The organism is Rhodococcus sp. Chr-9, from assembly GCF_000801125.1.
Taxonomy (GTDB): Bacteria; Actinomycetota; Actinomycetes; order Mycobacteriales; family Mycobacteriaceae; genus Rhodococcus; species Rhodococcus pyridinivorans.
This window is the reverse complement of record NZ_JTIZ01000103.1, coordinates 1-57671: the sequence shown is the minus strand read 5'-3', so window position 1 is coordinate 57671 and position 57671 is coordinate 1. Positions and strand designations below refer to the sequence as shown.

Annotated in this window: 47 protein-coding genes and 7 pseudogenes (1 of these 54 running past the window's edge); 36 read left to right on the top strand and 18 right to left on the bottom strand. The window is 68.0% G+C overall.

What is annotated here, in order from left to right; all coding sequences use genetic code 11:
- On the top strand, window positions 1-260 hold the 3' end of the coding sequence (locus QR64_RS15295) for a nucleosidase (RefSeq protein WP_006550382.1). The gene continues 289 nt to the left of window position 1, outside the view; the window shows 260 of its 549 coding nt (coding positions 290-549); its start codon lies beyond the left edge, outside the window; the stop codon is at window positions 258-260.
- 21 nt (window positions 261-281) lie between these two features.
- Here the strand turns inward: QR64_RS15295 and QR64_RS15290 are convergent, their stop codons facing one another.
- The 3 genes from QR64_RS15290 to QR64_RS15280 are packed head-to-tail and all read right to left on the bottom strand — an operon-like array spanning window position 282 to window position 2166.
- Window positions 282-701, bottom strand: a complete 420-nt coding sequence (locus tag QR64_RS15290) for an META domain-containing protein (protein WP_039586033.1) — start codon at window positions 699-701, stop codon at window positions 282-284.
- A gap of 24 nt (window positions 702-725) precedes the next feature.
- Complete coding sequence (locus QR64_RS15285; RefSeq protein WP_033097717.1) at window positions 726-1517, bottom strand: META domain-containing protein; 792 nt, start codon at window positions 1515-1517, stop codon at window positions 726-728.
- Window positions 1518-1521: 4 nt separating this feature from the next.
- Entirely contained in the window at window positions 1522-2166 is a 645-nt protein-coding gene (locus QR64_RS15280; protein WP_024101427.1) for a TetR/AcrR family transcriptional regulator, read from the bottom strand.
- Window positions 2167-2294: 128 nt separating this feature from the next.
- On the opposite strand from QR64_RS15280, the gene QR64_RS15275 reads away from it, so the two are divergent.
- The 4 genes from QR64_RS15275 (at window position 2295) to QR64_RS15260 (ending at window position 6807) form a co-directional block, all read left to right on the top strand.
- Window positions 2295-2852: an NAD(P)H-dependent oxidoreductase gene (locus tag QR64_RS15275; protein WP_006550386.1), complete on the top strand. Its 558-nt coding sequence runs from the start codon at window positions 2295-2297 to the stop codon at window positions 2850-2852.
- A 222-nt stretch (window positions 2853-3074) separates the two neighbouring features.
- Window positions 3075-3689 (top strand): 2Fe-2S iron-sulfur cluster-binding protein, encoded by a 615-nt coding sequence (locus tag QR64_RS15270; protein ID WP_051121499.1) that lies wholly within the window; start codon window positions 3075-3077, stop codon window positions 3687-3689.
- On the top strand, window positions 3686-4687 hold the full coding sequence (locus tag QR64_RS15265; RefSeq protein WP_024101424.1) for an FAD binding domain-containing protein: 1002 nt from the start codon (window positions 3686-3688) through the stop codon (window positions 4685-4687). Before QR64_RS15270 ends, QR64_RS15265 begins: the two co-directional genes overlap by 4 nt.
- On the top strand, window positions 4684-6807 hold the full coding sequence (locus tag QR64_RS15260) for a xanthine dehydrogenase family protein molybdopterin-binding subunit (RefSeq protein ID WP_052227322.1): 2124 nt from the start codon (window positions 4684-4686) through the stop codon (window positions 6805-6807). The genes QR64_RS15265 and QR64_RS15260 overlap by 4 nt, the downstream gene beginning before the upstream one ends.
- On the opposite strand, the gene QR64_RS15255 is transcribed toward QR64_RS15260, so the two are convergent.
- Genes QR64_RS15255 through QR64_RS15235 form a run of 5 tightly spaced genes read right to left on the bottom strand, consistent with a single transcriptional unit; the run spans window position 6787 to window position 11722 of the window.
- Window positions 6787-7254: an ATP-binding protein gene (locus tag QR64_RS15255; protein ID WP_024101422.1), complete on the bottom strand. Its 468-nt coding sequence runs from the start codon at window positions 7252-7254 to the stop codon at window positions 6787-6789. The genes QR64_RS15260 and QR64_RS15255 overlap by 21 nt on opposite strands.
- On the bottom strand, window positions 7244-7579 hold the full coding sequence (locus QR64_RS15250) for an STAS domain-containing protein (protein ID WP_033097719.1): 336 nt from the start codon (window positions 7577-7579) through the stop codon (window positions 7244-7246). The genes QR64_RS15255 and QR64_RS15250 overlap by 11 nt, the downstream gene beginning before the upstream one ends.
- Window positions 7576-9531 carry a glycosyltransferase gene (locus QR64_RS15245; protein ID WP_033097720.1) on the bottom strand — a complete coding sequence of 652 codons (1956 nt, stop codon included), beginning with the start codon at window positions 9529-9531 and terminating at the stop codon, window positions 7576-7578. The genes QR64_RS15250 and QR64_RS15245 overlap by 4 nt, the downstream gene beginning before the upstream one ends.
- Window positions 9528-10766 carry a PP2C family protein-serine/threonine phosphatase gene (locus QR64_RS15240; protein WP_033097721.1) on the bottom strand — a complete coding sequence of 413 codons (1239 nt, stop codon included), beginning with the start codon at window positions 10764-10766 and terminating at the stop codon, window positions 9528-9530. The genes QR64_RS15245 and QR64_RS15240 overlap by 4 nt, the downstream gene beginning before the upstream one ends.
- Window positions 10763-11722 (bottom strand): glycoside hydrolase family 26 protein, encoded by a 960-nt coding sequence (locus QR64_RS15235; protein ID WP_039586032.1) that lies wholly within the window; start codon window positions 11720-11722, stop codon window positions 10763-10765. The genes QR64_RS15240 and QR64_RS15235 overlap by 4 nt, the downstream gene beginning before the upstream one ends.
- Before the next feature lie 393 nt (window positions 11723-12115).
- Here QR64_RS15235 and QR64_RS15230 point away from each other — a divergent pair, with 393 nt between their 5' ends.
- From QR64_RS15230 to QR64_RS15210, 7 genes and pseudogenes are all read left to right on the top strand, one after another.
- Window positions 12116-12346, top strand: a complete 231-nt coding sequence (locus QR64_RS15230; protein ID WP_006550390.1) for a redoxin NrdH — start codon at window positions 12116-12118, stop codon at window positions 12344-12346.
- Between the two features lie 106 nt (window positions 12347-12452).
- Window positions 12453-12905: a class Ib ribonucleoside-diphosphate reductase assembly flavoprotein NrdI gene (gene nrdI / locus QR64_RS15225; protein WP_006550391.1), complete on the top strand. Its 453-nt coding sequence runs from the start codon at window positions 12453-12455 to the stop codon at window positions 12903-12905.
- Between the two features lie 83 nt (window positions 12906-12988).
- Window positions 12989-13546 (top strand): annotated as a pseudogene (locus QR64_RS28690) (ribonucleotide reductase N-terminal alpha domain-containing protein); the annotation flags it as partial.
- A gap of 6 nt (window positions 13547-13552) precedes the next feature.
- A pseudogene (locus QR64_RS28685) lies at window positions 13553-14740 on the top strand (LAGLIDADG family homing endonuclease); the annotation flags it as partial.
- A 24-nt stretch (window positions 14741-14764) separates the two neighbouring features.
- Window positions 14765-16381, top strand: a pseudogene (nrdE, locus tag QR64_RS28680) (class 1b ribonucleoside-diphosphate reductase subunit alpha); the annotation flags it as partial.
- Between the two features lie 51 nt (window positions 16382-16432).
- Complete coding sequence (gene nrdF, locus QR64_RS15215) at window positions 16433-17434, top strand: class 1b ribonucleoside-diphosphate reductase subunit beta (RefSeq protein WP_006550395.1); 1002 nt, start codon at window positions 16433-16435, stop codon at window positions 17432-17434.
- Between the two features lie 158 nt (window positions 17435-17592).
- Complete coding sequence (locus QR64_RS15210; protein ID WP_052227321.1) at window positions 17593-20829, top strand: arabinosyltransferase domain-containing protein; 3237 nt, start codon at window positions 17593-17595, stop codon at window positions 20827-20829.
- A 26-nt stretch (window positions 20830-20855) separates the two neighbouring features.
- Here QR64_RS15210 and QR64_RS15205 read toward each other — a convergent pair.
- The 3 genes and pseudogenes from QR64_RS15205 to QR64_RS15195 form a co-directional block, all read right to left on the bottom strand.
- Window positions 20856-21274: pseudogene (locus QR64_RS15205) on the bottom strand (NUDIX hydrolase); the annotation flags it as partial.
- A gap of 32 nt (window positions 21275-21306) precedes the next feature.
- On the bottom strand, window positions 21307-22365 hold the full coding sequence (locus tag QR64_RS15200) for an iron-siderophore ABC transporter substrate-binding protein (RefSeq protein WP_039586030.1): 1059 nt from the start codon (window positions 22363-22365) through the stop codon (window positions 21307-21309).
- A 46-nt stretch (window positions 22366-22411) separates the two neighbouring features.
- Entirely contained in the window at window positions 22412-23419 is a 1008-nt protein-coding gene (locus QR64_RS15195; protein ID WP_033097725.1) for an ABC transporter substrate-binding protein, read from the bottom strand.
- A gap of 269 nt (window positions 23420-23688) precedes the next feature.
- On the opposite strand from QR64_RS15195, the pseudogene QR64_RS27920 reads away from it, so the two are divergent.
- From QR64_RS27920 to QR64_RS15180, 4 genes and pseudogenes are all read left to right on the top strand, one after another.
- Window positions 23689-24618, top strand: a pseudogene (locus QR64_RS27920) (cbb3-type cytochrome c oxidase subunit I); the annotation flags it as partial.
- Between the two features lies 1 nt (window position 24619).
- The coding region (locus QR64_RS27915) for a cbb3-type cytochrome c oxidase subunit I (protein WP_235367159.1) at window positions 24620-25155 on the top strand (536 nt) is incomplete at its 5' end.
- Between the two features lie 172 nt (window positions 25156-25327).
- Window positions 25328-26557 carry a phosphoserine phosphatase SerB gene (gene serB, locus QR64_RS15185; protein ID WP_033097727.1) on the top strand — a complete coding sequence of 410 codons (1230 nt, stop codon included), beginning with the start codon at window positions 25328-25330 and terminating at the stop codon, window positions 26555-26557.
- A complete protein-coding gene (locus QR64_RS15180; protein WP_006554579.1) occupies window positions 26550-27392 on the top strand; it encodes a peptidyl-tRNA hydrolase in 843 nt (280 codons plus the stop codon). The genes serB and QR64_RS15180 overlap by 8 nt, the downstream gene beginning before the upstream one ends.
- 27 nt (window positions 27393-27419) lie before the next feature.
- Here QR64_RS15180 and glgX read toward each other — a convergent pair whose 3' ends face one another.
- Window positions 27420-29582 carry a glycogen debranching protein GlgX gene (gene glgX, locus QR64_RS15175; RefSeq protein WP_024101410.1) on the bottom strand — a complete coding sequence of 721 codons (2163 nt, stop codon included), beginning with the start codon at window positions 29580-29582 and terminating at the stop codon, window positions 27420-27422.
- 43 nt (window positions 29583-29625) lie between these two features.
- On the opposite strand from glgX, the gene QR64_RS15170 reads away from it, so the two are divergent.
- The 6 genes and pseudogenes from QR64_RS15170 (at window position 29626) to QR64_RS15150 (ending at window position 34302) form a co-directional block, all read left to right on the top strand.
- Entirely contained in the window at window positions 29626-30456 is an 831-nt protein-coding gene (locus tag QR64_RS15170; protein ID WP_006554577.1) for an ABC transporter ATP-binding protein, read from the top strand.
- Window positions 30457-30500: 44 nt separating this feature from the next.
- Window positions 30501-31081, top strand: a pseudogene (locus QR64_RS15165) (NUDIX hydrolase); the annotation flags it as partial.
- A 1-nt stretch (window position 31082) separates the two neighbouring features.
- Window positions 31083-31323, top strand: a pseudogene (locus QR64_RS27910) (NUDIX hydrolase); the annotation flags it as partial.
- Window positions 31324-31333: 10 nt separating this feature from the next.
- Complete coding sequence (locus QR64_RS15160; protein ID WP_019288413.1) at window positions 31334-32113, top strand: enoyl-CoA hydratase-related protein; 780 nt, start codon at window positions 31334-31336, stop codon at window positions 32111-32113.
- Window positions 32114-32166: 53 nt separating this feature from the next.
- Window positions 32167-33144 (top strand): class I SAM-dependent methyltransferase, encoded by a 978-nt coding sequence (locus QR64_RS15155; protein WP_019288412.1) that lies wholly within the window; start codon window positions 32167-32169, stop codon window positions 33142-33144.
- Window positions 33145-34302, top strand: coding sequence for a THUMP-like domain-containing protein (locus tag QR64_RS15150; protein WP_006554573.1), 1158 nt, complete (start codon window positions 33145-33147; stop codon window positions 34300-34302). It begins immediately after the preceding gene.
- A 24-nt stretch (window positions 34303-34326) separates the two neighbouring features.
- Here QR64_RS15150 and QR64_RS15145 read toward each other — a convergent pair whose 3' ends face one another.
- On the bottom strand, window positions 34327-35643 hold the full coding sequence (locus QR64_RS15145; RefSeq protein ID WP_033097729.1) for a PQQ-binding-like beta-propeller repeat protein: 1317 nt from the start codon (window positions 35641-35643) through the stop codon (window positions 34327-34329).
- A 93-nt stretch (window positions 35644-35736) separates the two neighbouring features.
- On the opposite strand from QR64_RS15145, the gene QR64_RS15140 reads away from it, so the two are divergent.
- Window positions 35737-36495, top strand: coding sequence for an acyltransferase (locus tag QR64_RS15140; protein ID WP_033097730.1), 759 nt, complete (start codon window positions 35737-35739; stop codon window positions 36493-36495).
- A 34-nt stretch (window positions 36496-36529) separates the two neighbouring features.
- On the top strand, window positions 36530-38032 hold the full coding sequence (locus QR64_RS15135; protein WP_039586025.1) for an amidase: 1503 nt from the start codon (window positions 36530-36532) through the stop codon (window positions 38030-38032).
- A 13-nt stretch (window positions 38033-38045) separates the two neighbouring features.
- On the opposite strand, the gene QR64_RS15130 is transcribed toward QR64_RS15135, so the two are convergent.
- From QR64_RS15130 to QR64_RS15115, 4 genes are read right to left on the bottom strand one after another with little or no spacing between them, the layout of a single operon-like run.
- Window positions 38046-38588, bottom strand: a complete 543-nt coding sequence (locus QR64_RS15130) for a GNAT family N-acetyltransferase (protein WP_024101406.1) — start codon at window positions 38586-38588, stop codon at window positions 38046-38048.
- On the bottom strand, window positions 38585-39832 hold the full coding sequence (locus tag QR64_RS15125) for a glycosyltransferase family 4 protein (protein ID WP_006554568.1): 1248 nt from the start codon (window positions 39830-39832) through the stop codon (window positions 38585-38587). Before QR64_RS15125 ends, QR64_RS15130 begins: the two co-directional genes overlap by 4 nt.
- Window positions 39829-41349 carry a glycoside hydrolase family 57 protein gene (locus QR64_RS15120; protein ID WP_039586065.1) on the bottom strand — a complete coding sequence of 507 codons (1521 nt, stop codon included), beginning with the start codon at window positions 41347-41349 and terminating at the stop codon, window positions 39829-39831. The genes QR64_RS15125 and QR64_RS15120 overlap by 4 nt, the downstream gene beginning before the upstream one ends.
- A 26-nt stretch (window positions 41350-41375) precedes the next feature.
- Window positions 41376-42176, bottom strand: a complete 801-nt coding sequence (locus QR64_RS15115; RefSeq protein ID WP_006554566.1) for a class I SAM-dependent methyltransferase — start codon at window positions 42174-42176, stop codon at window positions 41376-41378.
- A 223-nt stretch (window positions 42177-42399) separates the two neighbouring features.
- On the opposite strand from QR64_RS15115, the gene QR64_RS15110 reads away from it, so the two are divergent.
- The 8 genes from QR64_RS15110 to ligA all read left to right on the top strand — a co-directional run bounded on the left by QR64_RS15110 (window position 42400) and on the right by ligA (window position 51591).
- The gene (locus tag QR64_RS15110) at window positions 42400-43185 is read left to right on the top strand and encodes an electron transfer flavoprotein subunit beta/FixA family protein (RefSeq protein WP_006554565.1); all 786 of its coding nucleotides are present in this window, start codon (window positions 42400-42402) and stop codon (window positions 43183-43185) included.
- A 45-nt stretch (window positions 43186-43230) separates the two neighbouring features.
- The gene (locus tag QR64_RS15105; protein ID WP_006554564.1) at window positions 43231-44187 is read left to right on the top strand and encodes an electron transfer flavoprotein subunit alpha/FixB family protein; all 957 of its coding nucleotides are present in this window, start codon (window positions 43231-43233) and stop codon (window positions 44185-44187) included.
- A 148-nt stretch (window positions 44188-44335) separates the two neighbouring features.
- Window positions 44336-45166, top strand: a complete 831-nt coding sequence (locus QR64_RS15100) for a GNAT family N-acetyltransferase (RefSeq protein WP_006554562.1) — start codon at window positions 44336-44338, stop codon at window positions 45164-45166.
- 83 nt (window positions 45167-45249) lie between these two features.
- Window positions 45250-46053, top strand: coding sequence for a lysophospholipid acyltransferase family protein (locus tag QR64_RS15095; RefSeq protein ID WP_006554561.1), 804 nt, complete (start codon window positions 45250-45252; stop codon window positions 46051-46053).
- A gap of 58 nt (window positions 46054-46111) precedes the next feature.
- Window positions 46112-47347: a cysteine desulfurase family protein gene (locus tag QR64_RS15090; protein ID WP_039586022.1), complete on the top strand. Its 1236-nt coding sequence runs from the start codon at window positions 46112-46114 to the stop codon at window positions 47345-47347.
- On the top strand, window positions 47344-48423 hold the full coding sequence (gene mnmA / locus QR64_RS15085; RefSeq protein ID WP_033097734.1) for a tRNA 2-thiouridine(34) synthase MnmA: 1080 nt from the start codon (window positions 47344-47346) through the stop codon (window positions 48421-48423). Before QR64_RS15090 ends, mnmA begins: the two co-directional genes overlap by 4 nt.
- Entirely contained in the window at window positions 48420-49445 is a 1026-nt protein-coding gene (locus QR64_RS15080) for a methionine synthase (protein ID WP_039586018.1), read from the top strand. Before mnmA ends, QR64_RS15080 begins: the two co-directional genes overlap by 4 nt.
- Window positions 49446-49482: 37 nt before the next feature.
- Window positions 49483-51591 carry an NAD-dependent DNA ligase LigA gene (ligA, locus tag QR64_RS15075; protein WP_039586017.1) on the top strand — a complete coding sequence of 703 codons (2109 nt, stop codon included), beginning with the start codon at window positions 49483-49485 and terminating at the stop codon, window positions 51589-51591.
- 37 nt (window positions 51592-51628) lie between these two features.
- On the opposite strand, the gene QR64_RS15070 is transcribed toward ligA, so the two are convergent.
- Window positions 51629-52270, bottom strand: a complete 642-nt coding sequence (locus QR64_RS15070; protein ID WP_033097737.1) for a hypothetical protein — start codon at window positions 52268-52270, stop codon at window positions 51629-51631.
- A 218-nt stretch (window positions 52271-52488) separates the two neighbouring features.
- Between QR64_RS15070 and QR64_RS15065 the strand changes: the two genes are divergently transcribed.
- Genes QR64_RS15065 through QR64_RS15050 form a run of 4 tightly spaced genes read left to right on the top strand, consistent with a single transcriptional unit; the run spans window position 52489 to window position 57472 of the window.
- On the top strand, window positions 52489-53724 hold the full coding sequence (locus QR64_RS15065) for an amidohydrolase family protein (RefSeq protein ID WP_019288400.1): 1236 nt from the start codon (window positions 52489-52491) through the stop codon (window positions 53722-53724).
- 58 nt (window positions 53725-53782) lie between these two features.
- Complete coding sequence (locus QR64_RS15060) at window positions 53783-54658, top strand: hypothetical protein (protein ID WP_039586015.1); 876 nt, start codon at window positions 53783-53785, stop codon at window positions 54656-54658.
- A 3-nt stretch (window positions 54659-54661) separates the two neighbouring features.
- Window positions 54662-56026: a YhgE/Pip domain-containing protein gene (locus QR64_RS15055; protein WP_039586012.1), complete on the top strand. Its 1365-nt coding sequence runs from the start codon at window positions 54662-54664 to the stop codon at window positions 56024-56026.
- Between the two features lie 54 nt (window positions 56027-56080).
- The gene (locus QR64_RS15050; RefSeq protein WP_006554552.1) at window positions 56081-57472 is read left to right on the top strand and encodes a glutamate decarboxylase; all 1392 of its coding nucleotides are present in this window, start codon (window positions 56081-56083) and stop codon (window positions 57470-57472) included.
- Window positions 57473-57671 lie beyond the last annotated feature (199 nt).

Below are 57671 nucleotides of genomic sequence, written 5' to 3'. Positions count from 1 at the left end.
TCGACGACGGTGACGGCAGCGTGCTCGCCACCGGTGATTCGTTCGTCTCGGACGCCCAGATCCGCGACGCGCTGTCCGCGCGTGCCGATCTCGTCGACATGGAGGGCTTCGCGGTTGCCTATGCCGCCCGCCGCATGGGCGCGCGGTGCCGACTTGTCAAGCACGTGAGCGACCGGGCCGACGATTCGGCGCTCGACTGGCCGAAGCAGGTCGACCGCAGCGCGCAGGAACTCGCCCGCTGGCTCGTCGAGCGTTACTGAACGATTCCATGACGAACGATCTCAGCGCCCGTCCGTACGTTCGGTGAGGGTGACGGTCACCGCGCCGGTGGTCAGGGTGAGCACCTCCCCGTCGAGAGTCCACCGGGGTGTGCCCGCGAACAGCGTCCGTACCCAGTCGTCGGCGCCGTCGCGCGGGGGAGGACACGCCATTCTCGTGGACGCGAGCGTCCCGGCGCGGATCCTGCTCCCGGACAGGTCGGCGGTGCCGGTGAACCGGTTGCATCCGGCGGACGCCGCGACCCGCTCCCGAGCGGGGAACGACAACTGGAGCGGACCGCCGCCGGGGATCGGCCGCCCCTCGACCTCGGTCGAGATGTAACGGCGACCGATCGGGTCGGACGGCGACGACCCGAACATTCCGCACCCGGACAGCAGCGCACCCAGTGCGAGGACGACGACCACGCGGACTGCTCCCGGCATGGGTCTCACGGTACCGAGGAGGGATCAGCGGGCCGTGAACTCCAGTCCGTCGGTGCCGTTCGCTGCGGTGAGAATCATCGACGAGCCCCGGACGATGTAGGTGGTCTCACCTGCGAGCACGTTCAGGACGTGCGTCTCGATGTCGGCGAGCTCGGGATCGGCGCAGGCCGCGCGGGTCATGGTGAGCGGTTCGAACAGGATGACATCGTCGCCCACCTCGGCGCTGCCGCCGAACTCGTTGCACCCCGTGTTCCCGGTGAGGGTGCCGTCGTCGGCCAGGGTGAGCGTCGGCGCGGCGTTCTCCAGGGCGACCGACCTGACGACGGCGTCGGCGGTGCGCAGCGAGGTCACCACCCACTCGGTGCCGGTGATCGGCAGATCGGGGTCGACGACCTTCTCGTCCTCGAGCGAGACCGTGATGTCGTCGCCGGTGAGCATGAAGGTGTCCCCGTCGAGCGACCAGCGCGGCTCGGCGTCGAACAGCGTGGTGAGCCAAGCGTCTGCTCCCTCGCGTTCCGGCAGGCAGGCCATCATCGTGCTCGCCAGGTCCGATGCCTTCACTCGGCCGTCGGCCAGGTCCACGCCGCCGACGAAACGGTTGCAGCCGGCGGTCGCGGAGATGCGTCCGTCCTCCGGGAACTCGACGACCATCGGTCCGTCGCCCGGGATCTGCGTGCCGGTCACGCTCGTCGAGACGAAGGTGCGGCCGGTGAGGTCCTCCGCGGAGTTGCCGTCGGCCGAATCCGAATCGGTGCTGCACGCGGCGGCCACCGCTGTCAGGGAGACCAGTGCGAGCACCCGGAATGTGCGAATCATGCCGTTACGGTACGGCGCTCGACCCAGATTTGCGGCTACCTCGACCGGTCACGACACGGTGTGCGAGTTCGGCCCAGTTGTCGGCGAGTCGGCGGAGCGGATGTCCCAGCTCGCGCCACTGGTGGAGCACGAGGGTGGCCTCGAGCGACGCGACCAGCGAGGTCGCCAGCAATCGGGTGTCGCCGGTGACTCCGGCGGCACGCAGCAGTGCGTCGACGTGGGCGAGCGAGACCAGGTGGGCGGGAGCGGTGTAGTGGGAGTCGGTGGCGGATTCGGCCGCGCGGAGCAGTTCGCCCTGCACCTCGACGAGTTCGATGCGTGCACGACCGAAGGCGATGAGCCGGTCCAGGGCCTCGGCGTCGGGGCCGAGCGGTGGCGGGCCGAACAGGAAGCCCTGCTGGAACTCGCGCTCGCTGTGGTCGAGCAGTGCCCGGACGAGCCCGGCGCGGGAGCCGAACCTGCGGAAGACGGTGCCCTTGCCGACCCCGGCCCGCGCCGCGACGGCGTCCATCGTCACGGCATCGACGCCGCGCTCGGCGACGAGCAGGGCGGCGGCGTCGAGCAGACGGGAACGATTGCGCGCTGCGTCGCCCCGTTCGGAGAGTCGTTCGTCCGCCAGGGGGAGAGCCCGGCTGTTCGCCGCAGACAGCGCCCGACCGTCCGCGTGCGGGAGGGGGCGAGTGTTCACAAGGTCACACTCTAGCGGGGCAGGGAATAAAGCGGACCACGGTCCGTTTAAAATTGCGTAGTCAACCACTTCGACCCGAGGATGTTCCCATGACCCGAGTTCTCGCCCTCGTCGGCAGCCTGCGTGACGGCTCCGTCTCCCGCCAGCTCGCCGAGACCGCCGCGGCGGTTGCTGCCGAGAACGTCGAGGTGACCCTCTACGAGGGCCTCGCCGACGTTCCCTTCTACAACGAGGATCTCGACGGCGAGGCTGCCCCCGCTGCTGCCGTGGCTCTGCGCGACGCCGCTGCCGAGGTCGATGCCGTGCTGATCGTCACGCCCGAGTACAACGGCACCGTCTCCGCGGTGCTCAAGAACGCCGTCGACTGGCTGTCGCGCCCCTACGGTGCCGGCGCACTGAGCGGCAAGCCCGTCGCCATCGTCAGCCAGTCGCCCAGCCAGAACGCTGCGAAGTGGGCGCTCGAGGACGCGGTCAAGGTCGTCGGAATCGCCGGCGGCAAGGTCGTCGACGCCGGCTCGCTGTCGGTCGGCGAAACCTTCGGCAAGTTCGGCGGCGAGCACGCCAAGGAGCACGCCGAGACCGCGCAGCAGGTCGCAACGGTCGTCGCCGCACTGGCCGACGCCACCAAGGTGCTCGCCGACGCCTGATCGAGACGTCCGTCGTCCCTGCCGGTACCGCCGGCACCGAGAGCGGCCGGCGGACCGACCGACACCCCCGGTGCCGGAGACCCGTGAGGTCTCCGGCACCGCGTATCCGCAGGGTCCGGCCGAGCCGCGGACGCTCCGCTCGTCGCTCGTCGCATCTCGACGGTTCGATGACGCCTGCAGCGGGAATGCCCCGAACACAGCCCACTGTTCGGAGGTTTGCCCATGACAAGCGGGGACACGAGGACCGATACCGGCCACCGACCCGATCTCGACATAGTTCTCCACGTCGACGGGGTGGAGCGTCGCGTCCCGATCGACGTCCGCACCACCGTGCTCGACGCACTGCGCGACCGCCTCGGGATCACGTCCCCGAAGAAGGGATGCGATCTCGGTCAGTGCGGAGCGTGCACCGTGCTGATCGACGGCCGGCGCACCCTCTCGTGCCTGGCCCTCGCCGCCTCGCACGACGGCGCCGAGATCGTCACCGCCGCCGGACTCGGCGACGGGGAGATGCATCCGCTCCAGGCGCAGTTCATCGAGGACGACGCCTTCCAGTGCGGCTACTGCACCCCCGGCCAGATCTGTTCGGCCGTCGGCATGCTCGACGAGTTCGCCGACGGGGCGCCGAGTCACGTAACGGCCGATCTCGAACAGGCACCCGAACTCGACGACGACGAGATCCGGGAACGCATGAGCGGCAATCTGTGCCGCTGCGCCGCCTATCCCAACATCGTCTCGGCGATCCGCACCGTCGCCACCGGCGACAGCCGAATCGGTGCAGGCGACAGCCGAATCGGTGTCGGCGACAGCCGCCTCGATACGGAGGAGACGCGATGAGCCCCCTCCGCTACGAGCGACCGGCAGATCCCGCCGCCGCCGTCGCCGTCGTGCACGAGACACCGGGTGCGGTCTTCCTCGCGGGCGGCACGAATCTGGTCGACCACCTCAAACTCGGCGTCGCGACCCCCGATCTCCTCGTCGACGTCTCGCATCTTCCGCTCGACGCCGTGGAGGAGACGGCCGACGGGGGAATCCGGGTGGGCGCCAACGTCCGCAACAGCGACCTCGCGGCGCATCCCTTCGTGCGGCGCAACTACCCGGTGCTGTCGCGCGCACTGCTCGCCGGTGCCTCACCCCAGCTCCGGAACACCGCGACCACCGGCGGCAACCTGCTCCAGCGCACGCGGTGCTCGTACTTCCGGGACGTGAGCACCCCCTGCAACAAGCGCGAACCCGGCAGCGGCTGCTCCGCCATCGGCGGATACACCCGCTACCACGCGATCCTCGGCGCCTCGGAGCACTGCGTGGCCACCCATCCGTCCGACATGGCGGTCGCCCTGCTCGCGCTCGACGCCGAAGTCCTGGTCCTCGGCCCGGACGGCGAGCGCGCCATCGCGGTAGAGGACTTCTACCGACTCCCCGGCGACACACCCGAGCGCGACACTGTGCTCGAACGCGACGACCTCATCGTCGGCGTGCAGATCCCCGCGGCGCAGAGTTCGCTGTCCACCTATCGCAAGGTGCGCGACCGGGCGTCCTACGCCTTCGCGTTGGTCTCCGTAGCGGCCGAGATGACCGTTGCGGACGGGACGATCACCGGGTGCCGCATCGCATTCGGTGGGGTCGCACACCGGCCCTGGCGGGCACACCGCGCGGAGGAAGCACTCCTCGGGCAACAACCCTCCGACGAGGTCTTCGCTGCGGCGGCCGAGGCCGAACTCGCCGACGCGAGTCCCCTCGACGGCAACGCCTACAAGATCCCGCTGCTGCGGCGAACCGTGGTGGCGACCCTGCGCGAACTCGACGAACGACGGGAACGAGGTGGATCCGCATGAGCCCCGAGCCGATCCGAGCAGGTGGACGCTCCACCGCGCGCATCGACGGACCGGCGAAGGTCGCCGGGACGGCACCGTACGCCTACGAGCACCCGGTCGACGATCCCGCCTACCTCGTACCGCTCACCTCCACCATCGCCCGTGGACGCGTCGACCGCATCGACACCGCCGCCGCAGAAGCGGTGCCCGGGGTGCTGAAGGTCCTCACTCCCTGGAACGCCCCACGTCTCACCGAAGAGGCCGAGGGTGAGTACTCCGTCCTGCAGACACCCGACGTGCTGTACCGGGGTCAGATCATCGGCGCGGTCGTCGCGGAGAGCTTCGAGATCGCCCGGGAGGCATGCTCGCTCCTGAAAGTCGAGTACAGCGAGGAACCGCACGACGCGCTCTTCCGCGCCGACCATCCCGACGCGTACACACCCGAGACCGTCAACGGCGGCTACGAACCCGACACCGAGCGAGGCGACGTCGACGCGGCGTTCGCCCGCGCCGAGACGGTGATCGATCAGTGGTACTCCACCCCTGAGGAACACAACAATCCACTCGAACCGCACACCGTGGTCGCGATCTGGCGGAACGACGTCGTGCCGTCGAACAGTGAGACCGACGGATACACTCTGACGCTGTACACCTCGACGCAACATCCGCACGGTGTCGTCGAGACCCTCGCGCCGGTCTTCGGTCTCGACGCGGCCCGGATGCGGGTGGTCTGTCCGTACATCGGTGGGGGATTCGGTTCCAAGGGCGGTCCTCACGCGCACGACGTCCTCGGTGGACTCGCGGCGCGGGCCCTGGCCGGGAAAGCGATCAAGTTCGCGGTCTCCCGACCAGACATGTTCGGTTACGTCGGGTACCGCGCTCCGACCGCCTCGCACATCCGGCTCGCGGCCGACAGTGACGGCAAGCTCACCGGTCTCGTGCACGAGGCGTTCGCCCAGTCGTCCCGGGTCACCGAATTCGTCGAACAGGCGGGGGTGCCGCTGCGCAATCTCTACGACGTCGCCAACGCCCGCACGTCGCATCGCGCGATCACTCTCGACGTGCCGGCGCCGTTCTGGATGCGCGCGCCAGGTGAAGCGCCGGGCATGTTCGCCGGCGAGGTCGCGATGGACGAGCTCGCCGCCGAACTCGGGATCGACCCGATCGAACTGCGCATCCGCAACGAACCCGAGTCCGATCCGGAGACGGGGAAGCCGTGGTCGTCGCGCCGGCTCGTCGAATGCCTCCGCGGAGGAGCACAGCGATTCGGGTGGGATCCGTCCGACCGCGAACCCGGCACCCGGCGGCAGGGCAACACCCTGATCGGTACCGGCATGGCGGTCGCGACCTATCCCCACATGGTCAATCCCGGCTCGGAAGCCCAGATCCGGTATCTCGGGGAGGGGCGCTACTCCGTCCGCATCGGAGCCACCGACCTCGGTACGGGTGCGTGGACGGCCCTGACCCTCATCGCCGCCGACGCACTCGGATGCCGACCGGAGGACGTCGACCTCGAGATCGGCGACAGCGCACTGCCCAACGGCACGGTGGCCGGCGGATCGTCGGGCACCTCGTCCTGGGGAACCGCGATCGTCACGGCCGCAGAACAATTCGGTAAACGCTTCGGCGACGATCCGCCGGTGGGTGCCGAACTGTCCGCGTCGGCAGCCGAGAACCGCGAACTCGAGCACTACACCGCGCAGTCCTTCGGTGTGCACTTCGCCGAGGTGCACGTCGACGCCGACACCGGCGAGATCCGGGTGCCCCGGATGTTCGGTCTGTTCTCCGTGGGACGGGTGATCAATCCGCGAACCGCGCGTTCGCAGGTCATCGGCGGGATGTCCTTCGGGATCTCGATGGCGCTCTTCGAGGAGAGCATCCGCGACGCGCGTTTCGGGCACGTCGTCAACCACGATCTGTCCGAATACCACGTGCCGACACACGCCGACATCCGCCGGGTCGAAGCGGATTGGCTCGATGACGAGGACCTGCATGCGACACCCATGGGGTCGCGGGGGATCGGTGAGATCGGGATCGTGGGCAGCGCCGCGGCGGTCGTCAACGCCCTGTGGCACGCGACCGGAGTGCGGATCCGGAACCTACCGGCCCGCCTCGACGACCTACTGCCCGGACTGCCCTGACGCGTCGGACCGGTGACAGACCAGCAGCCAGCGATTGGTGCCGGCCTGTCGCCGGTACCGCAGCTCGTCGAGCGCGGCGAGGGCGATGGCGAGTCCTCGACCGCGCTCGGCGAGGGCATCCGGGAGTTCGACCGAACGCAGATCCACACGTGCCGGGGCCCCGTCGTCGATGAATACTGCTTCGAGACGATCCGGGTGGAGCTCCAGCGTCAGCGTCACCGAGACAGCTTGTCCCCGGCCGGCGTGCTCGATGATGTTCGCGGCGATCTCCGCGACCGCGATCTCGAACTGCACGCGGTCGGACTCGTCGAGTTCCTCGGCGGCGAACATCTCCGCGACCAGATCCATGATCCGGTCGAGGGTGCCCTCGCTCGTCGGGGCGGACAACTCCCACCGGCAGGGCGCCCCGTCGGACGGCTGCGCGTCGGACGGGGCGTCAGTCGCCATCGAAGGCCGCGTCCGCGGAGTCGTGGGTCGCCAGGACCCGATCGAGGCGGGTCAGCGCGAGCACGCTCTGCACCTGCGCCGTGGGCGAGGCGATCCGCAGGTCGCCGCCGGCCTGCCGCGCCGCCTTCAATCCGGACACGAGTGCGCCGAGCCCGGACGAGTCGATGAACTCGGTCGTGCTGAGGTCGACGACGAGCCGATGGGATCCGTTCTCGACGAGATCGCGCAACTGCTCGCGAAGACGTGGCGCCGCAACCATGTTCAGACGACCGGTGGGTTGCACGACGGTACTCGTTCCGACCGTGCGGGTTTCGTAATGGCTCATCGAACTCCTTCGTTCTCGGGTCCACGGTAGCGAGCCGCGCCGATCACCACCGACAGAATCAACAGGTCGAAGACGACCCAGACGAGGTTCGCGGTCACGCCGAGAACCGAGATGTCGCCGAGGAACAACCGCACCGCGCCGACGACCGCCGCCACGACCAGCAGTGCCATGACGAGCAGTTGCTGACGGAACAGATACCAGGGGACGCCCTCGCCGCCCTGGCGTGTCTTCGGGGTGACCGCGAAATCGAGCGGTTTGTCGAAGTACACGTTGAGGAAGGCCGTCCAGCATGCCTTGATCCACACCGGGAACAGCGCGAGGCTGTACTGCTGGCCGCGCCAGGTCGGCGTGCCGCGGCCGACGACGAAGAACAGCAGCTGACTGAGGATCAGGAACGGGACGAGCCGCGCGAAGAAGTCGAGACTGTAGGCTTCCACCGGCAGGATCCCGAAGACGAGATAGATCATCGGCGCCGCGAAATAGGCGAGGGCCGCGAAACCGGAGAGATAGCTCCACATCGTCGCCCAGTACATGAGGCGCTGCGCGAGGGTCATGCCCTTCTGGACGAGCGGATTCTCCCGCAGCATCACCTGGATCGTGCCCTGCGCCCACCGGAGTCGCTGCGTGACCATCGTCTTCGGATCCTCCGGTGCCAGTCCGTAGGCGAGGATCTCGTGGTGGTAGACGGACTTCCAACCCGCGCCGTGCAGACGCATGGAGGTGGCCATGTCCTCGGTCACGGAGATCGTGGCCAACGCGAGCATCGGCTCGGCCTCCTCGGCGCGGTCGACGTCGACGGCCCGGATCATCGCCCGGATCGATTCGAGCGCGCCGAGCGGCGACCATTCGCGGTCGGCGAGGCGGTCGAGCACGGTCTCGTCGATGGTGAGCGCGTCGGTGCCGTGCGCGTCGAGGGCGGCGATCTCCTCGAGATCGGCTCGGATACCACCGAAGTCGGCATCGACGATGCTGCGCGCGGCGGCGTCGACCGCCTGCTGGAAGCGGAAGGTGACGTCGGCGAGCGCCGCGCCGGCCCGCCGTTCGCCGCGTGCTGTACGCACGGCCTGTCGCACCGAATCCAGTGCCGCGGCGACGTCGGGCTGGTCGGCGGGCACCTTCCGGCGTGCGCGGTCGACCACCTTTCCTGCGGTGCGCAGGGTGCGTTCGACTCCGTCTTCGACGGCTTGGACGTAACCGGTCAGGCCGAGCTGCATGAGCGCTTCGCGTCGGAGGATTGCGTTGGACCCGCAGAAGAAGGCGGCGTTCCAGCCGTCCTTGCCCTGCTGGATCGGGCCGTAGAACAGCGGGGCCTGGCTGCCGAGCGGGTCGGACTCGGGAACGTTGGTGAAGTACTGCGGTGTCTGGACCAGGGCGGTGCGGTCGTCGGTGAAATATCCGAGTGTGCGGTCGAGGATCTCGGGTTCGGGCACCTGGTCGGCGTCGAGGATGAGCAGGAACTCGCCGTCCGAATGCAGCAGCGCGTTGATCAGGTTGCCCGCTTTGGCATGGCGTGGCTTGTTCGTCCAGCTCGCCGCCCGCGTCATGTAGTCGACGCCGAGTTCGGCGGCGGCTGCGGCGAGTTCGGGCCGGGATCCGTCGTCGAGGATCCACGTCCGGTGCGGATACCGGATACGCTTCGCTGCCGTGGCGGTCCGCAACACCAGATCGACCGGTTCGTTGTAGGTGGTGATGAAGACGTCGACCGTCATCCCCTCCGGCGCTGCGGGTGGTTCGGGCCGTCTCCTCAGCCGCCACATCGTCAATGCGAAGAGCAACGAGTCGATCAGGCTGTAGGTCTCGGCCAGCACCAGCGGAACCGCGATCCACCAGGCATCCCAGTTCACCGAGAACAGCCAACGCCAGACGATGTAGTTCAGGCCGACGACGACCGTGAGGACGATGAGGACACGCAGGAACGGTGACGGGTAGCCCTCCTTCGTGACGGCCTTCACGACATCTCGTTCCGTCGTATCGCGACGACCGTGACGTCGTCGAGCGGAGGTTCGTTCACCGTCAGGGCACGTGCTGCGGCCACCAGCGCCTCCGGGGTCGGATGGCCGGCGACGAAACGGCACAGTGCCGCCGGGTCGCTGTTCTCGTCGAGCAGGTCGAGCAGTCCGTCCGAGCAGACCACCAGCATGTCGCCGGGAGCGAGGTGCGCGGTCTCCGATGTCCATGTGGTGGCGGGGAACACTCCGAGCGGGGGACCGTCGCCCTCGAGGGGTTCGACCCCGCCGTCCGCGCGACGGATCGCCGCGAGTCCGTGCCCCGCATCGGCGTGGTCGACGTCTCCCGTGGAGAACTCGATCGCAGCGACGAAGGAGGTGGCGAACGTTCCCGTGTGCTCGAAGTCGTCGGCGAGGTGCTCGGCGCCGAGGGTCAGCGCCATCCCGGTGTCGAGGACGCCGACCGGACGACGTCCGAAGCGCTCGAGCACCCGGCCGGCACCGCGCAACGAGGAACGCACGCCCGACGCCAGGATCGCCGCGCCGAGGCCCTTTCCCATCACGTCGGCGACGGAGATCACGACGCCCTCACGGAGCCGGTAGTGGTCGTAGAAGTCGCCACCCACCACGAAGGCGGGCAGGCAGACGGTGGCGATCTCGTAGCCCGGAAGGTCGGATAGCGGCCGGGGGAGGAGCTGCTTCTGGATCTCGGCGGCGCGGTCGAGTTCGTCGGACCGGTCGAGTTCGCGCTGGGTCCATTCGGCCAGCTCCGCGAAGGTGTCGAGCTGATCCGGGTCGAGGTTCCTCTCCTCGGTGTCGTAGATGCAGAAGGTGCCCACGGGATGACCGGCCGGACCGAACAGGGGGTAACCCGCGTAGAACCGGATCCCACCCTCACCACCGATACCGGGGATGTCCATGAAGGCGGGATCGGTTGAGGCGTCGGGAAGGACGAGTGCGGGGTCGTCCGGCCGCTCGTACGCGCGCGCGATGGTGGTGCGGCACACCGTCCTCTCGCGAGGAACTTCGGAGAGTTCGAGTCCGAGGATCGACTTGAACCACTGCCGGTCGTGGTCCATCAGCGACACCGACGCCATGGGGACGCCGAACACGCGGCACGCCATGCGGGTGATCTTGTCGAAGCGCTCCTCGTGAGGGGTGTCGAGCAGCTCGAGTCGCTCGACGTCGCGCATGCGCTCGTCCTCGAGATGGTCGGGGAGCAGCGACGCCTCGGATGTCATCGTGCGGTGTGTCTCCTGTGCAGAGCGTCGTCCAGGGCCGCCGCGCACTCGGCCGTGCTGGTCAGGCGCCAGTCGGTTTCCTTGTTGTGATGGAACCACACGAACGTCGTCACCGCGGGGTGACTGTCCAAGTAACCCACCAGATCCCGGATCCAGTCCGGCTTCGACCCACCGGCCTCCGCGCTCGCGACCTCGGTGACCGCGACGGGACGACCCGGGGCGATCCGGCCGAGCTCGTCGAAGGTCGGTCCGAACAGATCTTCGGGGGACTGCCAGCGACTCCACGGCCGGGTGGTGCCCCAGTTGTAACCGTCGACCCCGACGACGTCGACGTGGTCGTCACCGGGATACAGGGGTGCGATGGGACTGCTGCCCTCGTGCGGGACGTTGACCGTCCAGATCCAGCGCACGTTGTCGGCCCCCTTGGAAGCGAACAGTTCGTGCAGGTGTCGCCACGCCGCGACGTAGGTCTCCGGTGGGGTGCCGCCGGCGGGACCCCAGGGATACCAGTCCCCGTTCGGCTCGTGTGCGAAGCGCAGGTACACCGTCCCGCCCCAGGCGGTGAGTTCGTCCGCCCACCGGTAGAGATGGTCGTCGTGGATCCCGGCGGCGATGTCGGCCATCGTGATCGACGTCCGGTCGTACGTCCCGTCGCCACGCTGCAGCCACGGTTCCCACGTGACGATCGGGTCGGCTCCCGAGGCGCGCACGATGTCGAGGGCCCCGACGGGTGGTGGGGAGAGGAAGTCGACGAACCACAGCACCGCGCCGGGTGCGGTGCCGACCGCCTCGGTGACCGCGCGGTACTCGTCGACGGCCACCGGGCCGCCCGGGGTGCTGATGCCGAAGCGGGGACACGCGGTGCTCGTCTCGTCGAGCGGGGCGGAGATCGGTTCGCACTCACGGCGCGAGTCGCAGGCGGCGCACAGGGACAGTGCCAGCAGTGCGGCGAGCATCGCGCGAACCGGGTGCACGAGGAGTCATTCTTCCCGCCCGGAGCTCCCCGCGCAGGCCCTTCGGAGGGTGTTCTCGCGGTGCCCTCGCGAAGTTGTCGGTGGCACCCGCCACACTGTGCTCGAGGTCTCTCTCGTACGCGCTGCGGCGACACGCCGGGACACGCCCGAAACGCCGTGGAGGGAGGGTCGCGACCTGGGAATATCACCTTTGTAAGTCACAACATCCTGGGTTCTGTGTATCCGATGGACACAAGGTGTAGTGTCTAGACCGCTGGAGGGCCACAAGTGCCGACGATCTCTCGGGGAAGCGGGATCGGACGGATGAGTGGGCTTCCGGGTAACGCACAGCAGTCAGTCGTCAGGCCGCCCACGGCCGTCGGAAAAGGGGCATTCATGAACATCACCGTCTATACCAAGCCTGCCTGCGTCCAGTGCACCGCCACCTACCGCGCCCTCGACAAGGCCGGCATCGAGTACGACGTCGTCGACATCAGTGAGAACCCCGAGGCCCGCGACTACGTCATGGCGCTGGGATACCTCCAGGCGCCTGTCGTCGTCGCCGGCGACGACCACTGGTCGGGCTTCCGCCCCGACCGCATCAAGGCGCTTACCGTCGCTGCCTGAGCCCGGGCCGCGTTCGCGGCGGCCCGATCGTCGTCTCCGGGCGGACGTGTTCTTCCGTGTCCGCCCGGGCCGGTCTTCGCAATCGAATGAAGAGTGGTGACTACCGATGGCTTCGCTGGGGTCGATCCCGGGAACATCGCTGGTGTACTTCTCGAGTACATCCGAGAACACCCACCGATTCGTGCAGAAACTCGGGATTCCGGCCAGCCGTATCCCATTGCACGATCGTGAGGGAAATTTCGAGGTCCACGATCCGTACGTGCTGATCGTGCCGACCTACGGTGGCGGGACGACCGCCACGGGCCGTGATACCCGCTACGTTCCCAGGCAGGTCATCCGATTCCTCAACAACGAGCACAATCGGGGCCTGATCCGCGGTGTCATCGCGGCGGGTAACACCAACTTCGGCGACTCGTACTGTTTCGCGGGAGACATCGTCTCGCGCAAGTGCAAGGTGCCGTATCTGTACCGGTTCGAGTTGATGGGCACGACCGACGACGTCGAGCGTGTCCGCGACGGTCTCGCCCGATTCTGGGAGTCCGTGCTCCAGAACGCCTGAGCCACATCCGTATCCGTATTCGACGCGCGTCGCGGACGTGACTGCGCGGCCGTTTCCTAACTCCGACAAGTGGGGACAGCACTGTGACCATTACCGATCCCGCTCCCGCCACGAGCGCACACCTCGACGATTCGCTCAAGGATCTCGACTACCACGCGCTCAACGCGATGTTGAATCTGTACGGCCCCAACGGCGAGATCCAGTTCGACAAGGATGTGGCCGCCGCCCGTCAGTACTTCCTGCAGCACGTCAACCAGAACACGGTCTTTTTCCACAACCTCGACGAGAAGCTCGACTACCTCGTCGAGGAGAACTACTACGAGCCCGAGGTGCTCGAGAAGTATTCGCGCGCATTCGTCAAATCGCTGTTCGAGCACGCATATTCGAAGAAGTTCCGGTTCCCGACCTTCCTCGGTGCGTTCAAGTACTACACCTCGTACACGCTCAAGACGTTCGACGGCAAGCGCTACCTCGAGCGTTTCGAGGACCGTGTGTGCATGGTCGCGCTGACGCTCGCCGACGGCGACGAGATCCTCGCCCGGCACCTCGTCGACGAGATCATCTCGGGTCGTTTCCAGCCGGCCACCCCGACCTTCCTCAACTCGGGCAAGAAGCAGCGCGGCGAGCCCGTCTCGTGCTTTCCCGCCGGTACGCTCATCGACACGATCGACGGGCAGCGGGCTATCGAGACCCTGCAGGCGGGGGATCTGGTCCTGTCGCACGACGGGGCGTACCACGCGGTCGAGGAGCTGATCGAGAACACGAATGATCAAGCCTTGGTGTCGATTTCGCACTTCGGGCACAAAGAGCCGATTCGGTGCACTCCGGAGCATCCTATCCTGGTGTGGACCGAGCGTGATGTCGAGACCTTGATCGACGGCGATGGAGCGGATCCCTTCAACGGTTTCGTATGGCTCGCTGCCCAGGACGTGCGCCCGACCGACTTCATTGTCACCGCGGCGCCGTTGGGTGAGCGCGACAAGCGCGTTTTCGACCTCATGGACCATGTTGGTAATGGACTGTACGAAGAGGTCGATGGTCTGATTCGTAAGGTGAACGTTGATGCCAAGCATCGGAACAAGCAGCGTCACAGTCAGCGCTTCGTCGGTGTCAACCGATACGTCGAGGAATCGTACGAGTTCGGACTGATTCTCGGCTGGTATGTTGCCGAGGGCTACGTATCCAAGCGTGCGGGTGTCGACGGTGTGCAACCCAATGGTGTTCACTTCACTCTCGGTGCACACGAGGTCGAGTACCAGGCAGATCTGGCGGCGGCGTTCAAGCAAGTATTCGGCGTCGAACTCTCTCAGTCCACCAACCAGTCGGACCACTCGACCAAGATGGGTTGCAACAGCAAGGTGGTGGCGTCATTGCTGCTGTCGCTTGCCGGGACCGGTTACAGTACGAAACGCCTGACGCGCGATGTCATGACTGCCGATGAAGAGTTTCAGCGCGGTCTGCTTGCGGGCTTGTTCAGGGGCGACGGCTGCAGCACCAATGGCGGCATGATCCTCGATCTCGTCAATCCGGAACTGGTGGATCAGGTGCAGTTGATCCTGCGCCGCCTGGGCATCGTGTCGGTTGTTCGCCAGTACATCAACCAGGCGGGCAATGTGACGGGCCATGTGTTCGTCCCCGGGGTGCCCGGTACCAACGAAGACTTCATCTTCGACGTCGGCAAGAACCTGCACAACTATGTCGGGCGGAAGGGCGCCAAGCGCACGACCTATCAGGTGGCGCACGGGCGTCATGTCTACGGAATCCGTGAGATCGCGAAGACCGACGAGACGCCGAGCAAGGTGTACAACCTGCACGTCGAGGGCACACATACCTATACGATTCGCGGCGCTGTGGTGCACAATTGCTTCCTGCTCCGCATCGAGGACAACATGGAGTCGATCGGCCGCTCCATCAACTCCGCACTGCAGCTGTCCAAGCGCGGTGGCGGTGTCGCCTTGCTGCTCAGCAACATTCGTGAGCACGGCGCTCCGATCAAGAAGATCGAGAACCAGTCCTCCGGCGTCATCCCGATCATGAAGCTGCTCGAGGACTCCTTCTCCTACGCCAACCAGCTCGGTGCCCGTCAGGGTGCCGGTGCGGTCTACCTGCACGCGCACCACCCCGACATCTACCGCTTCCTCGACACCAAGCGCGAGAACGCCGACGAGAAGATCCGCATCAAGACCCTCTCGCTGGGCGTCGTCATCCCCGACATCACCTTCGAGCTGGCGAAGAAGAACGAGGACATGTACCTGTTCTCGCCGTACGACGTCGAGCGCGTCTACGGCAAGCCCTTCGCCGACATCGACGTCACCGAGAAGTACTACGAGATGGTCGACGACAAGCGCATCCGCAAGTCGAAGATCAAGGCGCGCGAGTTCTTCCAGACCGTCGCCGAGCTGCAGTTCGAGTCGGGCTACCCCTACGTCATGTTCGAGGACACGGTGAACCGGGCCAACCCGATCGCCGGCAAGATCACGCACTCGAACCTGTGCTCGGAGATCCTGCAGGTCTCGACTCCCTCGGAGTTCAACGACGACCTGTCCTACAGTCATGTAGGCAAGGACATCTCGTGCAACCTCGGCTCGCTGAACATCGCGAAGACGATGGACTCGCCCGACTTCGCGCAGACCATCGAGGTCGCCATCCGCGGCCTGACGGCCGTCTCCGACCAGACGACGATCTCGTCGGTGCCGTCGATCGAGCGGGGCAACAACGAATCCCACGCCATCGGCCTCGGCCAGATGAACCTGCACGGCTTCCTCGCCCGCGAGCACATCTTCTACGGGTCCGAAGAAGGCGTCGACTTCACGAACATCTACTTCTACACCGTGCTGTTCCACGCCCTGCGTGCGTCGAACAAGATCGCGATCGAGCGCGGCTCGTACTTCAAGGGCTTCCCGGAGTCGAAGTACGCCTCGGGTGAGTTCTTCGACAAGTACACCGATCAGGTGTGGGAGCCGGCCACCGAGCGGGTCCGTCAGCTGTTCGCCGAGTCGGACATCGCGATCCCCACGCAGCAGGACTGGCGCGAGCTGAAGGAGTCCGTGCAGAAGCACGGCATCTACAACCAGAACCTGCAGGCGGTTCCGCCCACCGGTTCGATCTCGTACATCAACCACTCGACGAGCTCGATCCACCCGGTCGCGTCGAAGATCGAGATCCGCAAGGAGGGCAAGATCGGGCGTGTCTACTACCCGGCGCCCTACATGACGAACGAGAATCTCGAGTACTTCCAGGATGCATACGAGATCGGCTACGAGAAGATCATCGACACCTACGCTGCTGCGACGCAGCACGTCGACCAGGGGCTGTCGCTGACACTGTTCTTCAAGGACACCGTCACCACCCGCGACGTGAACAAGGCGCAGATCTACGCGTGGCGCAAGGGAATCAAGACCCTGTACTACATCCGCCTGCGGCAGATGGCGCTCGAGGGCACCGAGGTGGAGGGTTGCGTCTCCTGCATGTTGTGACCCTGCTCCACGACAGTCTTTGCATCAGCACACAATTCAGGTAGGTAACCGATGACTGCAGCAGCACACTCGCCGGCCGACGGCGTGCGCGTCAAACTCATCGATCGCGTCTCCGCGATCAACTGGAACCGCGTCCCCGACGACAAGGACGCCGAGGTCTGGGATCGTCTCACCGGCAACTTCTGGCTCCCGGAGAAGGTGCCGGTCTCCAACGACATCCAGTCGTGGGGCACGCTCACCGAGTACGAGCAGGAACTGACGATGCGGGTCTTCACGGGCCTGACGCTGCTCGACACCATCCAGGGCACGGTCGGCGCGGTCTCGCTCATCCCCGATGCGGTGACCCCGCACGAGGAAGCGGTGCTGACGAACATCGCGTTCATGGAGTCGGTGCATGCGAAGAGCTACTCGCAGATCTTCTCGACGCTGTGCTCGAGCCGCCAGATCGACGACGCCTTCCGCTGGTCGGAGGAGAACGAGCACCTGCAGCGCAAGGCGCAGATCATCCTCGACTACTACAAGGGCGACGACCCGCTCAAGCGCAAGGCCGCCTCGACGCTGCTCGAGTCGTTCCTGTTCTACTCGGGCTTCTACCTGCCGATGTACTGGTCGTCGCGGGCCAAGCTCACCAACACCGCCGACATGATCCGCCTGATCATTCGCGACGAGGCCGTCCACGGCTACTACATCGGCTACAAGTACCAGCGCGGGCTCGAGACGATCACGCAGGCCGAGCGCGACGAGCTCAAGGACTGGGTCTTCGAACTGCTCTTCGAGCTGTACGACAACGAGACCCACTACACGGCCGACCTCTACGACCAGGTCGGGCTCACCGAGGACGTCAAGAAGTTCCTGCGCTACAACGCGAACAAGGCGCTGATGAACCTCGGTTACGAGGCGCTGTTCCCGAAGGACGAGACGGACGTCAACCCGGCCATCCTGTCGGCGTTGTCGCCGAACGCCGACGAGAACCACGACTTCTTCTCGGGCTCCGGCAGCTCCTACGTGATCGGCAAGGCCGTCGTCACAGAAGACGACGACTGGGACTTCTGACGTAGACGTTCTCTGTCACCGGCCCGAACGCATCGATCCCGTACACCGGCGCAGCAGCGCCCGTGTGCGGGATCGCGTGCTTTTCGCGGCCCGGCCCGTCCCCGATAGCATCGCTCCTCGTGACCGAGACAAGAGAAGCGTCGGGCTCGCCTCGGCCGGTGACAATCGAACGCGTGCCGTCGGGCGGGCGGGCAGTCGAGCAGCGGACCCGTCTGTGGGCGGTGCTCGCCGCCGTCGTGGGGATCGTCGCATCCATCGCGATGCCGTTCCTGCCCGTGACGCAGACCACTGCGACCATCGACTGGCCGCAGAGCGAGAGCAACGCAGGCATCTCGGCGCCGTTGGTGTCCTACGCACCGGTCGATCTCGACGCCACGATCGAGTGCCGGTCCGTGCGCGACGCGCTGCCGGACGGCGGCACCGTCTTCTCCACACTTCCCGCAGGAGCTCCCGACCGTGAACGCTACGGGCTGATCGCCCGTGTCCGGCCGGCCGGTGACGACGGGCCGGCGGTGTTCGAGGTGATCTCCCGCAACACACTGCTCGCCTCCGCGCCGGTGGACGACCTGGCCGGGGACTGCTCGGTCACCCTGTCCTCGAACTCGGAACGCACCGTCGCCACGATCACCGGCTCGGCCGCGGCGTCAGGGGAGCGGACCTTCGACCGAGACCTGCGGCCCCAGCTCGTCGGCATCTTCACCGACCTGCCCGGTCCCGCACTCGACGGTGTCTCGGTCACCGCGACCGTCGACACCCGCTTCACGACGTCTCCGACGGTGCTGAAGATCGTCGCGATGATCGTCGCGGTGGTCGCCACGGCACTGGCGTTGTGGACGCTGGCCCGGCTCGATCGCGCCGACGGTCGTCGCCACCGCCGCCTGTTGCCGGCGTCGTGGTGGTCGTTCACCCGCATCGACGCGCTGGTCGTCGGAACGCTGCTCGTCTGGCACGTCATCGGGGCGAACACCGCCGACGACGGTTACCAGCTCGGAATGGCTCGCGCCGCGGGCGCGGCCGGGTACATGGCGAACTACTTCCGGTGGTTCGGTGTGCCCGAGGCACCCTTCGGCACTCCCTTCTACGACGTCCTCGCCCTGATGACCCAGGTCTCGACGGCGAGCATCTGGATGCGGCTACCGGCACTGACCGCCGGAATCCTGTGCTGGTGGGTGCTCAGCCGCGAGGTCGCTCCACGTCTCGGCGTCGCACTGCGTCGCAACCGGCTTCCGCTGTGGACCGGGGCGCTGGTGTTCCTGGCGTTGTGGCTGCCGCTCAACAACGGACTGCGCCCGGAACCGATCGTCGCGACGGGCGTCGTGCTCACCTGGTGCTCGGTCGAACGCGCGATCGCCACCCGGCGTCTGCTGCCCGCGGCGGCCGCGATCCTCGTCGCCGCGCTCACCGTGACCGCGGGACCGTCGGGCATCATCTGTTTCGCTGCGCTGATCGCCGGTGCCCGCCCGATCGCCCGCATCCTCCATCGGCGTGCGCAGACCCTGGGATGGCTGCCGGTACTTACGCCGATGATCGCGGCCGGACTGGTGATCCTGGTGCCGGTCTTCGCCGACCAGACCCTCGCGGCGGTGCTGGAGATGCAGCACGTGCACGGCGTCGGTCCGAACGTGCCGTGGTTCCAGGAGTATCTGCGCTACCAGTACCTGCTGCAGATCACCGTGGACGGCTCGCTGGCCCGCAGGTTCGCGGTCTTCACCCTGGTGTTGTGCCTGGCGGTGGCGATCGTGGCGATGCTGCGCCGCGGTGGGCACATCCCCGGCACCGCGCAGGGACCGTCCCGCCGCATCGTCGGCATCACCCTCGGCGCGCTGGTGCTGATGATGTTCGCGCCCACCAAGTGGACCCACCACTTCGGTATCTACGCCGGTCTGGCCGCCGCGGTGGCGATGCTCGCCGCCGTGGCCACCGGACCCGCGGTGTTGCGTTCGCGACGCAACCGCGCCCTGTTCGCCGCGGCGGTGTCGTTCGTGGTGACCATGTCGTTCATCGGCCCCAACGGCTGGTGGTACGTCTCGAGCTACGGGGTCCCGTGGTGGGACAAGCCGCCGTCGGTCGCCGGATTCGGTTTCTCCACCGTCTTCTTCGCCGTGACGGTCGTCGCGTTGCTGCTGGCCGCGTGGTGGCACATCCACCCCGTCGCCTCCACCCGCACCGACACCCCGTCGCGGTTGTGGGCGGTGCCGCCGTTGACCGTCGCCGCCGCGGCGATGGTGCTGTTCGAGGTGCTGTCACTGGCCAAGGGTGCGATCTCGCAGTACCCGGGCTATTCGGTGGCACGGTCCAACGTCGCCACGCTCACCGGCAACTCGTGTGCGCTCGCGAACGACGTGCTGCTCGAAACGGATCCGAACGCCTCGGTGCTCACCCCCATCGGCGCCGACGCGGCCTCCGCTCTCGATGCCGGGGGAGGGGACGGGTTCACGCCGGGTGGTGTCGCGCTCGATCTGACCCCGGACGACGACTCGGCCTCGGCCGGCACCGCCAACACCGTCGACACGAACGACGACCAGAGCTCGACCGGCGGTACCGGTGGCACCGGCGGCGGTACCGGCAGAGTCGGAATCAACGGCAGCACCGTCGCATTGCCGTTCGGCCTCGATCCGGTGACCACGCCGGTGCTGGGCAGCCACGGATCGTCCCTCGGCGACGTCACGAGCGCCTGGTTCCGGCTGCCCGAGCCCGACGCGACCGGATCGCGTGGGGATCTCGTCACGATCGCCGCGGCCGGCCGGATCTTCTCCGTCGACGCCGACGGCACCGAAACCTACGGTCAGCGACTCGAACTCGAATACGGAACCACCGCTGCCGACGGCCGCGTGACCGCGCTGGGACGGGCGCTGCCGATCGACATCGGTCCGTCGCCCTCGTGGAGGAATCTGCGTGTCCCGATGGACACGCTGCCGGCCGAGGTCGACGCGGTGCGGATCGTCGCCTCCGACAACGATCTCGCGCCCGAACAGTGGCTGGCGTTCACCCCGCCGCGCGTGCCGCAGACGCAGACTTTGCAGCAGGTCGTCGGGAGCGACACACCGGTCCTGCTGGACTGGGCTGTCGGTCTCAATTTCCCGTGCCAGCGGCAGATGGTGCACCGCAACGGCATCGCCGAGATCCCCGAGTACCGGATCCTGCCGGACCGGATCGGTGCTATCTCCACGGATCTGTGGCAGGACCACAACGGTGGCGGTCCTCTCGGCTGGACCGACCAGCTGTTGCGGGCCCGCACGATCCCGTCGTATCTCGATCACGACTGGGACCGCGACTGGGGAGCGATCGAGCAGTACACACCGATCGATCCGTCGACGGAGACCGCGGAACTCGACACCGCCACGGTCACGCGCAGCGGTCTGTGGAGCCCGGGTCCGATCAACACTGCCTACTGACGGAACCAGGCCTCCGCACGCCCGGNGAGCCGCAGACGCGACGTCTCGGTGAGTGGCTCGGGGAGGTCGTCCGGCACGAACCACGCCACCTCGAGGTTCTCGTCGTCGGCAACGCGTGCGTCCCCGCCGGTCGCGCGGAGCAGGAAGCACACGTCGAGGTACTGCGCGACGTCGCCGTTGGGATAGGTGATGGGTGCGGTGACGTCGACGCTCGTCAGCCGCACGATCTCGGCGGCGACACCCGTCTCCTCGAGCACCTCCCGGACTGCGGCGACAGCCGGTTCCTCGCCGGGTTCGAGGATGCCGGACACCACGGCCCACATGCCGTTGTCGGCGCGGCGGGTGAGCAGGACGCGGTCGTCGTCGTCCGTGACTATCGCGCTCACCCCCGGCAGCCACAGGGGTGCGGTTCCTACGTGTGAGCGGAGCTGGACGACGAAATCGGNGCAGGCGTGCTGCCGCCGGTCGGGCCGGCGATCAGTTCGAATATCCGTTGAGGGTGTGCGTCAGGTCGGTGAGGATCGCCCGCGCGGCGACCGGTCCGGGGGTCGACCACACGTCGTCGGTCACGGAGAACAGACGGTTGTCGCGCACGGCCCCGAGGTCGAGCCACTCGTCGGTCTGCATGTAGTCCTTGCCGGCCTCGAGCCCGTCCTCACCGGCGAAACGGACGAAGATCACATCGCCGTCCGCCGGGGCCGGGTCCTCCGTGTCGACGGCCTGCCACGGTTGTCCGTCGACGACCGCGAACCGCTGGGCCGGGGGCCGGGCAGCGCCGACGTCGCCGAGCACCTGCCCCGCGAACGACGCGGTGCCCTCCACGGTCGGGCCGTCGGCCGTGAACCGGACGATCGACGCCTGCGTCTGGGACGACACGAGCTCGCGGCCCAGATCGCGCGCGGCCGTCGCGTAGTCGTCGAGCACGCGACGTGCGGCCTCCGTGCGCCCGAGCGCCTCACCGACCCGGACGAACTGTTCCCTCCAGAAGACGGGATCGGACCCGACCAGCACGGTGGGTGCGATGCCGCTGAGGGAGGCGTAGACGTCCGGGGCGGTGGAGGAGCCGAGGATCATATCCGGCTGTGCGCGCTCGATCGCCGCGACGTCCGGGTTGCCCGCGGCACCCACGGGCGGGAGTTCGCCGATCCCGTGACCGAGATATTCCGGCCGGCCGGTGACCTCGGCGCTCGCTCCCACGACGCGCTCCCACAGCCCCAGGGCGCACACCGCGTCGAGCGCCGCGGGGTCGAGGACGACGATCCGCTGCGGGTCGGCGGGCACATCCGACCGGCCTGCGGTGTGCAGGACCGGCCGGGTGCCGGTGGTGGGCTGTCCCGGATCGAGCGGGGAGGGGAGTGCGCACGCGGTCGACGTGTCCCGGTCGATGCCCACGACCGACGCACCGGCGATGCGGGTCGTGGTGCGCACGATCTCCGATGCGTCGTCGTCGGGAGGTGTGGAGCATCCGGCCAGGGCTGTCGTCACCGCAGCGACGGCTGCGACGAGCACTGCTCGTGACCGGTGCACGGAAAACACGTCGGACCAACTCCTGTAGGACGCTGCTCGGATCGGACGGCTCAGGCTATCCGGTCGTGTGACGGTCGACGCCGAAGGTGTCCGCGAGGTCGTCGAGGATGCGGTGCGCACCCTGGATGCTCACCGGCATCATCCACACGCTGTCGTCGACCTCGACCTTCCGTCCCTGCAGGTTCTCCCACAGCGGATTGGTGACGAAGGGTTCGGCCGCCGCCTGCGCCTTGCCGTCGCCGAGGTCGTAGGTGGTGACGAAGATGACGTCCGCCTCGGCCTCGGTGATCAGTTCGGGGCTGATGGCGTTCATGATGCTCGACGGATCCGACGGATCGGGACCCTGGCTTGCGGGGCGGGCGAGACCGGCGTCCTCGAGCACGATGCCGCTGAACGAGGTGGTGCGGTACAGCCGGGCCGTCGGTTCACCGGCGAAGCGGACGATCGAGATCGTCGGGTTGCCGGCCTTTTCGTTGATGTCCGCACCGATGGCCGCGGCGCGCTCCTCGTACTCGGAGATCTTCTGCTCGGCGAGGTCCTCCTTGCCGATGGCCTGCGCGACGAGGCGGATGTTGTCCTTCCACGTCGGTCCGGTCGACTGGGAGAAGACGGTCGGGGCGATGGCGGACAGTTCCTCGTAGTTCTCTCCGTCGCGCACCTCCGCCGAGAGGATGAGGTCGGGTTCGAGCGCGGCCACCTGTTCGAGGCTCACGTCCGCGGTCTTGCCGACGGACACGGCGTCGGTCGCGTGCTGCCGCGAGTCGCCGAGATAGTCGGGGAATTCGTCGGTGCGGTAGTCGACGTACCCGACGAGAGGTGCCTCGAGGAGAAGCACGGCGTCGGAATAGCTCGTGTCGAGCGCGACGATGCGGGTCGGCTCGCTCTCGATCGTGGTGGAACCGCGGAAGTGTTCGACGGTCCGGGGGAAGCCGGCGGCCGAGTCGGACGCGGTGTCGGTGGTCGCGTCGTCGGAGGTGTCGGCCGAACTGCAGCCGGCGACGAGGAGTCCGGCGGTCAGCAGTGCTGCCGCGAACCGGGCTGGTCGGGAGGAGAGAACAGGCACGGGTCGTCCTTCTGTGATTGCGGGGGGAAGTGCACCCTAACCCGTGCTGTTCGCGCGTGGTGGGGTCACCTGCTGTCGCCCTGCGTGTGAAGTGCAGCACAAAATCCGATTGTGGTTGTCCGCTCCGCTCCAGGTAGCCTCGCGAGTCGAGTACGACAGTGAGTAGGACCCGGAGGGCGACCGTTTCGGGCAGGGTCTACGATTCGATGAGCGCAAGCCAGAGACCGTTCGCCTCCAGCCCGAGGTCGAGCGCGCATTCAGGAGGATTAGTGACTGCCGTAGCGCCCCAGCCAGTCCCAGAGATAGCTGCAGCAAGGCCGTACCCGCCGCGGCAGGGACCCAAGGGTTCGTTCATCTACAAGATGATCACGACCACAGATCCCAAGATGTTGGGGATCATGTACATGGTCACCTCGTTCGCCTTCTTCCTCATCGGCGGCCTGATGGCCCTGCTGATGCGCACCGAGCTCGCGGTCCCCGGCCTGCAGTTCCTGTCGAACGAGCAGTTCAACCAGCTGTTCACCATGCACGGCACGATCATGCTGCTGATGTACGCGACGCCGGTCGTGTTCGCCTTCGCGAACTACATCCTGCCGCTGCAGATCGGCGCCCCCGACGTCGCCTTCCCGCGCCTGAACGCCTTCAGCTACTGGCTGTACCTGTTCGGCGCGACGATCGTCATGCTCGGCTTCGTCACCCCCGGCGGTGCCGCGGACTTCGGTTGGACGGCGTACACGCCGCTCACCAGTGAGATCCACTCCCCGGGTGTCGGTGCCGACTTCTGGATCCTCGGCCTCGGCGTGATGGGTCTGGGCACCATCCTCGGTGGCGTCAACTTCATCACAACCGTGGTGTGCATGCGTGCACCGGGCATGACCATGTTCCGGATGCCGATCTTCACCTGGAACATCCTGATCACCAGCCTGCTGATCCTGCTCGTGTTCCCGCTGCTGACCGCCGCCTTCATGGGCCTGTTCGTCGACCGTCACCTCGGTGGCCACATCTACGACCCCGCCACCGGCGGTGTGCTCCTGTGGCAGCACCTGTTCTGGTTCTTCGGTCACCCCGAGGTGTACGTCATCGCGCTGCCGTTCTTCGGCATCGTCTCGGAGATCTTCCCGGTCTTCTCCCGCAAGCCGATCTTCGGTTACACCGGTCTTGTCTACGCCACGATGGCCATCGCGGCGCTGTCCATCGCCNTCGCGACCTACGCCGGCATCTACTTCTGGTTCCCGAAGATGACCGGACGCATGCTCGACGAGCAGCTCGGCCGCTGGCACTTCTGGCTGACCTTCATCGGCTTCCACACCACCTTCCTGGTACAGCACTGGCTCGGTAACGAGGGCATGCCCCGTCGCTACGCCGACTACCTGCCGTCCGACGGGTTCACCACCCTGAACACGATCTCCACCATCGGTGCGTTCGTGCTCGGTGCCTCGACGCTGCCGTTCCTGTGGAACGTCTTCAAGAGCTACCGCTACGGCCAGGTCGTCACGGTCGACGACCCGTGGGGTTACGGCAACTCGCTCGAATGGGCCACCAGCTGCCCGCCCCCGCGGCACAACTTCACCGAGCTGCCGCGGATCCGTTCGGAGCGTCCCGCCTTCGAGCTGCACTACCCGCACATGGTCGAGAAGATGCGCGCCGAAGCGCACGTCGGCCCGGGCAGCGACAAGCACAACGTCAACGTCCTCGAGGGTGCCGACCGTACCCCCGGCGACCATCCGCGCGCCTGAGCGCAGATCGACGATCGACCGAAGCCCCACCCGTTCACCGGGTGGGGCTTCGGCCTTTCCGTGGGTCCGGACCCGCGAACGGGAGCGGCGGTTCGCCCTGCAACAATGAACGAGCGAGCCGGTACGCGCGTGCGTCCGTGTGTACCTCGACAGACAAGCGATCGGAGACGTAGTGGCGTCTGACAGCACGGTGCTGGTGACCGTGACCGGACCTGACCATCCCGGCGTGACCTCGGTGCTCTTCGCAGCGCTGACGCGGCACGACGTCGACCTCCTCGATGTGGAACAGGTCGTGATCCGTGGCCGGCTCACCCTCGGTGTCCTCCTCGTCTGCCCGACCGATGTCGAAGCGTTGCAGGACGAGGTCGAGTCCGCGATGGCCACCATCGGCATGCACGCCGACGTCCAGATCGGGGCCGAGCGCGGCGCCCGCACCGTCTCGACCCACGCCGTCGTCGTGCTGGGCAGCCCGGTCAGTGCCAAGGCGCTGCGATCGGTGGGCCGCACCCTCGCGGCCCAGGGCGCGAACATCGATTCGATCCGCGGCATCGCCGACTACCCGCTCACCGGCCTCGAGCTGATGATCACCGCGCCCGACACCAGCGTCGAGGCCGACGCCGCGCTGCGGCACGCCCTCGTCGAACTCGCCGCGGTCCTCGACGTCGACATCGCGGTGGAGCGCGGCGGTCTCGCCCGTCGTTCCAAGCGCCTGATCGTCTTCGACGTCGACTCCACGCTCATCCAGGGCGAGGTCATCGAGATGCTCGCCGCGCACGCCGGTGTCGAGGACAAGGTCCGCGAGGTCACCGAGGCTGCGATGCGCGGTGAGATCGACTTCGCGCAGTCCCTCGAACAACGCGTCGCGACCCTCGCGGGTCTGCCGGCGACCGTGATCGACGAGGTCGCCGAGCAGCTCGAACTCACTCCCGGTGCCCGCACCACGATCCGGACGTTGCGTCGGCTCGGCTTCCGCTGCGGCGTCGTCTCGGGCGGCTTCCGTCAGGTGATCGACCCGCTCGCACACGAACTCGAACTCGACTTCGTCCGCGCCAACACGCTCGAGATCGTCGACGGCAAGCTCACCGGGCGAGTGGTCGGCGACATCGTCGACCGCGCCGCCAAGGCACGCGCCCTCCGCGAGTTCGCCGACGAGGCGGGCGTGCCGGTCGAGCAGACCGTCGCGGTCGGCGACGGTGCCAACGACATCGACATGCTCTCGGCCGCGGGCCTGGGCGTGGCGTTCAATGCCAAGCCGGCCCTGCGCGAGGTCGCCGACACCGCCCTGTCGTATCCCTACCTCGATGCGGTGCTCTTCGTCCTCGGCGTCACCCGCGAGGAGATCGAGGCGGCCGACCGCGTCGACGGAACCCTGCGCCGCGTCCCGATCGACGGCAGTGTCTGAGCTGGACCCCGACTTCGCGGACACGGCGCCCGAGCCGGTCTTCGAGGCCGCACCCGATCGGGTCTTCGACCCGGCCTCGGATCCGGGTTTCGCCGAGCGCCACGGCGTACTCACCCGCGGTTACGGGCACCGGCCCGACCCGGAGGATCCGGCGAAGGTGCAGGCGATGCCGATCGTGCTGCACATCCCCAAGGTCGATCCACCCGCCCGCAGCGCGGTGCTCGAAGCCGCCGCGATGGCCACCGTGGCACTGTGTTTCGACCCGCGGGTCGGTCCCGGCCCGGACGGCGAACCCGGTCCGTGGCAGGAACCCTTCCTCGCATGGAACGACGCGCGGATCCGGAAGGTCGCCCGCCGCGCCCGCGGAGCGCACTGGCGTGCCGCGCAGGACGTCGACGGAGTCACCGTCGACCACGCCGGTGCCCAGGCCCGGGCGTTCGTGCCCGGCCCGGTGGGGGAACTGGACCCGCGCATCTCCCGCCTGCAGATCGGTGGCACCGACCTGCCCCACGACGATCCGCCCCCACCGGCGGACGGCGTTCCGGTCCTCTGGGTGCAGAAGGACCTCGAGATGACCGTCGGCAAGGCGGCCGCGCAGGTCGGTCACGCCGCGATGCTGTTCGCGGGGGCATTGGACGTCGACACCGCACGCGCCTGGGCTTCCGACGGATTCCCGTGTGCCGTCCGCGATGCGGACGAGGCCACCTGGCGCGAGCTGCTCGCCCGCGTGGAAGCCGGCACGGCCGTCGCGGTCCGCGACGCGGGCTTCACCGAGGTGGCCCCGGGTTCGATCACCGTGATCGCGGTGCCCGGCACGGTCGACGAACGAGCCTGACCTCCACCGGCGTCGTGCCGCCGTGGATCATCCTTGCTCGATGGGTCCGTCGTCCGCGATCCAGAAGATCAGCACCGTCGGACCGTCGACCGGGTACGAACTTCCCACCCGCATCGGGGAGGTGTCCGCGGGCCTGCCGTCGGGGGCACTCGAATCGAAGACGCACACGATGTTGCCGCGATACCACTCGGGTCCGGCGAGGGTCACCGTGGCGGCGTCGCCCGAATGCAGAACGAACAGCCCGCTGCTGTCCTCGAGAGTGACGCCGGTGCGGGTCACGGTGCCGAGTTGCGAGCCGTCGACCCAGCCCTGCAGCGTGCGGCGACTGTCGTCCTGCCACGCATCCTCGTCGAGTTCGATCCCCTCGATGCCGAACCACACGAGATCGGGATAACCCACGGACCGGGCGCGGCCCTCGAAGAAGCGTCGCTGCCGCAGCACCGGGACGCGCGTGCGCAGGCGGAGCAGTTCGCGCACGTAATCCGTTCGCGCACGGTCGGCGTGCTCCCAGTCCAGCGGCCAGGCGTCGCGGACGGGGACGTCCTCGGGGACGCAGTAGGCGTTGTTGTTGCCGTTCTGCGTGTGCCCGAACTCGTCGCCGGCGAGCAGCATCGGTGTGCCCGTCGACAACAGCAGCGTCGCGAGCATCGCCCGGATGTGCCGGTCGCGGGCGGCGAGGATCTCCGGATCGTCGGTCGGCCCTTCGACCCCGTGGTTCACCGACTCGTTGTTGTTCGACCCGTCCCGGCCCTCCTCACCGTTCTCGTCGTTGTGCTTGCGCTCGTACGAGACCGCATCGGCGAGGGTGAAACCGTCGTGGGCGGTGACGAAGTTGACCGACATCCACGGCTGCCGGATGTTCCTGTCGTAGAGGTCCTCCGAACCGGTGAGCCGCGACGCCATCTCGCGGATCCCGGAACGTCCCGCCCAGTAGCGGCGGACCGTGTCGCGGTAGCGGTCGTTCCATTCGGCCCATTGCGCGCCGAAGTTCCCGAGCTGGTAACCGTGTGCGGTGGCGTCCCACGGTTCGGCGACGAGCTTGACGTCGCAGAGGACGGGATCGGTGACGATCGCGGTGAGCAGTGCCGCTCGCGGATCGAAGGCCCCACCGCGAGGACGGGCCAGCGCACTGGCGAGGTCGAAGCGGAAGCCGTCCACCCCCATCACGTCCGCCCAGTACCGGAGGCTGTCGCACACCATCCGCACGACGATCGGTGAGGACGCGTCGAGGGTGTTGCCGCACCCCGTCAGGTCGATGTCCCGTCCGTGCGCGTCGAGCAGGTAGTAGCCGGGCGCGTCGAGACCGCGCCAGGACAGACTCGGACCGTCGACCGATGCTTCGCACGTGTGGTTGTAGACGACGTCGAGCAGCACCTCGAGCCCGGCGCTGTGGAAGGCGTCGACCATCGTTCGGAACTCGGCGATCTCGTTGCCGGGCGTGACGGCGTAGGCGGGATGCGGCGCGAAGTACGAGGCGGTCGAGTAGCCCCAGTGGTTGCGCATCCCCCGCGCACGCACCGATGGCTCGGTCACGAAGGCCTGCACGGGGAGCAGTTCGACCGTCGTCACTCCCAGCCCCACCAGGTGGTCGATCACCGACCGGTGGGCGAGTCCGAGATAGGTGCCGCGCAGTTCCGGCGGCACGAGCGGGTGACGGGCCGTGTACGAACCGACGTGCAGTTCGTAGACGACGGTGTTCTCCCACGGCACGCGGGGTTTGTCGTGCATGGGCGTCAGGACGGGGGTCACCACCGACAGAGGTGTGTGGCCGAGCGAGTCGGTGCTCGACATCGCACCGAACGGGTCACCCTGGTGAGGGATCAGCCGGTCCGGATCACCGACGTCGCCGACGATCCGGCGGGCCCACGGGTCGAGCAGGATCTTGTGCGGATTGGTACGCAACCCCCACTGCGGTTGCCACGGCCCGTAGGCGCGGTAGCCGTACCGTTGCCCGGCGCCGACGCCGGGGACCACCCCGTGCCAGACCCCGTAGGTGCGGTCGGGCAGGTCCACGCGGTGTTCGTTCCCGTCGTCGTCGACGAGGCAGACCTGGACGCGGTCGCTGTGCGGGGCGTGGACGGCGAAGCGTGTCCCACCGTCGACCGGGGTGGGGCCGAGCGGGAAGGCGGCCCGGTCGGGGAGCGCGACCGAGCCGGACACGACAGCAGATTCGGATGCGGAGGACGACACGGGAACCGATCCTGCCGCGTTTCGGGCTCGGGCGTAAGAGAAGATGGTCCGCGTGGCACAACCTGATCCCGATTTGCTCATCGAATTCGACGACGTAGTGGTCCGACGCGGCGGGAACGTCCTCGTCGGTCCCGTGACCTGGAAGGTGGAACTCGACGAACGTTGGGTGGTTCTCGGACCCAACGGGGCAGGAAAGACCTCGCTGCTGCGGGTCGCGGCAGCCGAGACGTTCCCCACCTCCGGCACCGCGCACGTCCTCGCGGAGACGTTCGGAAAGACGGATCTGTCCGAACTACGACCCCGGATCGGATTGTCCTCCGCGGCCCTGGCCAACCGGGTGCCGAACGACGAGAAGGTCACCGATCTCGTGCTCTCCGCGGGCTACGGCGTGCTGGGCCGGTGGCGCGAGCAGTACGACGACATCGACACGAGCCGCGCGGTGGAGATGCTCGAGAGCCTCGGCGCGGAACATCTCGCCGACCGTCTGTACGGGACGCTGTCGGAGGGCGAACGCAAGCGTGCGCTCATCGCCCGGGCGCTCATGACCGACCCCGAACTGCTGCTGCTCGACGAGCCCGCGGCCGGTCTGGACCTCGGCGGTCGCGAGGAACTCGTGGCCCGGCTCGGGACGCTCGCGGCCGACCCGGATGCCCCTGCGATCGTGCTCGTCACCCATCACGTGGAGGAGATCCCGCCGGGCTTCACGCACGCGCTGCTCCTGAAGGAGGGCGGTGTGGTCGCCCAGGGCCTGCTCGACGACGTGATCACCGCCGAGAACCTCAGCGCGGCGTTCAGTCAGTCCATCTCGCTCGACAAGGTCGACGACCGGTTCTTCGCCCGCCGCACCCGCCAGGCGGGACGGCACCGCCGGTGACTCCGGGTCGGGTGGTGCCGGGACCGATCGGTTAGGTTGAGGCCATGGCCAACAATCGCTCGGCATCCACCTTCGATCCCACCGCGGTACCCATCCGCGACGCGTCCACCGTGATGCTCGTGCGGGACTCTGCGCGCGGCGTCGAGGTGTTCCTGCAGCGTCGTGTCGTCGGCATGGACTTCGCCGGCGGCATGACCGTCTTCCCCGGCGGCGGTGTCGACACTTCCGACACCGACGCCGAGGTGCGGTGGACCGGACCGGACGTGACCTGGTGGGCCGAGCGGTTCGGTATCGGCGAGGCGCAGGCCCGTGCACTGGTGCTCGCGGCCGTGCGCGAGACCTTCGAGGAGTGTGGCGTGCTGCTCGCCGGACCCACCGAGGATTCGGTGGTGGCCGACACCGGTGACTACGCGGAGGCGCGTCGTCTGCTGGAAGCGCGCGAGTTGTCCTTCGGCGACTTCCTGGAGAAGGAACAGTTGGTGCTGCGCGCCGACCTGCTGCGTCCCCACGCGAACTGGATCACTCCGCTGGGGGAGCGGCGCCGCTACGATACGCGGTTCTTCGTCGCCGCGGTACCGGAAGGACAGCGGGCCGACGGCAACACCAGCGAGACCGATCTGGTGCANGGAGGAGGCCCTCGCCGACTGGCGGTCGGGCCGGTGCATCCTGCTCCCGCCCACGTGGAGTCAGCTGTCGATCCTGTCGGGCTTCGCCACGGTCGCCGACCTCATGGCGGCGGATCCGGTCATCGAGCCGATCCTGCCGATCATCAGCCGTCGCGACGGGGCGGTCCACATCGCGTTCGACGGGGACGAGGCCTACTACGAGGTCGGTACTCATCCGTGGGCCCAGCGCTCCGACATCTAGGCTGAGGACCATGGCTGAATTCGTGACCCTCGACGTCTCCGACGGCATCGGCACCATCCGTCTCGACCGCCCTCCGATGAACGCGTTGAACCGGCAGCTCCAGGAGGAGATCCGGGCCGCTGCGCGCGAGGCGACCGTCCGGTCCGACGTGAAGTCGGTGATCGTCTACGGCGGCGAGAAGGTGTTCGCGGCCGGCGCCGACATCAAGGAGATGGCCGACCTGAGCTACGTGCAGATGAGCGAGATCGTCGGCGACCTGCAGTCGGCCCTCGGGTCGATCGCCGACATCCCCAAGCCCACCGTCGCCGCGATCACCGGCTACGCCCTCGGTGGTGGCCTCGAACTCGCCCTCGGCGCCGACCGGCGCATCGTCGGCGACAACGTCAAGCTCGGCACGCCCGAGATCCTGCTGGGCATCATCCCCGGTGGCGGCGGCACCCAGCGACTGGCTCGGCTCGTCGGCCCGGCGAAGGCGAAGGATCTCGTCTTCACCGGTCGTTTCGTCGGCGCCGACGAAGCCCTGTCGATCGGTCTGGTCGACGAGGTCGTCGCCCCCGACGACGTCTACGAGGCTGCGCGTCGCTGGGCCGGGCAGTTCACCGGCGCCGCCTCGCGCGCGCTCGCCGCTGCGAAGGCCGCGATCGACCAGGGCCTCGACACCGATCTGGATACGGGTCTGAAGATCGAACAGCACGTCTTCGCCGCGCTGTTCGCCACGAAGGACCGCACCATCGGCCTCGAATCGTTCATCGAGAACGGGCCGGGCAAGGCGAAGTTCGTCGGCGAGTGATGCCGACCGGCACCTGCACTTGTCCACAGCTTACCGATGAGTAGGATCACCGCATGACTGCCAGCAGGACCGACGGGGTCGACCCCGCGCCGAATCCGCACGCCACTGCCGAAGAGGTCGCAGCCGCGCTCGAGGACACCAAGCTAGCCCAGGTGCTCTACCACGACTGGGAAGCCGAGACGTACGACGAGAAATGGTCCATCTCGTACGACGAGCGGTGCATCGACTACGCCAAGGGGCGGTTCGTCGCCGCGGCCGGCGATCAGCCGCTGCCCTACGAGCGCGCACTCGAACTCGGCTGCGGCACGGGCTTCTTCCTCCTCAACCTCATGCAGGGTGGGGTCGCGAAGACCGGTTCGGTGACCGACCTGTCGCCCGGCATGGTGAAGGTCGCGCTCCGCAACGCCGAGAATCTCGGCCTCGACGTCGACGGCCGCGTTGCCGACGCCGAGACCATTCCGTACGACGACGACACCTTCGACCTCGTGGTCGGCCATGCCGTGCTGCACCACATCCCGGACGTCGAGCAGTCGCTGCGCGAGGTGCTGCGCGTGCTCAAGCCCGGCGGCCGTTTCGTCTTCGCCGGTGAGCCCAGCACGATCGGCAACTTCTACGCCCGCATGCTCGGCCGGGTCACGTGGGAGGCCACCACCAACATCACCAAGTTGCCTTTCCTGCGCGACTGGCGTCGTCCGCAGACCGAGCTCGACGAGTCGTCCCGCGCGGCCGCCCTCGAGGCCGTCGTCGATCTGCACACCTTCGATCCTTCCGATCTCGAGAAGCTGGCCTCCTCGGCCGGAGCCGTCGAGGTCAAGGCGTCGAGCGAGGAGTTCGCCGCGGCCCTGCTCGGCTGGCCGGTGCGCACCTTCGAGGCCGCCGTCCCGCAGGAGAAGCTGGGCTGGAACTGGGCGAAGTTCGCCTTCGGTGGCTGGAAGGCGCTGAGCTGGGTCGACGAGAACATCCTCGAGCACGTCGTGCCCCGTAGCTTCTTCTACAACGTCATGATCACCGGTGTGAAGCCCGGCAAGTAGTTGGGTTACGACTTCACCCTCGCCGACGTCGAGTACCTGACGTCGGACGACGGCCGCGACGCTCTCGCGAGCGTCGCCGACCGGGAGCTGTCGACGCGTACGCGCCTCGCCGACATCGGCTGGGCGCGTACGCGTTTCGGCGATCGTGCCGGAATGCTGGTCGAAACCGTCATCCTGCGGCGCAAGACGGAGGCGAAGATCGCCGGCGGCGGCGAGTGGGTGCTCACCGACGACGCTCTGCAGCAGTCCACGCCCACGCGCGTCGCGGCCCACCGCGCGAAGCGGTTGCGAGGGCGCACAGTGCACGACGTGACGTGTTCGATCGGCGCCGAGCTCACTGAACTCGTCGGGGTCGCCGAGACCGTGATCGGCAGCGATCTCGACGACGTGCGGCTGGCGATGGCCGCGCACAACGTCCCCGGGGCGTACCTCCTGCGCGCCGACGCCCTGCGTCCGGTCACGCGAGGCACCACCGTCATCGCCGATCCCGCACGCCGTTCGGGCGGGCGACGGACCCACGATCCGGCCGCGCTGCAACCACCGCTGCCCGATCTCCTCGACGCCTACGCGGGCCGCGATCTCGCCGTGAAGTGCGCACCGGGACTGGATTTCGACTCGTTCGACTGGGCCGGTGAGGTCGAGGTCGTCTCGCTCGACGGTGGAGTCCGCGAAGCGTGCCTGTACTCGCCGGGATTGAGCACTCCCGGCGTGCGCCGACGGGCTGCAGTACTGCGTTCGGACGGAACCGGTTTCGAGATCACCGACGCCGCGGACGACGACATTCCGGAACGGGAGCCGGGGGAGTGGATCGTCGACCCCGACGGCGCGATCGTGCGCGCCGGTCTCGTCCGCCACTACGCGGCAGCCCACGGACTGTGGCAACTCGACCCGCGGATCGCCTATCTCACCGGCGACAGCCTGCCCGACGGAGTACGGGGTTTCCGGATCGTCGAGCGTCTCAAGTACAGCGAGAAGACACTCCGTCAGGCGCTCGCCCGCCACGACTGCGGCGCGGTCGAGATCCTCGTGCGCGGCGTCGACGTCGACCCGGCGGTATTGCGTCCGCGCCTGAAACTGCGCGGGTCGGCCTCGCTCAGCGTGGTGCTCACCCGCATCGGCCGGACGCCGGAAGCCTTCGTCTGCACGCCGTCGCGCTGACCGCCCTCACACGGGCGGCCGTCCTCACACGGACTGCGGTTCGCGCAGCACCACCACGTCCCCGTCGAGGGTCGTGATCACGAACTCCCCGCCCGGGCCGACGCCGGTGCCGACCGGCAGTCCGGTGGCGGGATCGAGGGGTTCCTCCTCCATCGTCGCTCCGTCCGCGAGATCGAGCACCGCCGCTGCGAGACCCCGATCGCCGTCGACGACCACATAGGCCCGGCCGTCGGCGGTCACCGCCGGCGCACCGTACGGAGTCACGTCCGCCCGCTCCCACTCGACTTCGACGCTGTCGCCGCCGTCGCGCAGGGCCGTCAGCGGGGCGCTGCCGTCGGCCGACGCGAGGAGCAGCAGTCCGTCCTCGGTGACGGCGGGACCGAGCGCCGTGGGACGGCCGGTCTCGTGGGTCCATCGCGCTTCGCCTGTCTCGGCGTCGAGCGCCCACAGGGCACCCTCCCCGTCGTGGACGTAGACGGTCGAACCGTCAGCAGACAGAACCGGACTCGTCACCGCACCTCCGGGGAGGTCGGGTACCGACCACTCCTCGATGACCACGGCGTCGTCACCGGCCGTGTAGCGCAGCGCCACGAGCGCCGACCTGTCCGAACCCGGACGCCACACGGTGACGAAGACACGGTCGGTGGCGGTGTCGACGGCCGGGGTGGTGGCGACCGGGCAGTCCTCCGAGCCCCCGAAGCAGGCGGGGAGGCCGTGATCACTCGCGAGTCGCGGCAGGTTCTGCCCGTCCTCGAGGGTCGGCACCGGCACCAGATCGAACAGCGGTGCCTCGAGTTGTCCCGTCTGCGGGTCGACGACGTTGACCTGACCGAAATGCGTGACCACCAACAGGCTTCCGTCGGAGGTGAACTGTGCGCTGCGGGGGCTGCCGCTCACGGGAATGCGCCAGCGACGCTGGCCGTGCTCGTTGAACGACAGCAGTCCGCCGTCCTCACCGACGTAGATGTTCGCGACGCCGTCGGAGACGGGGGTGATCGTCGTGACGGCCGGGGCGAGACGCGTGCACCAGCGCTTGCGGCCCGTGTCCATCTGGAAGGAGAACAGATTGCATCCGGCCTCCGTCGCGGCCGCCACCGAGACCTGGCCGTTGGCCGCGATCCCGGCGGGGGAGCCGACCGGGCCGCCCAGCGGACGCGTCCAGCCGGGCGCGAGGTCGTCGACGCTCTCGGCGGTCGCGGTGTTGCTGTTGCGGGCATCGGAGTGCCGTCCCGGCCAGCCACCGCTCGACAACACGTCGTCGGTGCCGGCCCCACCGCCGCACGCGCTCAGCGCGAAGACCACCGTCAGCGCCGGGACCGCGGTCCGCAGGACACCCCGCATCACTCAACTCCTCCACAGGCGAACGATTCGACGTGTCAGCGTATCGGGCCGGGGGTCGTGAGCCGCGAACGAGGCGGACCGTAGGCTGCCCCTATGACGAGCATGTGGGGTGCACCTCTGACGGCGAGGTGGCGCGGGTCCCGTCGGAGGGATCCCGAACAGGTACGATTCCTGACGCTGTCCTCTCTGAAATGGGTGCTGGACAACAAGGCGTACACGCCCTGGTACCTGGTCCGGTACTACCGCCTGGCGAAGTTCCGGCTGGCCAATCCGCACGTGGTGCTGCGCGGCATGGTCTTCCTGGGCAAGAACGTCGAGATCCACGCGACGCCCGAACTGTCGCGCCTCGAGATCGGCCGCTGGGTCCACATCGGCGACGGCAACGCCATCCGCTGCCACGAGGGTTCGCTCCGGATCGGCGACAAGGTCGTCTTCGGCAAGGACAACGTCGTCAACACCTATCTCGACATCGAGATCGGCGCGTCGACGCTGGTCGCAGACTGGTGCTACATCTGCGACTTCGACCACCGCACCGAGGACATCACCTACCCGATCAAGGACCAGGGCATCGTCAAGAGCCCCGTCCGGATCGGTCCGGACACCTGGATCGCCGCGAAGGTCACCGTGCTCCGCGGCACCCGGGTCGGCCGCGGTTCGGTGCTCGGAGCGCACGCGGTCGTCAAGGGAGACATCCCCGATTTCAGTATCGCGGTGGGTTCGCCCGCCAAGGTCGTGAAGAACCGTAAGGTGGCGTGGGAGAGCGCCGCTGCCGAGCGTGCCGCCCGGGAAGCGGCGCTCGCAGATATCGCACGGAAGAAGTCGGTAGACACGCCCGCGGGCGTCCCCCAGTAGCGACGCGGGCCGGGACACTGTCGGGGGACAGCAGATGGACTACTCGGAGTATCGGAGTCACGACGCGACTGGCCTGGCCGAACTCGTCGCGACGGGGCAGGTATCGGCGAGCGAGTTGCTCGAGACCGCGATCGCGCGGCTCGACACGGTCGAACCGACACTGAACACCGTCGTCCGCAGGCTCGACGACAAGGCCCGGGTCCTGGCACGCGAACCGCTCGACGGTCCGTTCGCCGGGGTGCCGTTCCTGCTCAAGGATCTGGGGCAGGATCTGGCCGGTGAGCCGACCTCGTGCGGGTCCCGTGTCCTCGCGGACCTGCCGATGGACGAGAACTCGGTGATCGTCGACCGGTGGCTCGGAGCCGGCCTGGTCCCGTTCGCCAAGACCAACACCCCCGAGTTCGGGGCGAAGGGCATCACCGAGCCCGAGGCGTTCGGGGCCACCCGAAACCCGTGGGATCCGTCGGTGACGCCGGGCGGGTCATCGGGTGGTTCCGCCGCGGCGGTCGCGGCCGGCGTCGTTCCCGCGGCGGGAGCGAGCGACGGCGGCGGCTCCATCCGCATTCCCGCCGCCTGCTGCGGGCTCCTCGGGCTCAAGCCCGGACGCGGACTCGTGCCCACCGGTATGCGCGGCGGGGAACCGCTGCACGGCGCGGCTACCAACGGGGTGATCTGCCGGACGGTGCGCGACGCCGCTGCCTTCCTCGACGTCATGGCGGGCCCGTACGCGGGTGGGCCGTATCTCGTCGAGCGTGCCCGGTCGTACGCGGAGGCCGCGCGCTCGGCGCCGAAGCGGTTGCGGATCGGATACGAGACCGCGTCACCGATCGGGACGCCGGTCGATCCGGAGGCGAAGGCCGCGGTGGACGCTGCCGTCGCGGTGCTCGAGGAACTCGGCCATCACGTCGAACCCGCCTCGACGGGTATCGACGAACGGCGTCTCGCAGAGGACTTCCTCATCATGTGGTTCGCCACGGCTGCCGCGGAGGTCGCCGAGGCCTGCCGCCTCACCGGAGCACGACCCGAGGACTTCGAGTTCGACACCCGCATCATCGCCGCCGTGGGCAAGGCGACCTCGGCGTCGGACTACATTGCGGCCCATGCCCGCTGGGCCGAGTACGCGAGCGGTCTCGCGCAGTTCCACGAACGCTACGATCTGCTGCTCACGCCGACACTCGCCTTCCCGCCGTCGCGCATCGGCGAACTCGACACGCCCCGCTGGATGCGGCGTGCCGGCGAGGCGCTCCTGCGTACCCGCACCGCGTGGATCGCGACCCGGGCCGGTTTCATCGACCGGGTGGTGGACGACAATCTGGGGCGCACCCCCTACACGCAGCTGGCCAATATCACCGGGCGCCCGGCGATCTCGGTGCCGTTGCACTGGACGGTGTCCGGTCTGCCGCTCGGGGTGCAGTTCGTCGGCCCACTCGGTGGGGAGAGTGTGCTCCTCGCCCTCGCAGGCGAACTCGAACAGGCCCGGCCGTGGTTCGATCGGCAGTCGCCGCTCGCTCCGGCCGAGTTGTCCGCTACCTCGTGAGTCGAAGGTCGACTCAGGGTCGGCCCAGTGGCTTCCGGTAGACGACCGTTTCACATAGGACCGCAAGAGCCGGAACGAGTTCCGGATGGCGCGTATCGAGCGGCGCGGGCTCCTCCGGCACGTACCCGAGCCGGGTGTAGAGCCGGTCGAGGAACACCTTGGACTCGTGTGAGGTGTCGCGCGGACGGATCACCTCGAGTTGCATTGCCTCGAAACCTCGCTCGGCGAACTCCGTCTCGACGGTGTCGATCAGGACGCGGCCGACGCCTGTGCCGCGGACCTTCGGGTCGGAGGCGAGCATCCCGAACTCGGCCGTCGTCGCGTCGACCGGGGTCACGCGGATACAGCCGACCACCCGGCCGTGCGAGCGGGCGATGCGAATGCTGCCCTCCCGCGCATATCGGGTGATCTCGTCCGTGTCGGTCCGTGTGGTGCCCGGTACCCACATGCCGTCCTCGGCCACCGCGTAGACCGCGTTGAGCAGTGCGGTGACGGCGACGATATCGGATTCGTGCGGTGCCAGGCGCTCGATTTGGAGCGTGTGCTGCTCGTTCATCCGCGGTCCGGGAGGGGACGTTGGGGGACAGTGGGGCGTGCGAGCGGGTGACGCACCCGCCGCTTCGCCGACGAGTAGACCTGCGCGGTTTCTTCGGCGACGCGGCGCCAGTCGAAGTCGTCGGTCAGTCGTGCCCGGGCCGCCCGCGCGCGCACTCGGGCGGCCTCGGGATCGTCGAGGGTTTCCCGGACGGCCGAGACGAGTCCGGCCACGTCGCCGGGCCGGAACGACAGTCCGGTCACGCCGTCGACCACGGCTTCGCCCAGGCCGCCGGCGGTGGACGCGATGAGCGGGGTACCCGCTGCGGCGGCCTCGAGGGCGATGATGCCGAACGGCTCGTAGCGGCTCGGCAGCACGATCGCGTCGGCGCCGTGCAGCCAGCCGAGCAGTTCGGTGTGGTCGAGGTTGCCGAGGAAACTCACCGAGCGTGCGACGCGGTGTACGCGTGCCTGCTCGCGCAGCCACTCGAACTGGGTGCCCTCACCGGCGACCACGAGGGTCGTGCCGGGATGCGAGCGGCGGATGCGGGGGAGCGCGGCGATCGCGTCCTGCACACCCTTCTCGTATTCGAGGCGGCCGACGTACAGCAGTCGTGCCGGCCCGGGACGCGGTTCGCGGTCGCGGTACGACCAGGTGGTGATGTCGATGCCGTTGCGGATCACGGAGATCTCCGGCAGGTCCGGACCGTACAACTCGGTGACCTCGTCGTGCATCGACGCCGAACACGTGATGAGACGGTCGGATTCGTTGGCGAGCCACCACTCGACGGAATGCACCTGGCGGTTGATCCGGCCCGACAGCCAACCGCTGTGGCGACCGGCCTCGGTCGCGTGCAGGGTCGACACGAGCGGCACGTCGAAGTACTCGGCCAGCGCGATCGCGGGGTGGGCGACGAGCCAGTCGTGGGCGTGGACGACGTCCGGATACCAACCTTCGCCGATGCCGCCGCGGGTCAGCCCGATCCCGGCGCGGACCATCGCGTGGCCCATCGCCAGCGTCCAGGCGATCATGTCCTCGCCGAAGTCGAAGTGGGGTGCGTCCTCCGCGACCGCCACCACGAGCACGCCGTCGGCGATGTGGCTGATCGTGGGGTGGGTCGACGCATCGGTGCCGGTCGGGCGACGTGACAGCACCACCACCTCGTTGCCCGCCGCGGCGAGTTCGGTGGCGAGATGATGGACGTGTCTGCCCAGGCCGCCAACGACGACGGGTGGGTACTCCCATGAGACGAGCAGAATCTTCATCGCGGGCCTCCGTGGCGTCCGGGCAGTCGTCGGGCGTCGAGTCCTGGGAAGAGATTGTCGGCGCGGTTCCATCCGTCGGCCAGACGCCGTGCCGTCTCGGTGCGTCCGGAGTCGACCGCCTCGGCGATCTCACGCAGGGCGTGGGCGTGTTTGTGCGCGCGGTCGCGGGCATAGGCGGCGGCGGTGTCCTTGCTGACCATGAACGCCCAGTCGCTGGAGACCGTCAGCAGCGCTTCGCGCACCATCTGGTCGTGCACGCGGTTGCGGAGCGCGACCGACGACATGCTCTGCTCGCGGGACTTGTCGATGCTGTCGAGGGTCGTGCGCACCACCTCGTCGTTGAGACGCACGAGATCGGCGACCTGGTCGCCGGCCCAGACCCGCCAGTCCTTGCCCGAACCCCACGACGAATTCTCGAGATCGACGGAGGCGCCGACGTATCCGCGGTCGCGGGCATCGGCGAGGGTTCCCACCTCGATGCCGGCCTCGGGAAGCGCGCGGAGCAGTCGTTCGAGGAAGATCGGACCTTCGAACCACCAGTGGCCGAACAGTTCCGTGTCGAAGGCCGCGACGACGAGTGCGTCCCGGCCGATGCGGCCGGATTCGCTGCGCAATCGCTGCCGGACGGTCTCGACGAAGTCGGCGACGTGCCGGTCGACGGCGTGCGACGCGAGTTCGGGATCGTAGGGCGCCTTCTCGTGCGAGGGCACCGTGCGGCCCGTGACGCGGGACGGTTTGAGTCCGGTGTCGTGGCAGTAGGTGTGGAAGTCGCGGTAGGCGGAGTGGCCGGGATAGCCGGACTTCGGCGACCACACCCGGTACGAGACCTGCAGGTCGCGGCCGAAACACACGACGTCCGAGTCGCGGACCGTGCGGCCGAGCGAGGTGTCGCCGCGCAGCGCAGGACCGTCGACCATGAAGTGCTCGACTCCCGCTGCGGCGTAATCGTTCTCCATGCCCGGCGTGTAACCGCATTCCGGGCCCCAGATGCCGCGGGGGCGATGGTTCCAGCGGGCGTGCGCGTCGGCGAGACCTTCGGACAACGAGAAGGTGCGCAGTCGCGGGTCGAGGAGGGGCTGGAACGGATGGGCGAGAGGCCCACCGAGCAGTTCGATCGCGTCGGCGTCGATCAGCTGCCGCACGACGGGGGATCCGCCGTGGCGCCATTGGGTTTCGAAGTCCTCCAGTGCCGCGGTGGCGGCGCGGTGCTCGCGGGCGCCGAGTGCGCGGTAGGACTCCTCCCGCATGCCGGCCGCCTCGTGCGCGCGCAGTTGCCAGTTGCCGAGCCAGTGGTGCATCCCGGCGAGGCAGTGCGGGTCGTCGAGTTGCGCGGCCAGTACCGGGGTGATGCCGAGTGTGAGCATCCGGGTTCGGCCTTCGGCGGCGAGCCGCCGCAGCACGTCGGTGACGGGCAGATAGGTCGCTGCCCACGACTGGTAGAGCCATTCCTCGCCGACGGGCCACCGGCCGTGGTGGGCGAGCCACGGGAGGTGGGAGTGGAGGACGAGCGCGAACATCCCGGGTTCGCGGGACGATGCGGCACTCACGGAGCGGTGTCCTTCGCTGCGGGGTCCTTCACGGCGATCGCGACCAGATCGAGGCTCGCATCGATGTTCTCGGGGACGATGGCGAAGTCGTCGGTGGAGACCATCGCGACGTCGGCGGTGAGATCGTCCGGCCACGGCTGCCCGGCGAGGGCGCGCTCGATCTGGGCGTCGATGAACGATCCGCCGTGCTTGGCATCGAGTGCGCGCAGCGTGGGGCCGTGGTGCACGCCGGTCATGAGTTCGACGCGGAAGCCGGCGTCCTCGAGCAGTTCGGTCAGTTCGGCGGCGTTCAGCTCACGGGTGTGGAAGGGGTTGAGCGGGGTGTCGCGGCCGGGGGAGAAGGTGATCCGGTTGGGAGTACTGATGAGCAATTCGCCGCCGGGGGTGAGAACGCGGTGACATTCGCGTAGGAACTGTGTCTGATCCCACAAATGCTCGATCACCTGGAAGTTCACGACCGTATCGACCGATTCGTCCTCGAGGGGAAGTTCGGCGAGGTTTCCGTGCCGGATGTCCACGCGGGGGTAGCGCGCGCGGATGTGTGCGACGGCGCTCTCGTCGTAGTCGAGGCCGATCACGCGCGTCGCCACATCGGCGATCATGTCGGCCCCGTAGCCTTCGCCGGCGCCGGCCTCGAGCACGGCCCGGTTCACGCAACGGGGGAGAAAGTTCTGGTAGACGACCTCGTGACGTCGGAACCAATAGTTCTCCTCGGCGATGCCGGGGACCGTCCGTTCGCCGGTGAGGGGGAGGGCGTGCGCGTCATCGGCGCGGGCGGGGGTGTCGCTCACCGCCACGACATTAGACCTCTCCCCGGAGGGGTGGTCTCCGGTGTTCCAGATCACAGGTTTCGTCGTCCTTCCGTACGGCTATGGTGAACCGGGAATCCCGTCAAGTTACTGACTGGTAACTTAGCGGCTGATAATCTATCGCACACGCCGTGCGAAAGACACGAGTGCTCGGTTCAGGCAGCGCCTTGCCGACCAAAGGCAGCTACACACAGGAGGTCGACGCAGACCCATGACGAACATCGTCGTTTTGATCAAGCAGGTCCCCGACACGTGGTCCGAGCGCAAGCTCAGCGACGGCGACTACACGCTCGACCGTGAGGCCGCCGACGCCGTGCTCGACGAGATCAACGAGCGCGCCGTCGAGGAAGCTCTGCTCATCAAGGAGCGCGACGGCGGTGAGGTCACCGTTCTGACCGCCGGCCCGGACCGCGCCACCGACGCCATCCGCAAGGCGCTGTCCATGGGCGCCGACAAGGCGATCCACCTCAACGATCCCGCCATGCACGGCTCCGACTCGATCCAGACCGCGTACGCGATCGCCGCTGCGCTCGGCCAGATCGAGGGTGTCGAGCTGGTCATCGCCGGTAACGAGGCCACCGACGGTCGCGTGGGCGCCGTGCCCGCGATCATCGCCGAGTACCTGGGCCTGCCTCACCTGACGCACCTGCGCAAGCTCACGATCGCGGACGGCAAGGCCGCCGGCGAGCGCGAGACCGACGAGGGCGTCTTCGGCATCGAGGCTCCGCTCCCCGCCATCGTCTCGGTCACCGAGAAGATCAACGAGCCCCGCTTCCCCTCCTTCAAGGGCATCATGGCCGCGAAGAAGAAGGAAGTTCAGACCCTCACCCTCGCCGACATCGGTCTCGATCCCGAGATCTTCGGTGTTGCGAACGCTGCGTCCACCGTCACCGGTGTGACTCCGAAGCCCCCGCGCACCGCGGGTGAGCGCGTCACCGACGAGGGCGACGGCGGCAGCAAGATCGCTCAGTACCTGGTCGGCCAGAAGATCATCTGATCGCGCCCCGCGACAACATCTGACATATCTAGGAGAGAAGTAGTAATGGCAGAAGTACTCGTGCTCGTCGAGCATGCCGAGGGCGCGCTCAAGAAGGTCAGCACCGAACTCATCACCGCCGCGCGTGTGCTCGGCGAGCCCTCCGCCGTCGTCGCAGGTGCCCCCGGCACCGCCGACGCGCTGCAGGACGCCCTCGCCGCCGCCGGTGCGGTCAAGGTCTACGCCGCCGAGTCCGAAGACGTCGACAACTACCTGGTGACCCCGAAGGTCGACGTCCTCGCGTCGCTCGTCGAGTCCACCAGCCCCGCCGCCGTCATCACCGCCGCGTCCGTCGAAGGCAAGGAGGTGTCGGGCCGCCTCGCCGCCCGCATCGGCTCCGGTCTGCTCGTCGATGTCGTCGACGTCAAGGCCGACGGCTCCGCCGTGCACTCGATCTTCGGTGGCGCGTTCACCGTCGACGCCAAGGCCAACGGTGAGGTCCCCGTGATCTCCATCCGCCCGGGCGCCATCGAGGCCAAGCCCGAGGCTGCCGCCGCCGAGCGTGTGGCCGTCGAGGTTCCGGCCCAGGAAGAGAACGCCGTGAAGATCGTCTCGCGCGATCCGATCGTCGGCGGCGACCGTCCGGAGCTGACCGAGGCGTCGATCGTCGTCTCCGGTGGCCGCGGTGTCGGTTCGGCCGACAAGTTCTCCGTCGTCGAGGAGCTCGCCGACTCGCTCGGTGCCGCCGTCGGTGCTTCCCGCGCCGCCGTCGACTCGGGCTACTACCCGGGCCAGTTCCAGGTCGGTCAGACCGGTAAGACGGTCTCCCCGCAGCTGTACGTCGCGCTCGGCATCTCCGGCGCCATCCAGCACCGCGCCGGCATGCAGACGTCGAAGACCATCGTCGCCGTCAACAAGGACGAAGAGGCCCCGATTTTCGAGATCGCGGACTACGGCGTCGTCGGCGACCTGTTCAACGTCGCTCCGCAGCTGACCGAGGAGGTCAAGAAGCACAAGGGCTGATCCGCTCCGGCAGATCGATCCCTGCGCGGCCCCGCTCCTTCGAAAGGAGCGGGGCCGCGTGCGTTCTGCGGGAGTGTTCATCGGCGATGCATCGCCGCGACACCCCGTCGCCGCCGGCGCGCCTCCCACGGTCGTTACACCTTGGGGCATGACCACATCGCCGGTGCTGTACCGCCCGAGTGGGTTCACCGCTCCCGTCCTGTCCGGCCCCCGCTACTCCCTCGTCGTGTCGACGGAAGCGTCGGATCGCCTGGCTGCGCAACGCCTTCGGTACCGGGTTTTCTCCGGTGAACCCGGCTTCCGGATCCCCGATGCGGGGGGCGGATCCGACGCCGACCGGTTCGACGAGTTCTGCGACCACGTGCTGGTGCGCGATCGGGTCACCGACGACGTCGTCGGCTGTTACCGGATGCTGCCGCCCGAAGCCGCCCGCGAGGCCGGTGGGTACTACACCGCCACCGAATTCGATCTCTCCGCACTCGACCCACACGGGCGCGGCCTGGTGGAGATGGGCAGGGCCTGCGTCGATCCAGCCCACCGTTCCGGATCGGTCCTCACCCTGATGTGGGCCGGCATCCTGCACTATCTCGAGGCGACCGGACACAACGAGGTCGTCGGATGCGTCTCGGTGCCCATGCGCACGACGCCCGACGAACCCGAGGCGTCGAACGTTCGGGCCGTGCGCGACCTGCTGCTCGAACGACACGCCGTCGAACCCGCAGCGCGGGTCCGACCGCTGAATCCCGTGATGGTCGAAGGCCACCCGCTCGACGAGATCGCTCCGTTGCCGCGTCCCGTGGTCCCGCCGCTCCTGCGCGGATACCTGCGGCTCGGTGCCCGGATCTGTGGTGAACCGGCCCACGATCCGGACTTCGGGGTCGCCGACTTCGTCGCGATACTAGCCGTGGACCGGGCGGACACCCGCTATCTCGCCCGCCTGCGCGCGGCCGCCGAGCGTGCCGAGCGGGGGTCGCGGTGACTCGGGTCGGTACGACACGGGTGCACGCGTGGATGCCGTCGAGTCCGTGCGGGATCCGGTGCCTGCCGGACGGGACGGATCGTGTGGGTCTGCCGACGGTGTGGTTGCGCATCGCGACGGTCGCGGTCGTGCTGACGGTGGTGCCGCTCCTGCTGGCAGGACGGATGATTCCCGCGGCGCGTCGGGAGAGCACGGTGCGGCGCAGTGCGCGCCTGTTGTTGTGGTGCGTAGGCATCCGTCCGACGATCGACGATCGGCGTGACCGACGGGCGCGCGCAGGGGGCGTGCTCGTCGTTGCACCGCACATCTCGTGGACGGATGTCCTCGTCCTCACCGCAGTCGCTCCCGCGGAGTTCGTCGCACGAGCGGACCTGCTCGACTGGGGCCTGCTGGGCGCGCTCGCACGCCGGATGCGTGTCATCCCCATCGAACGGGAACGACTGCGACTGCTGCCCGCCGTGATCGAGCGAGTACGCACCCGCTTGCTGGAGGGCGGGTGCGTCGCCGTCTTCCCCGAGGGCACGACGCGATGCGGACGGTCCCACGGCGGTTTCCGCCCCGCCCTGCTGCAGGCGGCCGTGGACGCGCAGTGCCCCGTCCAGCCCGTCGGCCTGCGATACGGCGAGCGCGGGGGAGACCTCACCGCCGCGCCGGCCTTCGTCGGTGACGAGACGATCGGTTCCTCGATCCGGCGGATGATCCGGAACCGCGGTGTCGTCGTCGAAGTCGTGCTCGCTCCGCTCGAACATCCGGGTCGGGACCGGCACGATCTCGCAGCCCGATGCGCCCGCGCGGTCCGTGCCGAGCGCCCGGTCGAGGCCGTGACATTCCTGCCGGTCGGCGGCTCACCGGCCGGTGGAACGGCACGGACGGTGGACGCCGCCTGACGGGCGACCCCCCTGAGCGCGGCGGGCACCTGCGCCGACCCGCTATCCTGGATCGGTCATGACCTCGCCCGCCGCCGGTCCCTCCGGTACCTCCACGACCGTCTACCTCGATCACGCCGCGACGTCGCCGATGCTTCCTGCGGCCGTCGAGGCGATGACGTCGGTCCTCGCCACCGTCGGAAACGCGTCCTCCCTGCACGGATCGGGGCGCGCAGCGCGCCGGCGCGTCGAGGAGTCGCGGGAGTCGATTGCGGCCGCCCTCGGCGCCCGGCCCTCCGAGGTGATCTTCGTCTCCGGTGGCACCGAGGGCGACAATCTGGCCGTCAAGGGCATCTATTGGGGTCGCCGCGCCCAGGACCCCCGGCGTCGCCGGATCCTCGCGAGCGCGGTCGAACACCACGCCGTGCTCGACGCCGTCGAATGGCTCGTCGAGCACGAGGATGCCCAGGTGACGTGGCTGCCGGTGGACGGCTCCGGCCGCGTCGATCCCACCACGCTCCGCGAGGAACTCTCGCGCCACGCCGACGAGGTCGCCCTCGTGTCCGTGATGTGGGCGAACAACGAGGTCGGCACCGTCATGCCGATCACCGAACTCGCTGCGGTCGCCGCCGAGTTCGACGTCCCGATGCACAGCGACGCCGTGCAGGCGGTCGCGCATCTCCCAGTCGATTTCACCGCGAGCGGACTGTCGGCACTGACCCTGGCCGCTCACAAGTTCGGTGGTCCGCAGGGAGTGGGAGCGCTGCTGCTCGGCAGGCAGGTACCGTGCGTGCCGCTCGCCCACGGTGGGGGCCACGAACGCGACGTGCGGTCCGGGACGCAGGACACCGCGTCCATCGTGGCGATGGCCGCGGCGTTGCGCGAGGTCACCTCGGATCTGCCCGGCCGCACCGCCGAACTCGCGCACCTGCGCGATCTTCTTGTCGCGGGTGTCGAGGCGGCGATCCCCGACGCGATCCTCAACGGTCCTCGCGAGGTCGGACGACTGCCCAACAACGCGCACTTCACGTTCCCCGGATGCGAAGGCGACTCGCTGCTGATGTTGCTCGACGCGGCCGGTATCGAATGCTCGACCGGTTCGGCGTGCACCGCCGGGGTCGCGCGCGCGAGTCACGTACTCGTCGCGATGGGGGCGGACCCGATCACGGCACGCGGTTCGCTCCGATTCTCGTTGGGGCACACCACAACCCGCAGTGACGTCGACAAACTGATCGAAACTCTCCCTTCCGTGGTGGACAGGGCTCGCGCCGCCGGACTGGCGAGCGCCGGTGGACGAGGAGGTGACCGGAGATGAGGATTCTTGCGGCAATGAGCGGCGGTGTGGACTCGGCGGTCGCCGCCGCCCGCATGGTCGAGGCCGGACACGACGTCGTGGGAGTGCATCTCGCGTTGTCGGCCGCGCCGGGCACACTGCGCACCGGCTCGCGCGGATGCTGCTCGAAGGAGGACGCCGGCGATGCTCGCCGCGCCGCCGACGTGCTCGGAATTCCCTTCTACGTCTGGGATTTCGCAGACCGCTTCAAGGAGGACGTGATCGACGACTTCGTCGCGTCCTATGCCGCCGGTGAGACCCCGAACCCGTGCCTGCGTTGCAACGAGAAGATCAAGTTCTCGGCGCTGGCCGACCGTGCCGTCGCGCTCGGCTTCGACGCCGTCGCCACCGGTCACTACGCGCAGTTGAACGACGGGGTGCTGCGCCGCGCCGTCGACGCCGACAAGGACCAGTCGTACGTACTCGCCGTGCTCACGGCGCAGCAGTTGTCGCGCGCGGTGTTCCCCGTCGGCGACACCCCCAAGAGCCGGATCCGCGAGGAGGCCGCCGAGCGCGGACTCGCTGTGGCGAACAAGCCCGACAGCCACGACATCTGCTTCATCCCGTCGGGCGACACCCGCGCCTTCCTCGGTGCCCGCATCGGTGTGCGTCCCGGCGCCGTCGTGGACGACCGTTCGGGTGAGGTGCTCGCGCAGCACGAGGGCGTGCACGGTTTCACCATCGGCCAGCGCAAGGGACTCGGTATCGCCGGGCCCGGACCGGACGGACGCCCCCGCTACGTCACCGCGATCGAACCGGAGAGCGGCACCGTCCGGGTCGGCAGCGCCGAACAGCTGAAGGTCGAGTCGATCCGGGCCGAACGCGCCGTGTGGACCTCCGGCACCGCTCCTGTCGGACCGATCGAGTGCGTCGTCCAGGTCCGCGCTCACGGTGGCCTGGCCCCGGCCGTCGCCGAAGCGGTGGGTCCGGGCATCGAGATCTCGCTGCGCGAACCGCTCACCGGTGTCGCCGCCGGTCAGGCCGCCGTGCTGTACCGGTCCGACGCTGCGGGCGACATCGTCCTCGGCAGCGGAACCATCGCGGCAGGGGACCGGTGACGGCACCTGCCACCGGCCGCGAGGTGTGGTCCGGTCTCGCGACAGGCATCGGTTCGTGGCCCGGGACGGACCCGCGCGAGGCCGCGGCGGTCGTCGTCGGCGAACTCACGGATCTGCCCCACCTCGTCGAACTGCCGGCACGCGGCCTCGGTGCCGACATGATCGGGCGGGTCAGCGCCCTGCTCGTCGACATGTACCTCGACACCTCGACCACTGGTTACCGCCTCGTGTCGCGACGCGGCGGTGTGGCCGCCCGGGCGCGCGACCTGCTCGCCCAGGACCTCGATGCGCTCGAGGAGGCCTGGGAACGCGCCGGGCTGGATGCCGGCCGCCCCGTGAAGGTGCAGGCTGCCGGGCCGCTCACCCTCGCCGCCCACGTCGAACTCGCCACGGGACGCCGGGTGCTCACCGACCGCGGCGCCGTTCGCGACCTGGCCGAATCGCTCGCGGAGGGCCTGGCCCGACACGCCGCCGAGATCACCCGCCGGCTCGGGGTTCAGGTGGTCGCGCAACTCGACGAACCGTCGCTGCCGGATGTGCTCGCCGGAACGCTGAAGGGCCGGACCGTCCTCGAGACCGTCCCTGCCGTGCCGGACCCGGAAGCGCTGGACGTGCTCGACACGACGATTCGGGGCACTGGGCTCTCCGTCGCGGTGCACTGCTGCGCGGGCACCTTCCCGGCCGACTTCCTGCGGCGCAGCGCTGCCGACGCTGTGGCCTTCGACGTCGGAGGCGTGCGACGCTCCGACCTCGACGGACTCGGGGAACTGTTCGACTCGGGCACGGTCCCGATACTCGGACTCGTGCCCGCCACCGCACCGGCCTCGACGGGCTGGCGCGAGTACGCGGCACCGGCCGTCGAGCTGATCGACCGGCTCGGGTTCCCCAGGAAGGTGCTGCAATCGGTGGCGGTGAGCCCGGTCTGCGGGCTGGCCTCGGCCTCCACGGAGGGGGCACGGGCCGCTCTGCGTTCGTTGCGCGACGTCGCGTCGGCCTTCGCTGAGGAAGCCGACACGCTCTGAGTATTCCGGTCGGTCCCCTCGACTAGGCTTGCAGGCTGTGAGTGAACCGACGGACGCACCCATCACCGCTCCTCCGGAGGCGCGTGAGCGCTGGCAGGATCTCGCCGAACAGGTGCGCGAGCATCAGTTCCGTTATTACGTGCGCGACGCCCCCATCATCTCCGACGGTCAGTTCGACGCGCTCCTCGGCGAACTGCAGGCACTCGAGGATCAGTACACCGAACTCCGCACGCCGGATTCGCCCACCCAGCTGGTCGGCGGCGGCTTCGCCACCGAATTCGGTGCCGTCGAGCATCTCGAACGGATGCTCAGCCTCGACAACGTCTTCGACGAGGACGAACTGCGCGCGTGGCTCTCGCGCGCCGAGGTCGAGACCGGCACTCACCCCGATTATCTGTGCGAGGTGAAGATCGACGGCGTGGCGCTCAGCCTCGTCTACGAGAACGGCAAACTCGTCCGCGCGGCCACCCGCGGCGACGGACGCACCGGGGAGGACGTCACCCTCAACGCCCGCACGATCGACGACGTTCCCGAAAAGCTCACCGGCACCGCCGAATACCCGATCCCGACGTTGCTCGAAGTGCGCGGCGAGGTGTTCTTCCGGCTCGAGGACTTCCAGACCCTCAACGCCGGGCTGGTGGCCGAAGGCAAGCCGCCCTTCGCGAATCCCCGCAATTCCGCCGCCGGTTCCCTGCGGCAGAAGAACCCGGCCGTCACCGCGCGCCGGCGTCTGCGCATGTACTGCCACGGCTACGGCCGCATGGAGGGCTTCGAACCCCGCTCGCAATCCGACGCCTACGCGGCCTTCGCGGCCTGGGGCCTGCCCGTCTCACCGCACACTGTTCGCGTGCAGGGCGCCGAGGCGGTCGTCGAGCGGATGCGCTACTGGGGCGAACACCGCCACGACATCGAACATGAGATCGACGGCCTGGTGGTCAAGATCGACGACATGGGGCTGCACCGACGCCTCGGTGCCACGTCCCGCGCCCCACGGTGGGCGATCGCCTACAAGTACCCGCCGGAGGAGGTCACCACCAAGCTCCTCGACATCCGCGTCAGTGTCGGGCGCACCGGACGCGTGACCCCCTTCGCCTACATGGAGCCGGTCACCGTCGCCGGGTCCACCGTCTCGCTGGCGACGCTGCACAACGCGTCCGAGGTGGAGCGCAAAGGCGTGCTCATCGGCGACACCGTGGTCATCCGCAAGGCCGGCGACGTGATCCCGGAGGTCCTCGGCCCGGTCGTCGACCTGCGCGACGGTTCCGAGTACGCCTTCGAGATGCCCACGCAGTGCCCCGAATGCGGAACCACCCTTGCCCCGGCGAAGGAGGGCGACGTCGACCTGCGCTGCCCCAACTCGCGGTCGTGCCCGGCGCAATTGCGCGAGCGGGTCTTCCACGTCTCGGGCAGGGGAGCGTTCGACATCGAAGCCCTCGGCTACGAGGCGGCCACGGCGCTGCTCGAGGGGAAGATCATCGCCGACGAGGGCGACCTGTTCTCGCTCACGAAGGAAGACCTCGAACGCATCGCGTTTTTCCGCACCACCAAGGGCGTGCTGTCGAAGAACGGCGAACGTCTGCTGCAGAACCTCGACAAGGCGAAGGAACAGCCGCTCTGGCGCGTGCTGGTCGCCCTGTCCATCCGGCACGTCGGACCGACCGCTGCGCGTGCGCTGGCCACCGAGTTCGGCAGCCTCGACCGGATCCGGGCCGCGTCCGTCGACGAGCTCGCGGCCGTCGAGGGCGTCGGACCGACGATCGCCGCGGCGGTGACCGACTGGTTCACCGTCGATTGGCACGTCGCGATCGTCGACAAGTGGGCGGCAGCGGGTGTGCGGATGGCCGACGAACGCGACGAATCGATCCCGCGAACCCTCGAAGGACTGTCGATCGTGGTTACGGGCACGCTCGCGGGATTCTCCCGCGACCAGGCCAAGGAGGCCGTCCTCGCGCGCGGAGGCAAGGCCGCCGGATCGGTGTCGAAGAAGACGGCTTTCGTCGTCATCGGCGACAACCCGGGTTCGAAGGCCGACAAGGCCGCCGATCTCGGAGTACCCGTGCTCGACGAGGACGGTTTCCGGATCCTGCTCGACGAGGGGCCCGACGCCGCTCGCGCCTATCTCGAAGGGCGCGAAGGGGAGAACTGAGACGCTCTCCGCCGGCAGGTGCCCTGCCGGCGAATTCTCAGGAGGCCGTTGCGGATTCCGGTTCCTCGGCGCTGCGCCTCCCGAGGAATACCGCCGCGGCGAGCAGGAAGCAGATCGCCCCGACGAACGTGCCGGCGTTGGCAAGGCTCGGGTCGAGGGTGTTTCCGTCGTCGAGGACGAACGAACCGACGGCGGAGACCCCGAAAGCGATCGACCCGAGCATGTTCAGCCACCCGCTGATCCAGTCCTTCGAGCGCGGCGCCCAATGCGAGCCCGCTCGCCAGAGGACTGCACACGCGATCGCGCTCGACACCAGAAAGCACAGGGAACCTTCGAGATTGGGGTTCCACACCAGGTGCTCCTCACCCTTGACGGTGTGGGCGTGCAGTGCGGCTCCCGTGCTGACGTTGAACAACAGCGTACCGATGAACTGGATCAGCGACGCGAGCCAGTCGGCGCGGATCGCCGGGCTGCCCTTGTCCGTGACGGTGGCCGGCCCACTGAGCATCAATTGGACGAATGCTGCACCCGTGAAGAACCAGGAACCCACGAAGAACGAAGTATTTGCACCGGCGGTGCCGAGAAGCGTCGCAATTCCGGGCGCCGAACCCAATGCGAACAGGGCGGCGCCGATGACGAATCCCCAGGACTGCATGCGCAATGTCGGGTGAATCAGCATTGGCGCAGTGTAAGTCGAAGATCGGAAATTTTTGTGTTTTCAAAAGAAACTATCCGATCGAATAGGTGCAGCTCAGAACGAACTTTCGAAAAGGGTGAACGGTTGGGGTGAATTGGTTCGGGATCCTTTCGGTTGGTCGGAAGTCGTGTTCGATGCGCGTTAGCGTCCCAGCCATGACGGAAACCGGTAAGTCCACTCAGCGCCTTCTTTTTCGTAATGTGCGAGTTTTCGACGGAGTTTCCGGAGAGCTCGTCACCGGCGACGTACTGATCGACGGAGACCGCATCGTCGCCGTATCCGAATCGCCGATCGGCGACGAACCCGGCCGCGAGACCGACGTGATCGACGGCGGCGGGCGTGTCCTCATGCCCGGCATGTCCGACGCGCACGTCCACCTCGTCGGTAACGCGAACTCCTACATCGACATGGTGATGGGCAGTGAAGCGCACATCGCGCTCAACGGCCTCGCCGAGGCCCGCAACATGCTGCTGCGCGGCTTCACCGCCGTCCGCGACATGGCCGGCGACACCGGCAGCATCAAATCGGTGATCGACCGGGGATTGTTCGACGGTCCCCGCATCTACCCGTCCCAGGCCGCGATCTCGCAGACGTCCGGGCACGGCGACTTCGGCTTCGTCTACGAATGCCCCACAGCCCTCGGTGGGGATCAGGCCCGCGCCGAACAGATCGGCTTCATGCGGGTCGCCGATGGTGAGGACCGGGTCCTCGCAGCCGTGCGCGAGCAACTCAAGAAAGGTGCATCGCAGATCAAGCTGATGGTCGGCGGCGGAGCGGCGTCCATGTACGACCCGCTGTACACCGTCCAGTTCATCGACAGAGAACTGCGTGCCGCCGTCCAGGCCGCATCCGACTACGGCACGTACGTGGCCACCCACGTCTACAACGTCACCGGGATCCGCCGCGCGGTCGCGGCCGGGGTGAAGTCGATCGAGCACGGCCACCTCGCCGACGAGGAGACCGTCGCACTGCTCGCGGAGAAGGAGGTGTGGTTGTCGATGCAGCCCTTCGCGCTCGGCGACCACCACTATCCCGACCCGGATCGCGCGGAGAAGGACAAGCAGATCTGCACCGGCACCGACCACGTCTACGAGTGGGCGCAGAAGCACGGCGTGAAGACGGCCTGGGGAACCGACCTGCTGCTCGAGCCGCAGATCGCGCCGCGCCAGAGCGAGATGGCCGCGCGGCTCGGCGACCACTACAGCAACCTCGACGCGCTGCGGATGCTCACCTCCGGAAACGCCGAACTGTTCCGGCTCGCAGGCGAACGCGATCCCTACCGTCAGGCCCGATGGGGTGTGATCGACAAGGGCGCCTGGGCGGACGTGCTCCTCGTCGACGGCAACCCGCTCGAGGATCTGAGTCTGATCGCCGATCCAGCAAAGAACCTGTCGGTCATTGTGAAGAACGGCCACGTCGTCAAGAACAGCCTGTGACCGTGGCAGCGCATCGGACACGGCACCACACCCCACTCGCTCGGCGCAAGGACAGTCGGTGACTCACTACGGGCAGCACAGCGACGCAGAGGCCTGGGACGAGTTGTCGGACGAGCAGCTCGAGGATCCCTTCGTCGTGGACGGAAACTACGGCGGAACGCCGGTGGGCACAGCCGAACCGGATGATGTCGGGACTCCGCCGTACGGCGCTCCGGTCGTGCAGCGGGCAACCGCCCGGCAGACGCCGGGCACACTCGTGTCGGCGCGCGGGATCGAACTCCACGGACCCTGGGGCCATGTCTTCGGCCCCCTCGACCTGGACCTCGACGCCGGGGGAGTGACGGTTCTGGCCGCGCAGGCCGGTGCTGCGCGTACCGCGTTGCTCATGGCTCTGTGCGGTCGCATGCGACTGACCCGGGGATCGCTGACGGTTCTCGGCGAGGACAGACCGCAGAAGATCATCGCGCGGTCGGCGATTGCGTGCATGAACGAGCTCGACGAGGTACGCCCGTCGGTCACCGTGCGCGATCTCGTCACCGAGCAGAAGCGGTGGGATTCCCCGTGGTACAAGTTCGTTCCGCGGGTCCGTGAGGACGGTATCGCCGAGATGTGCGAGGAGATCTTCGGCGACGTACCGCTGCCACCGCTCGAGGCGTTCGTCGACGACCTTCCCGAACTCCAGCAACTGCTCCTGCGGATCTCGGTGGCGAACACCCGGCGTCCACCACTGCTGGTGGTGGGCCGGATCGATCGGATCGCCGACGACGTCGAACGTGCCACCCTGCTCGGCCGGCTCGTCGCGCTCGGTGAGAACCAGGCGGTGATCATCGGCGACGTGAACCCCGTCGACCCCGATAGCGGGGTACGGGCCGTGGTTGACATGCACGATCTGCTCGGACCCGGTGACATCGGCGTCCTGACGAAGAGGAAGTGACGAGTGCTCGCAGGCGTCTCTCTCGGTAGCGACTCGAAGCGATACTTCCGCGGCACGATGCCGCGCATCGCGATCGCGACGATCATTCTCATGCCGTTGCTGTACGGGGCCATGTACCTGTGGGCCTTCTGGAATCCATTCGGTGCGGTGAACAAGATTCCCGCGGCGATCGTCAACAACGACACCGGTCGTTCGTCGACGGGGGAACAGGTCGACGCCGGCGATCAGGTCGTGAAGTCCCTCATCGCATCCGGTCAGCTCGATCTGGCGGAGGTGTCGGAAGAGGACGCTGTCGCGGGTCTGGCCGACGGAAAGTACTACTACACCATCACGATTCCGGAGAGTTTCACCGAAGCCGCTGAGATCATGCGTCTGCAGGCAGGTGCCGAACAACTCGAGTATCAACTCGGCAACCCGAACAGTCCGCTACAGGGAGCCCTGGCGACGTTGTCGAACGGGGGACTGGCGGCGGACGTGAACCGACTCCGCAGCGGTGTCGACGAACTGAGCTCCGGTGCCGCCACGCTGAACTCCGGTCTCGTCCAACTCACCGACGGCAGTGTCCAGTTGGCCGACGGAGCAGGAGAGCTGTCCTCGGGCATGGTCGAGTTGCAGTCGGGTTCGCAGGAACTCGCGCAGGCCCTGAGCCAGGGTGCCACCCAGGTGCCGAACTGGACGGACGAACAACGCACCGCCACCGCCGAGACGTTGTCGACTCCGGTTGCTCTGCAACAGAACTACACGAACGAGGCACCCACCTTCGGTACCGGTTTCGCCCCGTTCTTCCTGTCGCTCGCCCTGTTCGTCGGCGGCATCATCACCTGGATGCTGCTCACCCCGTTGCAGTCGCGGCCCACCGTCGCGGGACTCGGTGCCTACCGCACGGTCCTCGCGTCGTACTGGCCGGCTCTGCTGGTAGGCATCCTGCAGGTGGTCGTGATGTACACGGTCGTCCATTTCGGCGTCGGACTGGACGTGAAGCACGTCGTGGGGACGATCCTGTTCCTGATGTTGATCTCCGCAACGTATCTGGCCATGATCCAAGCGTTCAATGCGATCTTCGGCGTCGCCGTCGGTCGGGTGGTGACCTTGGCCTTCCTGATGCTGCAACTGGTTTCGGCCGGCGGTATCTACCCCGTGCCGACCACGGCGAAGCCGTTCCAGTACATCCACCCGTTCGACCCGATGACCTACACCGTCAACGGTCTGCGGCAGCTCACCGTCGCCGAGAACATCGATTCGCGATTGTGGATCGCAATCGCTGTCCTGGCCGGAATCCTGCTCGTATCGTTGACGCTGAGTGCCCTGTCGGTTCGGCGCAACCGCCGCTACACGATGGAGAGGCTGTACCCGCCGATCGAGGTGTGAGAGCCGCCCCGTATGTCCTGAAGTCACCGGATCGACGAGTGTTCGATGCGGGAAATGGAGGAAACCATGTCAGAGTCCAATGCTCCAGCCGAGACACTCGCACCTGCCTTCACCGGCAGACTCGGTACCGACCCGATTCCTGCTCTGCGACTTCCCAAGTCGGAGACCGATCCGGAGGCGACGTACCAGTTCATACACGACGAGTTGATGCTCGACGGCAGCTCGCGGCTCAACCTGGCGACCTTCGTCACCACGTGGATGGATCCGCAGGCGGGTCGTCTCATGGCCGAGACGTTCGACAAGAACATGATCGACAAGGACGAGTATCCGGCCACGGCGGAGATCGAGACCCGCTGCGTCAACATGGTCGCGGCCCTGTTCCACGCCGAGAACCTCGATCCGGCCGATCCGTCGTCGGCCACCGGCGTCTCGACGATCGGTTCGTCCGAGGCCGTCATGCTCGGCGGTCTCGCGCTCAAGTGGCGCTGGCGTGAGGCCCGTAGGGCCGCCGGCAAGGACGCGTCGAAGCCGAACCTGGTGCTCGGCAGCAACGTGCAGGTGGTGTGGGAGAAGTTCTGCCGCTACTTCGACGTCGAGCCGAAGTACCTGCCGATGGAGCCCGGCCGTTACGTCATCACCCCCGAGCAGGTCCGTGAAGCGGTCGACGAGAACACCATCGGCGTCGTCGCGATCCTCGGCACCACCTTCACCGGTGAACTCGAGCCGGTGGCGGAGATCGCCGCCGCGCTCGACGAGCTCGCGGCCTCCGGCGGTCCCGACGTCCCGTTGCACGTCGACGCCGCCTCCGGTGGCTTCGTGGTGCCCTTCCTCCATCCGGACCTCGAATGGGACTTCCGTGTGCCGCGGGTCGTGTCCATCAACGTCAGTGGTCACAAATACGGCATGACCTATCCGGGTATCGGTTTCGTCGTCTGGCGCTCGAAGGAACATCTGCCCGAGGACCTGGTCTTCCGGGTCAACTACCTCGGTGGCGACATGCCGACGTTCACGCTCAACTTCTCGCGTCCTGGTAACCAGGTCATCGGCCAGTACTACAACTTCATCCGGCTCGGTGTCGCCGGGTACACGCAGATCATGGAGACCCTGCGCGACACCGCGCTCATGCTGTCGAAGCAGATCTCCGAGATCGAGAACATGGCGATCATCACGGACGGCTCCGCCATCCCGGTCATCTCCTTCGAGGTGACGGGCGACCCCGGCTTCACGGTGTTCGACATCTCCCACGAATTGCGGGCCCGCGGATTCCAGGTTCCGGCCTACACGATGCCGGCCGACGCGGAGGACGTCGCGGTCCTGCGAATCGTGCTTCGCGAGGGCTTCAGCCGGGACATCGCCCACAAGCTCGGTGAAGACATCGCCGATGTAGTCGGGTATCTCCGCGAGGGTGTCGGTCGCGGCCACACCGACCAGGCATTCGCACACTGAACGAAGTCGCAGCGGGGGAGAAGCTCACCGAGTTTCTCCCCCGCCGACGTGAAATCCGTTCGTGGACCGTGTGAATGGAGGTGCGGAACTACTTCGATGTGATTCCTGGCGCGCGATCGGAATCCCGGCGAAATCCGTCATTTCCCCCGCCGGCTGCTAACCTCGGGCATTCATGCCGATTGAGCGGAAACCCGTGTCA

Excerpts from the sequence above, each read along its gene's own strand:
- QR64_RS15050 (WP_006554552.1), top strand. The coding sequence starts at position 56,081 with ATGGAGGAAACCATGTCAGAGTCCAATGCTCCAGCCGAGACACTCGCA.
- QR64_RS15105 (WP_006554564.1), top strand. The coding sequence starts at position 43,231 with ATGGCAGAAGTACTCGTGCTCGTCGAGCATGCCGAGGGCGCGCTCAAG.
- QR64_RS15145 (WP_033097729.1), bottom strand. The coding sequence starts at position 35,643 with ATGCGGGGTGTCCTGCGGACCGCGGTCCCGGCGCTGACGGTGGTCTTC.
- QR64_RS15285 (WP_033097717.1), bottom strand. The coding sequence starts at position 1,517 with ATGATTCGCACATTCCGGGTGCTCGCACTGGTCTCCCTGACAGCGGTG.
- QR64_RS15170 (WP_006554577.1), top strand. The coding sequence starts at position 29,626 with ATGGTCCGCGTGGCACAACCTGATCCCGATTTGCTCATCGAATTCGAC.
- QR64_RS15250 (WP_033097719.1), bottom strand. The coding sequence starts at position 7,579 with ATGAGCCATTACGAAACCCGCACGGTCGGAACGAGTACCGTCGTGCAA.
- QR64_RS15125 (WP_006554568.1), bottom strand. The coding sequence starts at position 39,832 with ATGAAGATTCTGCTCGTCTCATGGGAGTACCCACCCGTCGTCGTTGGC.
- QR64_RS15130 (WP_024101406.1), bottom strand. The coding sequence starts at position 38,588 with ATGAACGAGCAGCACACGCTCCAAATCGAGCGCCTGGCACCGCACGAA.
- QR64_RS15270 (WP_051121499.1), top strand. The coding sequence starts at position 3,075 with ATGACAAGCGGGGACACGAGGACCGATACCGGCCACCGACCCGATCTC.
- QR64_RS15135 (WP_039586025.1), top strand. The coding sequence starts at position 36,530 with ATGGACTACTCGGAGTATCGGAGTCACGACGCGACTGGCCTGGCCGAA.
- QR64_RS15230 (WP_006550390.1), top strand. The coding sequence starts at position 12,116 with ATGAACATCACCGTCTATACCAAGCCTGCCTGCGTCCAGTGCACCGCC.
- QR64_RS15235 (WP_039586032.1), bottom strand. The coding sequence starts at position 11,722 with ATGCTCGCCGCACTGCTGGCACTGTCCCTGTGCGCCGCCTGCGACTCG.
- QR64_RS15090 (WP_039586022.1), top strand. The coding sequence starts at position 46,112 with ATGACCTCGCCCGCCGCCGGTCCCTCCGGTACCTCCACGACCGTCTAC.
- QR64_RS15140 (WP_033097730.1), top strand. The coding sequence starts at position 35,737 with ATGACGAGCATGTGGGGTGCACCTCTGACGGCGAGGTGGCGCGGGTCC.
- mnmA (WP_033097734.1), top strand. The coding sequence starts at position 47,344 with ATGAGGATTCTTGCGGCAATGAGCGGCGGTGTGGACTCGGCGGTCGCC.
- QR64_RS15255 (WP_024101422.1), bottom strand. The coding sequence starts at position 7,254 with ATGGCGACTGACGCCCCGTCCGACGCGCAGCCGTCCGACGGGGCGCCC.
- QR64_RS15240 (WP_033097721.1), bottom strand. The coding sequence starts at position 10,766 with ATGACATCCGAGGCGTCGCTGCTCCCCGACCATCTCGAGGACGAGCGC.
- nrdI (WP_006550391.1), top strand. The coding sequence starts at position 12,453 with ATGGCTTCGCTGGGGTCGATCCCGGGAACATCGCTGGTGTACTTCTCG.
- QR64_RS15275 (WP_006550386.1), top strand. The coding sequence starts at position 2,295 with ATGACCCGAGTTCTCGCCCTCGTCGGCAGCCTGCGTGACGGCTCCGTC.
- QR64_RS15265 (WP_024101424.1), top strand. The coding sequence starts at position 3,686 with ATGAGCCCCCTCCGCTACGAGCGACCGGCAGATCCCGCCGCCGCCGTC.
- QR64_RS15160 (WP_019288413.1), top strand. The coding sequence starts at position 31,334 with ATGGCTGAATTCGTGACCCTCGACGTCTCCGACGGCATCGGCACCATC.
- QR64_RS15070 (WP_033097737.1), bottom strand. The coding sequence starts at position 52,270 with ATGCTGATTCACCCGACATTGCGCATGCAGTCCTGGGGATTCGTCATC.
- QR64_RS15110 (WP_006554565.1), top strand. The coding sequence starts at position 42,400 with ATGACGAACATCGTCGTTTTGATCAAGCAGGTCCCCGACACGTGGTCC.
- nrdF (WP_006550395.1), top strand. The coding sequence starts at position 16,433 with ATGACTGCAGCAGCACACTCGCCGGCCGACGGCGTGCGCGTCAAACTC.
- QR64_RS15120 (WP_039586065.1), bottom strand. The coding sequence starts at position 41,349 with ATGTTCGCGCTCGTCCTCCACTCCCACCTCCCGTGGCTCGCCCACCAC.
- QR64_RS15155 (WP_019288412.1), top strand. The coding sequence starts at position 32,167 with ATGACTGCCAGCAGGACCGACGGGGTCGACCCCGCGCCGAATCCGCAC.
- QR64_RS15290 (WP_039586033.1), bottom strand. The coding sequence starts at position 701 with ATGCCGGGAGCAGTCCGCGTGGTCGTCGTCCTCGCACTGGGTGCGCTG.
- QR64_RS15100 (WP_006554562.1), top strand. The coding sequence starts at position 44,336 with ATGACCACATCGCCGGTGCTGTACCGCCCGAGTGGGTTCACCGCTCCC.
- QR64_RS15260 (WP_052227322.1), top strand. The coding sequence starts at position 4,684 with ATGAGCCCCGAGCCGATCCGAGCAGGTGGACGCTCCACCGCGCGCATC.